General features: G+C 65.7%; 45 protein-coding genes, 1 tRNA gene and 2 pseudogenes (1 of these 48 running past the window's edge). 34 read left to right on the plus strand and 14 right to left on the minus strand.

From position 1 onward, the window contains the following. The first annotated feature begins 739 nt into the window (after positions 1–739). Complete coding sequence (locus tag N7I30_RS19355) at positions 740–1,249, plus strand: LuxR C-terminal-related transcriptional regulator (protein WP_162142678.1); 510 nt, start codon at positions 740–742, stop codon at positions 1,247–1,249. Here the strand turns inward: N7I30_RS19355 and N7I30_RS19360 are convergent. Next, positions 1,190–1,777 (minus strand): hypothetical protein, encoded by a 588-nt coding sequence (locus N7I30_RS19360; RefSeq protein ID WP_498640858.1) that lies wholly within the window; start codon positions 1,775–1,777, stop codon positions 1,190–1,192. The two genes, N7I30_RS19355 and N7I30_RS19360, sit on opposite strands and share 60 nt — an antisense overlap. A 330-nt stretch (positions 1,778–2,107) precedes the next feature. Between N7I30_RS19360 and N7I30_RS19365 the strand changes: the two genes are divergently transcribed. The 5 genes and pseudogenes from N7I30_RS19365 to N7I30_RS19385 all read left to right on the plus strand — a co-directional run. Next, positions 2,108–3,763, plus strand: a complete 1,656-nt coding sequence (locus tag N7I30_RS19365; RefSeq protein WP_024352419.1) for a midas domain-containing protein — start codon at positions 2,108–2,110, stop codon at positions 3,761–3,763. A gap of 82 nt (positions 3,764–3,845) precedes the next feature. Beyond that, on the plus strand, positions 3,846–5,780 hold the full coding sequence (locus N7I30_RS19370; RefSeq protein ID WP_491390145.1) for a hypothetical protein: 1,935 nt from the start codon (positions 3,846–3,848) through the stop codon (positions 5,778–5,780). Continuing rightward, entirely contained in the window at positions 5,777–7,888 is a 2,112-nt protein-coding gene (locus N7I30_RS19375) for a type I secretion system permease/ATPase (protein WP_081652029.1), read from the plus strand. The genes N7I30_RS19370 and N7I30_RS19375 overlap by 4 nt, the downstream gene beginning before the upstream one ends. Next, complete coding sequence (locus N7I30_RS19380; protein ID WP_228240944.1) at positions 7,885–9,216, plus strand: HlyD family type I secretion periplasmic adaptor subunit; 1,332 nt, start codon at positions 7,885–7,887, stop codon at positions 9,214–9,216. Before N7I30_RS19375 ends, N7I30_RS19380 begins: the two co-directional genes overlap by 4 nt. A gap of 17 nt (positions 9,217–9,233) precedes the next feature. Beyond that, positions 9,234–9,522: pseudogene (locus N7I30_RS19385) on the plus strand (IS66 family transposase); the annotation flags it as partial. A gap of 344 nt (positions 9,523–9,866) precedes the next feature. Here the strand turns inward: N7I30_RS19385 and N7I30_RS19390 are convergent. The 5 genes from N7I30_RS19390 to N7I30_RS19410 form a co-directional block, all read right to left on the minus strand. Next, the gene (locus N7I30_RS19390) at positions 9,867–11,738 is read right to left on the minus strand and encodes a hypothetical protein (protein ID WP_498640859.1); all 1,872 of its coding nucleotides are present in this window, start codon (positions 11,736–11,738) and stop codon (positions 9,867–9,869) included. 224 nt (positions 11,739–11,962) lie between these two features. After that, positions 11,963–13,057, minus strand: a complete 1,095-nt coding sequence (locus N7I30_RS19395) for a family 8 glycosyl hydrolase (RefSeq protein ID WP_228240942.1) — start codon at positions 13,055–13,057, stop codon at positions 11,963–11,965. Next, positions 13,054–15,351: a cellulose biosynthesis cyclic di-GMP-binding regulatory protein BcsB gene (locus tag N7I30_RS19400; RefSeq protein ID WP_228240941.1), complete on the minus strand. Its 2,298-nt coding sequence runs from the start codon at positions 15,349–15,351 to the stop codon at positions 13,054–13,056. The genes N7I30_RS19395 and N7I30_RS19400 overlap by 4 nt, the downstream gene beginning before the upstream one ends. A 46-nt stretch (positions 15,352–15,397) precedes the next feature. After that, positions 15,398–17,614, minus strand: coding sequence for a UDP-forming cellulose synthase catalytic subunit (gene bcsA / locus N7I30_RS19405; RefSeq protein WP_228240940.1), 2,217 nt, complete (start codon positions 17,612–17,614; stop codon positions 15,398–15,400). A gap of 553 nt (positions 17,615–18,167) precedes the next feature. After that, positions 18,168–18,488 carry a hypothetical protein gene (locus tag N7I30_RS19410; protein ID WP_228240935.1) on the minus strand — a complete coding sequence of 107 codons (321 nt, stop codon included), beginning with the start codon at positions 18,486–18,488 and terminating at the stop codon, positions 18,168–18,170. A 421-nt stretch (positions 18,489–18,909) separates the two neighbouring features. Here N7I30_RS19410 and N7I30_RS19415 point away from each other — a divergent pair, with 421 nt between their 5' ends. The 9 genes and pseudogenes from N7I30_RS19415 (at position 18,910) to N7I30_RS19455 (ending at position 27,581) form a co-directional block, all read left to right on the plus strand. Next, positions 18,910–19,482, plus strand: coding sequence for a cupin domain-containing protein (locus tag N7I30_RS19415; RefSeq protein ID WP_228240934.1), 573 nt, complete (start codon positions 18,910–18,912; stop codon positions 19,480–19,482). 249 nt (positions 19,483–19,731) lie between these two features. Next, positions 19,732–20,601 (plus strand): nitrilase family protein, encoded by an 870-nt coding sequence (locus tag N7I30_RS19420; RefSeq protein WP_491390143.1) that lies wholly within the window; start codon positions 19,732–19,734, stop codon positions 20,599–20,601. Positions 20,602–20,631: 30 nt separating this feature from the next. Then, positions 20,632–21,783, plus strand: coding sequence for a substrate-binding protein (locus tag N7I30_RS19425; protein ID WP_483212425.1), 1,152 nt, complete (start codon positions 20,632–20,634; stop codon positions 21,781–21,783). Positions 21,784–21,869: 86 nt separating this feature from the next. Then, positions 21,870–22,706: a branched-chain amino acid ABC transporter permease gene (locus N7I30_RS19430; RefSeq protein ID WP_421461751.1), complete on the plus strand. Its 837-nt coding sequence runs from the start codon at positions 21,870–21,872 to the stop codon at positions 22,704–22,706. Further along, the gene (locus N7I30_RS19435) at positions 22,699–24,516 is read left to right on the plus strand and encodes a branched-chain amino acid ABC transporter ATP-binding protein/permease (RefSeq protein ID WP_498640860.1); all 1,818 of its coding nucleotides are present in this window, start codon (positions 22,699–22,701) and stop codon (positions 24,514–24,516) included. Before N7I30_RS19430 ends, N7I30_RS19435 begins: the two co-directional genes overlap by 8 nt. Beyond that, a complete protein-coding gene (locus N7I30_RS19440; protein WP_491390142.1) occupies positions 24,513–25,244 on the plus strand; it encodes an ABC transporter ATP-binding protein in 732 nt (243 codons plus the stop codon). The genes N7I30_RS19435 and N7I30_RS19440 overlap by 4 nt, the downstream gene beginning before the upstream one ends. 31 nt (positions 25,245–25,275) lie before the next feature. Beyond that, a pseudogene (locus tag N7I30_RS19445) lies at positions 25,276–26,011 on the plus strand (DUF1028 domain-containing protein). 20 nt (positions 26,012–26,031) lie between these two features. Further along, a complete protein-coding gene (locus N7I30_RS19450) occupies positions 26,032–26,208 on the plus strand; it encodes a hypothetical protein (protein ID WP_483212428.1) in 177 nt (58 codons plus the stop codon). Continuing rightward, entirely contained in the window at positions 26,208–27,581 is a 1,374-nt protein-coding gene (locus N7I30_RS19455) for an amidase (protein ID WP_483212429.1), read from the plus strand. The genes N7I30_RS19450 and N7I30_RS19455 overlap by 1 nt, the downstream gene beginning before the upstream one ends. 31 nt (positions 27,582–27,612) lie before the next feature. On the opposite strand, the gene N7I30_RS19460 is transcribed toward N7I30_RS19455, so the two are convergent. Beyond that, positions 27,613–28,488 (minus strand): LysR substrate-binding domain-containing protein, encoded by an 876-nt coding sequence (locus N7I30_RS19460; RefSeq protein ID WP_491390140.1) that lies wholly within the window; start codon positions 28,486–28,488, stop codon positions 27,613–27,615. Between the two features lie 329 nt (positions 28,489–28,817). Here N7I30_RS19460 and N7I30_RS19465 point away from each other — a divergent pair, with 329 nt between their 5' ends. Beyond that, positions 28,818–30,191, plus strand: coding sequence for an NAD(P)H-dependent oxidoreductase (locus tag N7I30_RS19465; protein WP_491390139.1), 1,374 nt, complete (start codon positions 28,818–28,820; stop codon positions 30,189–30,191). Positions 30,192–30,497: 306 nt separating this feature from the next. Next, complete coding sequence (locus N7I30_RS19470) at positions 30,498–32,348, plus strand: heavy metal translocating P-type ATPase (protein ID WP_228240921.1); 1,851 nt, start codon at positions 30,498–30,500, stop codon at positions 32,346–32,348. 98 nt (positions 32,349–32,446) lie between these two features. Here the strand turns inward: N7I30_RS19470 and N7I30_RS19475 are convergent. Further along, positions 32,447–32,521, minus strand: a tRNA-Val gene (locus N7I30_RS19475). A 71-nt stretch (positions 32,522–32,592) separates the two neighbouring features. Then, positions 32,593–33,291, minus strand: coding sequence for an HAD-IA family hydrolase (locus N7I30_RS19480; protein ID WP_498640861.1), 699 nt, complete (start codon positions 33,289–33,291; stop codon positions 32,593–32,595). Positions 33,292–33,463: 172 nt separating this feature from the next. Here N7I30_RS19480 and rpiA point away from each other — a divergent pair, with 172 nt between their 5' ends. The 3 genes from rpiA (at position 33,464) to gor (ending at position 36,446) form a co-directional block, all read left to right on the plus strand. Then, complete coding sequence (rpiA, locus tag N7I30_RS19485; protein ID WP_498640862.1) at positions 33,464–34,159, plus strand: ribose-5-phosphate isomerase RpiA; 696 nt, start codon at positions 33,464–33,466, stop codon at positions 34,157–34,159. A 126-nt stretch (positions 34,160–34,285) separates the two neighbouring features. Further along, positions 34,286–34,864, plus strand: coding sequence for a DUF2059 domain-containing protein (locus N7I30_RS19490; protein WP_228240917.1), 579 nt, complete (start codon positions 34,286–34,288; stop codon positions 34,862–34,864). A gap of 181 nt (positions 34,865–35,045) precedes the next feature. Next, positions 35,046–36,446 (plus strand): glutathione-disulfide reductase, encoded by a 1,401-nt coding sequence (gene gor, locus N7I30_RS19495; RefSeq protein WP_228240915.1) that lies wholly within the window; start codon positions 35,046–35,048, stop codon positions 36,444–36,446. A gap of 10 nt (positions 36,447–36,456) precedes the next feature. Here gor and N7I30_RS19500 read toward each other — a convergent pair whose 3' ends face one another. Then, positions 36,457–37,371, minus strand: coding sequence for an alpha/beta hydrolase family protein (locus N7I30_RS19500; protein WP_498640863.1), 915 nt, complete (start codon positions 37,369–37,371; stop codon positions 36,457–36,459). A 134-nt stretch (positions 37,372–37,505) separates the two neighbouring features. Here N7I30_RS19500 and N7I30_RS19505 point away from each other — a divergent pair, with 134 nt between their 5' ends. From N7I30_RS19505 to N7I30_RS19520, 4 genes are all read left to right on the plus strand, one after another. Beyond that, positions 37,506–38,150 carry a gamma-glutamylcyclotransferase family protein gene (locus tag N7I30_RS19505; RefSeq protein ID WP_277025007.1) on the plus strand — a complete coding sequence of 215 codons (645 nt, stop codon included), beginning with the start codon at positions 37,506–37,508 and terminating at the stop codon, positions 38,148–38,150. Positions 38,151–38,305: 155 nt separating this feature from the next. After that, positions 38,306–39,685 (plus strand): class II 3-deoxy-7-phosphoheptulonate synthase, encoded by a 1,380-nt coding sequence (locus tag N7I30_RS19510; RefSeq protein ID WP_228240911.1) that lies wholly within the window; start codon positions 38,306–38,308, stop codon positions 39,683–39,685. Between the two features lie 171 nt (positions 39,686–39,856). Then, a complete protein-coding gene (locus N7I30_RS19515; protein WP_228240910.1) occupies positions 39,857–40,654 on the plus strand; it encodes a dioxygenase family protein in 798 nt (265 codons plus the stop codon). Positions 40,655–40,691: 37 nt separating this feature from the next. Next, positions 40,692–41,282 carry a hemerythrin domain-containing protein gene (locus tag N7I30_RS19520; protein ID WP_228240909.1) on the plus strand — a complete coding sequence of 197 codons (591 nt, stop codon included), beginning with the start codon at positions 40,692–40,694 and terminating at the stop codon, positions 41,280–41,282. Here N7I30_RS19520 and N7I30_RS19525 read toward each other — a convergent pair. Then, entirely contained in the window at positions 41,236–41,916 is a 681-nt protein-coding gene (locus N7I30_RS19525) for a DedA family protein (protein ID WP_009209888.1), read from the minus strand. The genes N7I30_RS19520 and N7I30_RS19525 overlap by 47 nt on opposite strands. A gap of 277 nt (positions 41,917–42,193) precedes the next feature. On the opposite strand from N7I30_RS19525, the gene N7I30_RS19530 reads away from it, so the two are divergent. From N7I30_RS19530 to gltX, 4 genes are all read left to right on the plus strand, one after another. Then, a complete protein-coding gene (locus tag N7I30_RS19530; RefSeq protein ID WP_498640864.1) occupies positions 42,194–43,810 on the plus strand; it encodes a nitrilase-related carbon-nitrogen hydrolase in 1,617 nt (538 codons plus the stop codon). 38 nt (positions 43,811–43,848) lie between these two features. After that, positions 43,849–44,145, plus strand: a complete 297-nt coding sequence (locus N7I30_RS19535; protein WP_491390327.1) for a hypothetical protein — start codon at positions 43,849–43,851, stop codon at positions 44,143–44,145. Between the two features lie 149 nt (positions 44,146–44,294). Beyond that, a complete protein-coding gene (locus N7I30_RS19540; protein ID WP_228240902.1) occupies positions 44,295–45,575 on the plus strand; it encodes an MFS transporter in 1,281 nt (426 codons plus the stop codon). Between the two features lie 59 nt (positions 45,576–45,634). Then, positions 45,635–47,008, plus strand: a complete 1,374-nt coding sequence (gene gltX, locus N7I30_RS19545) for a glutamate--tRNA ligase (RefSeq protein WP_277021708.1) — start codon at positions 45,635–45,637, stop codon at positions 47,006–47,008. A 36-nt stretch (positions 47,009–47,044) separates the two neighbouring features. On the opposite strand, the gene N7I30_RS19550 is transcribed toward gltX, so the two are convergent. Then, positions 47,045–49,351, minus strand: a complete 2,307-nt coding sequence (locus N7I30_RS19550) for an NADP-dependent malic enzyme (protein ID WP_228240900.1) — start codon at positions 49,349–49,351, stop codon at positions 47,045–47,047. A 212-nt stretch (positions 49,352–49,563) separates the two neighbouring features. Between N7I30_RS19550 and N7I30_RS19555 the strand changes: the two genes are divergently transcribed. Beyond that, entirely contained in the window at positions 49,564–50,397 is an 834-nt protein-coding gene (locus N7I30_RS19555) for a UDP-2,3-diacylglucosamine diphosphatase (RefSeq protein WP_410170502.1), read from the plus strand. A 1-nt stretch (position 50,398) separates the two neighbouring features. Continuing rightward, on the plus strand, positions 50,399–51,427 hold the full coding sequence (locus tag N7I30_RS19560) for a glycosyltransferase family 4 protein (RefSeq protein ID WP_277021705.1): 1,029 nt from the start codon (positions 50,399–50,401) through the stop codon (positions 51,425–51,427). Positions 51,428–51,481: 54 nt separating this feature from the next. Here N7I30_RS19560 and dgcA read toward each other — a convergent pair whose 3' ends face one another. After that, complete coding sequence (gene dgcA / locus N7I30_RS19565) at positions 51,482–52,462, minus strand: N-acetyl-D-Glu racemase DgcA (protein WP_277021702.1); 981 nt, start codon at positions 52,460–52,462, stop codon at positions 51,482–51,484. Positions 52,463–52,713: 251 nt separating this feature from the next. On the opposite strand from dgcA, the gene N7I30_RS19570 reads away from it, so the two are divergent. The 4 genes from N7I30_RS19570 to N7I30_RS19585 all read left to right on the plus strand — a co-directional run bounded on the left by N7I30_RS19570 (position 52,714) and on the right by N7I30_RS19585 (position 57,304). Continuing rightward, positions 52,714–53,847: an ABC transporter permease gene (locus N7I30_RS19570; RefSeq protein ID WP_228240896.1), complete on the plus strand. Its 1,134-nt coding sequence runs from the start codon at positions 52,714–52,716 to the stop codon at positions 53,845–53,847. Next, entirely contained in the window at positions 53,828–54,676 is an 849-nt protein-coding gene (locus N7I30_RS19575; protein ID WP_228240895.1) for an ABC transporter ATP-binding protein, read from the plus strand. The genes N7I30_RS19570 and N7I30_RS19575 overlap by 20 nt, the downstream gene beginning before the upstream one ends. Continuing rightward, the gene (locus N7I30_RS19580) at positions 54,676–56,625 is read left to right on the plus strand and encodes an MlaD family protein (protein ID WP_277021699.1); all 1,950 of its coding nucleotides are present in this window, start codon (positions 54,676–54,678) and stop codon (positions 56,623–56,625) included. Before N7I30_RS19575 ends, N7I30_RS19580 begins: the two co-directional genes overlap by 1 nt. Before the next feature lie 94 nt (positions 56,626–56,719). Next, positions 56,720–57,304, plus strand: a complete 585-nt coding sequence (locus tag N7I30_RS19585; RefSeq protein WP_228240891.1) for an ABC-type transport auxiliary lipoprotein family protein — start codon at positions 56,720–56,722, stop codon at positions 57,302–57,304. Positions 57,305–57,420: 116 nt separating this feature from the next. Here the strand turns inward: N7I30_RS19585 and N7I30_RS19590 are convergent, their stop codons facing one another. Continuing rightward, positions 57,421–57,671 carry the end of a fumarylacetoacetate hydrolase family protein gene (locus tag N7I30_RS19590; protein WP_228240889.1) on the minus strand. 592 nt of this gene lie beyond the right edge of the window, so only the last 251 of its 843 coding nucleotides appear in the window; its start codon lies beyond the right edge, outside the window — the gene reads right to left on this strand; it ends in the stop codon at positions 57,421–57,423.

Below are 57,671 nucleotides of genomic sequence, written 5' to 3' on the forward strand. Positions count from 1 at the left end.
GAAACACAGGCCGCTTAAGGCCAAGAACGAAACTCAGGACTCTCCCTCAAACCGGAGGAGATTGGGGTCTCAGGTCAGAAGGCGCGCATCGCCGTAGCCAGAAAGATCGCCTGCATCCTCCACGCCATGTGGAAAACAGACACCCCATTCCGTTGGAGCCAAGTGACAGCATGATGACCGAAATGCTGCCAGACTGACCAACGGATGCGTCCCCGCCGGGACGTATGGCGCGGATTAGGCCGACCCTCTGAATGCAGTGCCAAACCGGTGACTGCGAGACTGCGAGGACCACTTTGGCTGATCCACCATCTGACGCCAACATGCGGCGACCATCGAGATCGACCGCGGAGAGAACCAAGAAGCCCGGCGTATGCACTTACGTTACAAACGACCCTTGACCCATGCGATTAGAAAACTTCAGTGGGCGCAGACCATTGCTCCGACGTTGACACACCTTCTCGACATTCCCTTAGGTAGGTAGCGTGACGGAGTATGGATATGATAAGCGAATATTAAGGGGTGCAAAGAGCGGTAAGGGGCATTGGTTGGGGAGGCTCGCAAGGAGAACTAACAATTGTCCGATCAAATTTGCATTCTTCTTTTCGTTCCGCAACCATGCTTCCGTCTTGGGCTTGCGCAAGCGCTTAGGGAAGATCCCCGAACAGCAGGTCTCCGGGTTTTGGAGGCGAGCGACTCCGACAGTGCGAACCTTATCATCACAACGCAAAAACCCACCCTGATGGTCGCGGACATCTCCGGTGCTCGAACCAGCGTCGTCGAACTCACACGCTTCGCGCGATGCGCAGACGTAGCGCCGAAGGTCCTGGTCATCAGTCCGTACGATCAGCCCTATCTGGTAAAGAAGGCGTTCGAGGCCAAGGCTTCCGGATATATTCTTGCCTCGACGACGGCGGAGGAGCTGGTCCGGGCCGTTATAACGGTCCTTGCCGGAGAACACTATCTCGATCCCATACTGGTGAAGGGGATAGTCGGCATAGGCACGGCGGGTTCAGAGATGGATCCTACACTCGTCGTCGACTCCGTGCCCAAACTCACCCCGCGGGAGATCGAGGTCCTAAAACGCGTCGCTTACGGCTTTAGCGCCAAGGAGATTGCGAGAGACCTCAATCTCAGCCAGAAATCAGTTGAGACTTACAAGACCCGTGGCGCTGCAAAGATGCAACTGGAGTCACGAGCGCAGATCGTGGCCTTCGCCAACCACGTTGGCTGGTTCGCTTTCACCCACTGACATTTTCGTCTCAATGGCCGCGGTGATCTTACTAATATGGGTCCACATTGAGCGGTTCCATGTATTCAGCTTCTCCACCTCACGTCCGATTGCAGCAATCCGCGCACCATCCATCGGACGGGATTTCCCATATGATACGGTAGCGCGGCGTTCGTCGATCCGCATGGCCTGTGTTTCAACAATGGTTTTCTCGTTGATGTCGTAGACGTACATTGCATGCAGGATGTCGTTGCGGAATCTCGTGGCCTTCTCGAAAGCCGACAGCAGCCCTTCCGTCTCTTTTAGAAGCTCTGGCTCACGGACTAGGCGCGCTCGCGTCAGGCGACGAAGGAGGTCGATCCGCGCCCGAGTGGTGTTCAGCGTCCCGAACACTAGAATTGCTCCGGCCCGGTCGGATCGCAAAAGGATTTCGATAAGGAGGGCTAAGACGCTCTCATTATTGGAAAAAGCGCAGGTGAACTCGCCGATCGAGCGATAAACGACGCCGACCGACGGCGGGTTCCTGTCTTTTGGGTCTGCAGGTTTCATAGGGTTTACTCCTGCTGTGTTTTCGCGGTGCAGTATGCTTTCCTATATGTAGCGTCGGGTTTTTTCCGACATGTATGGGGCTATTCCCGACAAGACAGAGCGCGTATAATTAACGCAGGGTAATCGGATCAGAGGGTAACAAGAAAACCCGATGATCTTCTGGGGACCCAGGAGCTGCGGTCACGCCTGGCGATTGCCAGCCCACTAGCGCAACGGCCGCAAATAGCCAGTCTCCTTTGTAGGAGGCTTCCTGAAGCACCGCGACCCCGCGTGCCGATCCAGTAGATATTGGATGGACGTTTTCGGTCGCGCAATCGATGGAACAAGACAATGGCAGTCGACAACAATGACCGCAACCTGAACGCAGCCGTGCTGGGCGATGCCTATCAGAACAGCCAGGTGACGGAAGGTTCGAACAACGACAACTCCACCGACAATTCCGATACGCTGGAAGTCGGGTTCGAGGACAGCCTAAACGACAACTCGTCCGATGACGACACGACCAATGTCGGCATCGAGGACTCGTTTCAGGACAATTCCGACGACTCGCTGAATGTCGACCTGGAGGACTCCTTCAACGACGAATCCGTCGCCAACTCCGGCAACGACAACTCGACGAACACCGACAACTCCACCGATGACGATATCGCCGTCGGGTTCGAGGACAGCCTAAATGACAATTCGCAGACCGACAACTCGGACAATCTGGCCGTCGGGATCGAGGATTCATTCCAGGACAACTCCGACAATTCCACCGACAATTCGACCGATGACGATATCTCGGTCGGCATCGAAGACAGCCTAAACAACAACTCGACGAATGACAGCGGCAACGACAATTCGACCGATGTCGGGATCGAGGACTCCTTCCAGGACAACTCGGACAATTCCCTTGAGGTCGATCTGGCGGTCGCCGACTCGTTCAACGACAATTCCGTGGACGATAGCGGTAACGACAACTCGACGAATGTCGGGATCGAAGACTCCTTCCAGGACAACGACGACAACTCGACCAACCTGGCCGTCGCCGATGCCTTCAAGGACAGCTCGGACAACTCCAACAATTCGACGAACGATAGCGACAACGACAATTCGACCAATGTCGACGTCGGCATCGAGGATTCCTTCCAAGATAACGACGACAACTCCACCAACGTCGGCATCGAGGATTCCTTCCAGGATAACGACGACAATTCGACCAATGTCGACGTTGCACTGGAAGACGCCTTCAACAACAAGGCCGACAACTCGACCAACGACTCCAACAACGACAACTCCGAGACATCCACGGACGTCACCGTCGAGATCGCCGATTCCTTCCAGGATAACGACGACAACTCGGTCGACTTCGCGGATTCGTTCAACGACAGCTCGGATCAGTCGACTAACGTGGACGTCGATCTGACCGACTCGTTCAACACCGACAACTCGCAGATGACCGACAGCGGCAACGACAATTCGACCAATGTCGCCGTCGGTATCGAGGACTCGCTGAACTCGGCGGACCAGAGCTGGGCCAATTCGTTCAACAGCGACGACGATGTCATCGATATCGACAGCATCGCCGGCAACGTCGCCACCTTGGTCGGCACGATCGGCGGCGATGGCCTCTTCGCTTCCGATGGTTCGATCGGCATGATGGGCGACGGCAATGCCTTCTCCATCGACCAGGCGCTGACGATGGACGATCGCGACGACGTCTCCAACCCGAATGTCAGCATGAACATGGCGACGGGTAGCGGTGAGTGGTCGATGAATGCCGACAACACCGACGGTGGGAATGCCACCACCGGGAACGGCTCGATCTCGACGGCGGGCGATGGCTCGGACATCGAGGCCTCCGCGGATGCCCTGTCGGGTGCTTCGGCTGGCCACGAGGCCTTCACCCAGGCCATCTCGCAGGGCGCCAACGTCCAGTACACCACGGTCGACATGACCGTCGTGGGCGGCGGCGATGCCGAGGACGTCTACGGCGATCACGCCTGATCCTAGTCTTCGAACTGGTCCGGGGGCGGAATCCGCCCCCGGACCTTCTTTCTGAAAGGCCTCTGACCAGGACGCTGGACCCATGTTTCTCTCGACATCAGAAGAGATCATCTCCCGCTTCGTTGGCCTGAAGCTCATTCCCCTGGTCGAACAATGGCGGGACGTCGATTACGGCGGTGCCACGGCTCCCTTCCCGAAATTGCAGCTTGATCCGATCGGTACGCTGGGAGATGTGCGGGTCGACGGTTTCCTTTATACTCGGCTGATGCCCGGTCAGATCGAGATGGAGAACGACGTCTTTCGTCTGAGAGACGCCTTCACCCGGCCGGTGCAAGGGCCCGACCCGATCAACGTCAGCGTTCCGGAGATCAGCTTTCTCGACCGGCCGGATTACGGGGTTACGGAGAGCACGCCGAGCTTGAGCTTTTCGGTCGAATCGAGCGGGAGCCTTTCGGTCGAATGGAGCTACGAGATCTCCTACGAGCCGGGTTGGATTGGATCGATCCTATCGGTCTATCACCAGGTGCATTTCCTCGACGATCGCGACACGCTCATCATGGGGGACGGCCCGGACGCCGAATTCGTCGAATCCATCGCCCAGACATTCCGGGAGATGGTCACCCTGGCCCCGACCCTCGCCCCCGCGCCGAAATTGCCGGACACGGTCGCAGACATGCGGGACACGCTAACCGTCTCTTCGCAAGGAGCCGGGCACGATCCGCTGGCGAGCGAGCATGACGGGGTCTACGTCAACGGCCGCCTTCTTGCAGAAGGTGAGAAGGCGCCGGACATCTTCGCGATGACCAAGGCCCTGCAGGAGGTGCCGGAGTCGGAAGACGGCACGGCAACCCTGACGACCGGCGGGAATACCGTCGTCAACGAAGGGGTCCTGACCAATTTCAGCACGCTTGCGCCTGTCTCCGTGGTGACGGGGGACTGGCACGAAACGAATTCGATCTCGCAATTCATCGTGCGCACCGGGACGCAAACCGATGCCGCCGGCATGACCGCTTCGGTCGACAACGCTTACAACATCGCCACATTTGAGCGTATCGATCTCTTCCCCGGTCCGGCCCCGGTCAGCGCAGATTTTCCGTTCCCGGTGAACTACACGATCAACGTGATCCATGCCGATCTGAAGGTCGTCAATTACATGGCCCAAATGCAGGTCGTCCTCGATGGCGACAGCGTGGTTCTGACAGCTGTCCATCATGAAGCGATCTTCGAGGCCGGCGGCAATCTTGGGGTCAACTCGTTCGACATCACCGATCTGTACGGGATGTACGACATCGTCATCATCGGCGGCAGCGTGTTCGAAGGCAATTTCCTGCGTCAGGTCGTCGTGCTGTCGGACGATGACACGATCGATAACCAGGCCGGCGTGACGGGCATGTCCGGAACGGCCGGCGGCAATCTGGTCGCCAATTACGGTGCCATCGTCAATTACGGATCGGTCGATTTCTCACGGATGGGAGACGACATCCGGGATCTCGTTGGCCGTATGATGAACGGCCAGCCGGCTGGCGACGGACCCGGTGCTGAACTGTCCTTTCTCGCACACTCCAACCTCGAGGTTCTCTATCTCGACGGCGACGTCTACGAGATGAACATCGTCGACCAGGTTTCGATCCTCGACGATTCCGACACCATCCGGGTTATGGCAGACGTTGCGGATACGCTGTCGCACGACGTAGGCCTTCCCCTGCACTGGGAGGTGTCGACCGGCGCCAACGCGGCGATTAACGCGGCGACGATCCTCGATATCGATGACGTGAGCCTCATTCGGTATCTCGACGGTGAATATTACTCCCAGTCGATGCTCATCCAAGCCGATATCATCGCCGATGACCCTGAAGGCATCCAGACATTCGACACGCATACGTTGGCACCAGAGGTCATCGCCTTCACCACGTCTACCGACGAAGATGACGCTGAAGGTTTGGCATCGGGCAGGTATATTCCGGGCGCCGACTTTGCCGCCGGGTACCATGACGGCCTCGGCGGAATAACAGCATGAATATAGCTTCGAGGGGGCGTCTTATGGATGGTGCGCACGATAGACATGCCACGCGTCCGAGAGCCGAGAGGCAAGCGGGAGTAGAACGCATTATACGAGAAATGGAAGAGGAGATCCGAGAATACTTACTAAACGATGCCCCAGTCCCAATAGAGGTACCTGACGCTAAGCCGCCGCAAGGGGTATCATCAGATGCCAGACTCGACGGAGAGGGCAGCAAAGGCGATAGGCAGCGACAGGCAAGAGCTGAACGCCTGATAGAGCCAGAGCCACCTTCGGCCAAGCCGGTCATCGAGATGGAGCCGAATTCCGCGGAAATCCGCTCTGAGATAAGCGGCGACGACGGGGAGGGGCGCAAAATACCGGTCAAGCCGCCCCTCGTTGCCAAGCAGAGTTCGGTCAACTTTCGGCTTGCGGTCCATCAGGCCCGTGCTTCAATCCGGCGCAACATGATTTTTGTCATCGCCTTCACCCTCTTGGTGAACTGTCTGGTCCTTGCGATCCCGCTTTACCTCTTCCAGATTTCTGATCGTGTCCTGACGTCGCGTTCGACCGACACGCTGGTCATGCTGACCATCGTGGTCGTCGGTGCTGTTATCGGTCAGGTTCTCCTCGATACCTGCCGGCGGACGATCCTCATGCGAACGGCCGTGCAGGTGGAATCGACCCTCGGGTCGCCTGTCCTGTCGGCCGCAGCCCGCAGTTCGATCGGCGGCAGTGGCAAGGACTTCCAGATCCTCGGCGATCTGCAGCATATTCGCAGCTTCCTGACCGGGCCCACCCTGATCGCAATGCTCGACGCTCCATTGGCACCGCTGTTCGTGCTGGCGGTCATGATCATCCACCCGCATCTCGGCATGATCGTCTGCGTGGCGATCGTAGTGCTTCTCCTGATCGCCTGGGTCAATCGGAAGATGACCTCCATGCCGTTCTCGGATTCCTCCGGCTTCACCGCCCGGTCGAACATGACGCTCGATGCGCTGGCTCGGAACGCGCAGATCGTCAATGCTCTCGGCATGATTCCGGAAGCCGTGAAGATGTGGGGGCGGGACAATGCCGCGTCACTCAAATCGCAGACCATCGGACAGGACCGCAACACCTGGCTTTCCGGCTTGTCGCGTGGCGCCCGCCTCCTGACTCAAGTCTCCATGCTTGGCTGGGGTGCCTATCTAGCTCTGGACGGCCACCTGACGGGCGGCATGGTCATCGCGTCCTCGATCATTGGCAGTCGCGCCCTGGCACCTGTCGAGGGAACGATCGAGGGGTGGCGTCACTGGTCCCAGTGTCGGTCATCGTGGGGCCGGATTACAGGACTTCTCATCAATTCGCCCCTGAATATCGATCGCCTGCGCCTGCCGTCTCCGCAAGGGCGCCTCGATGTCGAGCGGCTTCTCTATGTGCCGCAGACTACCAAGAAGGTGGTCCTCAACGGCATCTCCTTCTCTCTGAAGCCCGGAGAGCAGCTCGGCATCATCGGCTCGTCCGGAGCCGGCAAGACAACGCTGGGCAAGATGCTGGTCGCCAGCTTTTCGCCAACAGCCGGCAACGTAAAGCTCGATATGATGGATCTCAGGAACTGGGATCAGCGGCAACTGGGGGAGAACATCGGCTACCTCCCTCAGGACGTGCAGCTGTTCCCTGCCTCGATCAAGGCCAATATCGGCCGCATGCGCGACGACGCTTCTGACGAGGACGTCTACGAGGCCGCGGCGCTGGCTGGCATCCACGAACTCGTCGCTTCGTTCCCGCAGGGGTACGAGACCCTCATCGCCGTCGATGGTGCTCCCTTGTCCGGAGGGCAGAAACAGCGGATCGGCCTTGCCCGAGCATTCTTCGGCAATCCGCGCCTCGTCGTTCTCGACGAGCCCAACTCCAATCTCGACACCGCCGGCGAGAAGGCGCTTGCGGACGCCATGAAACGCGCCCGCGAGAAAGGCACGACGATTGTTGCGATCACCCAGCGTCATTCCCTTCTCCAGCATGTCGACCGGATCATGGTTGTGGAAAATGGCGCGGTCGCGGCGATTGGGGAGCGATCGAAGATGCTGGCAGCGATCACCGGGCGAAAGCAGGCGCCGGCGTCTGACAATGGGAGGATCAGCGCATGACGAAAAAGCCCGTCATCGAGGAATGGTATCAGGACGTACCCCGTTCGATCCGGGGGGCGGTTCTGGGCGGGACCGCGATCGCGCTGGTGATTTTTGGTGGATTTGGCTCCTGGGCGGGCACGGCGCCATTGTCCGCCGCCATCGTCGCGCCCGGATCGTTCATGGTGACTGGACGCAACAAACAGGTCCAGCACCTCGAAGGTGGCATCATCGACCGCATTCTCGTCGCGGAAGGCGAGCATGTGACAAAAGGTCAGACGCTGGTCCTTCTTGATGAAACCCGACCCCGCATGGATGTCCGGCGCCTGTCCCTGCGGCTCGCCTTGCTGCAGGCCAAGAGTGCCCGCCTCCAGGCGATGATGCGCGGTGACAAGGAGGTCAACTTCTCGGGGATCCGGGTCGAAGCCGAAGACAGTTCCGAGAAGGAACGCATAATCGCGGCACAGAATAGCGTTTTCCACGCCGATCTTGCCGGTCTGGAAGGATCCGTTGCGATCGTCGAACGCAACCGGGATTCCCTCGACGCTCGGCTGAGGGGCGCTCAAGCGCAGAAAAAGTCGGCGGAGCGTCAAAAGGTGCTGATCGCCGAGGAGTATGTCGGCAAGAAGAAGCTGCTCGATCAAGGCCTGTACCGCCGATCCGATCTCTTCACCATCGAGCGGGCCGCGGCCGAGGTGGAGGGTCTAATGGGGAAGATCGAGAGCGATATCGGCGACTTCCAAAGCCAGATCGAGCGGCTGAACGGTCAGATCGAGCAGGTTCACAAAGAATTCCGTCAGAAGGCGGCGGACGAAGTGCAAACGGTCTTCGCCGATATTGACGATATCCACGAGCAGCTGATGAACGCCCGTTCCGTGCTTGGCCGCGTCGACGTTCGCTCTCCGGTGTCGGGCATTCTGGTCAAGATGAACTATCATACGTCGGGAGGCGTCATCGAGGCGGGAAGCACGATTGCCGAAATCCTGCCGGATGGTGAAAAACTCCTGATCGAGACGGTGATCGATCCACATGATGTCGACGACGTGAGAGTCGGGCAGCATGCATCCGTGCGCCTGATGAGTTTCAATCAGCGCACGACCCCGCAGCTTCGAGGCGAACTAGTCTATGTATCGGCCGATACCGTTTCCGATCCCCGAGCTGGCCGGAACGAGAACGTTTATATCGCTCGCATTGCCCTCGGGCCAGCTCAGCGTCAACGGGTCGCGCAGCTGAAGATAACGCCTGGCATGCCGGCAGATGTCTTCATCGAGACTTCATCGCGCACGTTCCTCGAATATCTTATTAAGCCGATCAACGATTCCATGAGCCGGGCATTCCGAGAGAAGTGAAAAGCTGGAACGGTCCCTTGACGGGCTGGACCGGCATTCTCCAGGCCGACGCCTAGTCGAGCTTTGGGGCGCCTCTATGCCACTGAGCGAAGTCCGAAGCCGCTGACCCAGGCGCTGTGCTGGAGCTACGCGCGCCGCAAGTTCTTCGAGCTTGCCGACATCGCCCAAAGCGCCCGGCGAGGAAAGAACGCCGCGCCGATCTCGCCCATGGCCCTGGAGGCAGTGAAGCGGATCAATGCCCTGTTCGATATCGAGCGCGCCGTCAACGGCCTGTCCGCCCATGATCGCCTGGCCATCCGCCAGGAGAAAAGGCGTCTCCACGAAGTCTGACGACGCCGATCATCTTGCTGCCAGAGAGGTCGGCCGCAAGATCCTCGTTTTCTAGTTAGTTAGAACGCCATCGGTGGCATTTGCTACCTAATGCCGGTTCGCTCGGTACCGAGCATCGCTGTCTGATGCTCTTGACCAGCTTCTCAAAAACCATATGGATTTGCACCGCAGCGGCCTGAAACGGAGCCAATTGAGTAATAGTCCAATTCTCAAAACGTTGACGAAGGCATCCCGTTCTTTCGTCCTTTCGAATGCAACACGATTGTCCGTGCGGTTAAATGACATAAATTCCCGCCGGAAAGTGATCGGCCCCCGACGATCTAGCATTTGAACCGGACCTTGCAGTTGTTCTGGTTCTCCGGCCACATCCCGTATTTCGAGTTCGCAACCGCACCGATGCCGAAGCGTGTGTCTCGTGTGGAGCGCTTCTTGTCCTGGTTCCGGAAGATGCGGTCGGCTTCGTCCCAACGCCGGAGTTTGATGTTGACCCAGCCCTTCAGCACCTCGGCGCCGTAGGACTTGCCGCTTCGTGCCTCTCGCTTGTTGAGGGTCGCCAGAGCGCCATTGTAGTCGCCTGCCTGGAACTGCTGGTTGGCCTGCCGCATCAGCTTGTCGCCGCCGCCGCCAGACCGTGCCCGCCGCGTTCCGCGCGACGGCGATGCAGCCGACCTGCCCGGCCGGTACGACACGACGCGGGCGGGAGGGGCGTATTCCTCGATCTCGGCGAGCGTGGCGAATTCGTCGCCGTACCGGGCCTTGATCTGCTTCAGACCGGCGTTGTTCTTGGTCCGGCTGGCCACGACCGCGAGGCCGAGAACGCCCTCTTCGGTGACGTCCCAATCCACCGACTTCTCGAACCAGGTTCCGGCCTCGTCGATCTTGTCGTCTTCCAGAAGGTGCCAGCCCAGCGTCTGGGCGCCGAGGGCCGAACGTGTATCCTCGACCACGGTCTGGAAACGACCGAGATCGGCAACGGACAGATCCGCCGCGACCGCTGGATCGTTCATCCTGTCGGCCACCAGCTCGACATAGATCTTCGCCAGTTCGGGCGAGTCCTCGTACTCGCGATAGGCCAGATCTTCGGCCGTATCGAGTTCGTCCAGATTGCGCAGCGAGAGGACATACCCCTCCAGATGCTTCGGGTTGGGCTCGATGTCGGAGGCAAGGCTGAACCAGTCCTTGGCCATGTCAAACCGCTGGAGATTGTAATGGTACCAGCCCAGGAGGCTGGCATCCTCGGCCGAGAGCGTCGCCTTGGCGAAACGCTCGTAGGCCTGAAGGTCGTTCGCGGACACGCGCGAGCGTTTCTGTCCGGCGGCGATCTCTTCGCCGATCTCGGCACGCAGCTTCTGGAAGCGAATGCCGTCGAACTCGCGCGATCCGTTCGCCAAGGTTCCGCCGAAGGTGATCAGGGCATCGACGCCCTTCTGCGGCAACAGCAGGGCCGCCTTTTGCATCGTGGCGAGGCGTTCGCCGGGATTGTCGCATGTGGTCAGAACGTAGCCGTAGAGATCGAAGGCACGAGCCAGATCGCCGGATCGGGCGAAGGCTTCCCCGACCTGCCACAGGACATCCATTTCCGCACAGACCAGAAGCGACGGACGCTCCCGGGCAGCAGCGAGCGACGATGACCAGTCACCGGCCTCGAAAGCCGCCTTGATCCGTTGGCGGGCGTCGGCATCGTCGAGCTTGGTCGCTAGATCCGCCGACGGTCGATAGGTCGGATGCTGCGCCTGGTAGGTCGCGATCCTGCTACGCACCTCAGCGAAGCGGCCGGCCGCGAACAGGTCCCAGAGCGGCTGTTCGTCGACATCGCTCTTGGGAGCGAACAAATCGGCGGGAGGGGTCCAGGCCGGATACAGCGTCTTCAGGCGACGGATTTCGGCGCCGACCCGCTCGAGATTGCGCTGCTCCGCATAGTAGCGCAGCGCACTCTCGTCGATCCCGCTCCTGTCGCCCGATCCGGTCTGGGCGTCGGTGCCTCCGTCGATGGAAAAAGCCGGACGGTTCCGATGCGTCGCATCGGTGGGGGCGCCAGTGGTCGCTGACGGGGGCACGACGAATGGATTTGGGGCGACGGCCACGGCTGCCGGCGCCGTGACCGGAGCAGGGATGGCGAACGGATTGGCGGCAGCCGTGCCGCCGGTCTGTGCGACACCGGTCGGCGCGAGGCCGGCTGGAGCAGGGGCCATCGCACCGGCGTCGATCTGCGGATAGAAGGTTCGCAGGATGTCGCCACTGCGGCTCGATACGGGAGGCGCTGCATTCTCATCGGGAGCGGATGCGCCTGGTGCGGTGGCCCCCGTAGACAGTCCGAACGACAGGCTCCCGGGAGTCGCGGAATCGGATTCGGCCGACACGGGAGCGACCAGCATGGCGGTGAGAAAGGCGACGGACGCAAGTCCGCAGGATCTCGTCAGAAGCATTCGGAATACCTTTCTGAGAGGGCCATCAGGCTGAGAATGTGAAGCGTGCTGGCATAATAGGTTGACGGCTCGAACGCTTTCGCGCGACGCGCCGAATTGCTCTGGCCCAAGCTGCACGCGATGACGTCGAGGATTGCGTCGTAGCCCGGCGAGACCATCGGCTCGATCGGCGTCCCGGTGGTCACGTCGAGCACCGCCAGACCGCTGCGGCCTTCGTCGCCCCAGGCCCGCTGAAGGCTCTCGAGCAGTTGCGGTTCGGTGTTCGTCTGCCAAGCGACGTAGAGCGGGATCCGGACGGCGTTGTAGCCAAAGGTCGGAGCGAAGGCCGCCGCCGGGTGCGGAACCTCACCGCCGATCCCCGTCCAGTCGGACGGGATCTTCTCAGGTGTGGCGTCGATCGCATGCAGCAGCGCGAAGCCGCTCGCTGCGAGGTTCAGCGCCTTGAATTCGGGCATTGTCTCTCCGAGCTCCGCGATTGCGGGAAACACCCAGTAAGACATGTTGACGACCGGCCCGTCGGCGCTGTCCTCGACGGTGAACCCCTGGACACCAGGCAGCAGAACCGTGCCGTAGCGACTGTCGGTCGTGGCAAGCGCCACCACGTCGCCCACGATGGCGCGAGCCTCGCGCAGATGATCCCTGACGCCCCAGAGCTTCCAGGCTCGCAGCAGCGCCCAAGCGATCAGGATGTCCCCGTCCGTGGCGTTGTTGGGGTCGGTGACGTGGGGCGAGGCGGCCGGATCCCATTTCCACGCCGCCAAATTATCGTCCCGCACCATCAGTTCGCGTTCGGTCCAGTCCCACAGGGCATCGAAGCTCTGGCGATCGCCTGCGGCAACGGCGATCAGCATGCCGTAGCCCTGGCCTTCGCTGTGGCTGATCGAGCCGTTTTCACGGTCGATGATCCGCCCTTCGGCGGACATGAAGAGGCTACGATAGAGCTGCCACGACCCGACGATATAGTCGGCCGGCAGGACCTCGGGTGCGGCAGACGTCGCCGTGACGGGGTTGGCGTGCGCGGCCGGAGGATAGGTCATGGCGGGGACCAGCGACGCCAGAGCGCAAAGGGTGAGGATCGATCTCATCGGTCGCGGTTTCCGACCTGCGACAGGAACAGGCGCGTTGAGATGCCGAGCATCAGGGCCAGAAGGATCAGCGTCAGCACATATGCCTGCAGATGGCGAGACAGCCAGCCGGCGAAGACCAGCCGCAGGTTGCCGAAGGATCGCGGTTGCGTCTCGTAGAGGCGCTCCTCGCTGGCGTCGTGGGAGACCACCTGGCCGTCATCGTGAAGGACCGTGACGGCGCCACCGAGCTGCGCCCAGTTTGCTGCCGCAGCCATTGTCTGGACGCCGGCCGTCAGTGTAGCGGCATCCGCTGCAGCGACGACCGTCCAGGCATAGGGGCGATCTCCGGGCGTGGCGGCCTGCGCCATGACCAGCCTGCTGGCTGGTTCCGGCACGTGACCACCGCTGTTGGTGAAGGCGTCGTTCTCGCCCAGGCCGAGAAAGTTCGATGCCTGCGCACTGACGAGACCACCGACCCAGCCGCCGAGTTCCTCGATGCGGGACGCGATGTCGGTGGGGGCAGCGAAGGCATCCGCAAAAGAGGCGATCCGGATGTTGCCAAGCCCCGCTCCGCCCGCCTCCTCCTGCGACAGCGACGCCTGCGTGCCGTCCGTCTCCGCCTTCGCTCCGAGCCTCGACGGGACAGCCAGCCCGACCTGATCCAGTAGAGCAGGCGGGAGATCGGCATATGTGCCGACGGCCAGGAGATCACCCGAGGCGACCATCGGTACGTCGCGCGAGACCTTCACCGGCTGGACGCTTCCGGACGAGGCGGCGATCTGCGCCAGAAGAGTTGCCGCCGCGTCCAGGCCCGGCGCATTCAGGCCGGTGGAATAGATCGTCAGCGTCTCGCTCTCGTCGCCGGCTACGCTTCGGCCTGCCGACATGGCCGCCATATCGGGCAGGTGACCCATCTGCGCGACGCGCGGCAGATGCAGGGCGGAGCCTGGGCCGATGACGAAGCGGGCTGGCATATCGCTGATCGATGCGATGGGTTCGCAGGTTTCGTCGCTGCCGCTCAGGAGCGTCGCCTCGAAGGTGACGCGATTGTGCCCCGGTCGGAGTGCGCTCAGCGGCACCTTCAACGTCTGCTGTTCGATGCGTCCCTGTCTGGTCGAACTCAGGGGCAGTGAGGACACTTGCCGACCATTTGCCCGGACGATGAGCGTGGCGTCCTCCGACAAGCCCGCAGCATAGGCCGCATCGAGTGTGATGTGTGCCGCGTCGTAGTCTGCAGCGTAGAAGTCGCTGGGCAGGTCAAAGGCAATTTCGGAGCGGTAGGCCCGGCCGGCGAATTCTCGCGTGTCGAGCCCCAGGTCGACAAGCGGGATGGATGTCTTGGACGAGACAGTCTGGCCCTGGGGAATGGACAGCGACCTCAGGCCCGCTGCCGTTCCCATCGGCGCGTTCGACCGTGCCTCCTCGACGAGCGCGGCGATCGTCCTGTCGATGTCACCGGTGATCTGCGAGCCGACGAGCAGGGTCGCCCTGCCGCCCGCCTCGGGGGCGATCAGGGATACGTCCGGGGCGACCTGAACGGCCGGACGCGTCGAGGCCGGCGGCACGCCACCCGGCGGTGTGCCGATGATGATGTCGAGGCCGGGGCCGCTCCCGGCGCTGCCAGAAACGGTGACGGCGGGGCGATCGATACCAGCCAAGAGTACGGTAGCCTGAAGGACGCTCATCGCGCGGTCGAGGTCCGCCATCCGGCCGGGACTCTGCACGAGATTGATCGCCATCCGGTCCGTCCCGGTACGGGCGATGGCCGGCAGGTCGGCGAGCGAGGAGAGCTCTACATAGGGGGTTCCGAAGTCGAGGCCGCTGAGTGACGGGGCGATCCGAGTCCACAATTCGTAGGTTCCCTCGATCGAGCAGTCCACGCGATGGTGCTGATCGACCAGGATGCGGATGCCGTTATAGCCGGGCTGTAAGACACCGGCCGGGATGGTGACCGACAATTCACCGCTGCGACCGAGCTGCGTTTCCCCGACCGGCAGATCGTTGATGAAGACGGCCATTCGCGATGTCTCGGGCATGATCGAGACGGCGCTCTGATAGGACAGGACGAATTGTGCCGCCTGGGCGGTTTCCGCTGCCGTGACGTAGAACGGGTAGGCCCGTTCCACGCGCTCGCCGGCGAAGGCCAGTTCGGCCGAACCTGCGTTGAACCTGCGCAGGGTCGCGGATGCGCTTGGATTGGCAGGAGCCGTAACCGCCGCGGGTGGGGCCGGGATGGCAGGCGCTGGAACCGCGAAAGGGTTGGCAGGCTGGGCGGATGCCGCGAGCGGGGCGAGGCTGGCGACCGCCAGCATAGTGGTCGACAGGAGGGTCCTGGAGAAAATCATGATGGTGATACCTTCAGGCGTTGGCTGAGTTCGGCCGGGCTGCCGCCGGGGCCGGTGCGGTGTCCGCCTCCAACGCCGGCTGCTTCGCATCGCGATCGAAGATGAGATGGTGGAACGCGCCCAGCGGGTAGGCGAGACTCCAGCCGATGAAGGCGAAGCTTCCCCCGAGGATGCCGCGGCGGTTGCGCCGGGCCAGACGGGCGGCACGGACCGGGCCGAGATCGGCCAGCATCAGGTTGGCGATCAGCGGGTAGTGCGTGACGCCGGCGCGGAACCGCAGTCCCAAGCCCAGACCGTCCTCGCCACCGCCGAAGCTTTTCACGGTCACCGGCAGCGAGCCCAGTTCGCGGGTGCCGTCCTGGGTCCAGACGAGGAGCCGAGCATCCTCGCGATCGATTGCTTCGGGGAGCCTGCCGAGCACCGCGACCTTGGCGCCGCCCAGCGATACGTCTTCGATCACCACCGGAACCGTTGCTCCCGCGACGACCAGTTCGCCCTTGCGGGCACTGGGCATCCGCGGCGCCTGCCGGCGTTCCATCCGCTCGGTAACGACCCCGAGCGCCGCGCCTGCGACGACCAGGTTCATGAGGTTCCAGGTTCCGACGACCAGCAGCATGCCGCCGATTTCCGGCTCGGTCTGATAGCGATAGATCGCAACACCCATGGTGAGCAGCAGCGCGCCGAAGATCACGAAGTAGGGCCAGGACAGGTCCGAAAGGCGGTCCCGGTCCATCGTCAGTCCCTTCGCAGTGACGTTGAAGGTCGGGCGCCGCGGGTTGATCAGCACGCTCATGATGGCGCGCACCAGATAGACCGACTGGATGTATTCGTAGAGATCCGACACCCAGGGCCAGCGCACGCGGCCGTAAAGATAGTTGCGCAGCAGTTCGCCGGCGAAGAGGTAGGTGAGGGAGTAGGCGACGAACTCATCCACCGAGGCGTCGAAGATCTTCATGTCGAACAGGATGAAGAGCAGCGGCGAGGCCAGGAAGACGAGGCGGACGAACGGAAAGAACCAGAACATTCCGCTCGACATGTAGCAGATGCGCTGTGCCAAGGTCAGGCCGGACCGGAATGCCGGGTTCTTCAACAGCAGGATCTGGATCATGCCCCGGCACCAGCGCGACCGCTGGCCGATGAAACTGACAAGGGTCTCCGGCTGCAGCCCGGAGACCATCGGCCGGTCGACATACAGGCTGTTCCAACCGCGCGAATGGAGATCGAGCGCCGTCTCGCAATCCTCGGTGATGGACACGCCGGAGAAGCCGCCAACCTGGTCGAGAGCCGAGCGGCGCAGCACCGCAGCCGAACCGCAGAAGAACGCGGCGTTCCACTTGTCCAAACCCTTCTGGATCGTGCCGTAGAACATCTCGTTCTCCGACGGCATCGTTCGGAAGGTTGACAGGTTCTTCTCCAACGGGTCGGGATTGGAGAAGAAGTGCGGCGTCTGGACGAGAAACAGCCTGGGATCGCGCTTGAAGAACCCGACGGTCTCGCGCAGGAACTCCCGGGCAGGTGCGTGGTCGGCATCGAACACGACCACCAGCGCACCGGACGAATGCGCCAGTCCGTTGTTAAGATTGCCGGCTTTGGCGTGCACGTTGGCGGGCCGGGTCAGATAGCCGACGCCGAGATCACGGCACAGATACTGCAGTTCTTCGTGACGCGTCTGCGCTGCGAGCGCAGTCTTGTGATCCGACGACAGTCGCTTCTCGTCCGTGCCGCCGTCGTCCAGCAGATACACGTGCAACTTGTCCTGCGGGTAATCGAGGGATTTCGCGGCCGCCAAGGTGAGCGACAGGATGTCGGAGCTCTCGTTGTAGGAGGGCACAAACACGTCGACACTGGGCAACTCGTCGTCCGGATACTGCGGCGCCTGCGGGCGTTCGAGCGGATCGGCAGACACGAAAAGGCTCATCGCCAGCATCAGCAGACAATACATCTCGGCGCCATAGAGGATGATGGCCGGGATGAAGTTGGTGAGATCGTCCGCGGAGGGCAAGGTCGATGTGGTGCGCCAGTACGCGTAACGCAGGACGACAAGGCTGACGGCGCCCAGGAATATATATTTCCATGTGCCGCTCAGACGAAGTGTGTATATGCCAATAGCTACGGCCAGAGCAGTAATCGCAATCAGCCATTGCGCCTCTACGCTCACAGGTTGCTGAACCATTATGAAGAAAAGCAATGCGCAAACCAGCCAGATGCCACCTAAGATCGTTCTAAGCATCGAAACCTCAACTATTTTTGCGCGGGGAGCATGCAGGATTAGATCCCGAAACGACTATGCGGATTTAAACAGGGCGCGGCGTCTTGCGTCAATGTCCGCTCACTTTTACGGTAAGGTCTGGTTAATTGAGAAATATATCCTAGTGACGCTGAGGAAAATGAGCGTCTTTTTGGCACTGGCCGTGCAGAATCTGCACATATCGCCTCCGTTCGAGGCATTTGGCTGAATGCTATAGGCTGGTGTGATGGCGTCCCACCGGGCTCTGTCGCGCCGACGACCATTACGATCCATCGTGGAAGACGGATTTCGCCGCGGAGGGCTGTGCGAGAAGCACTTCGATTGGTGTGGGTGCGGCAATCGTGGCTACGGCGCTATGGCCTTGGTACGTGAGGAGCATTCTGTGAAGGCCAAAGGGGCCGATGGCTTTTTCCCCAAGGTGCCTCCGTACATTCCATGTCGATAGGCGGCGGGACCATCAGTTCCTGTGAGCTTTGCGGCAGATGGCATGCACGTATTCCGCCCGCGGGGCGCGGTTTAATGCGGCGTCGACGCCTTATCGCGCATCTTGATCCACCATCCCGCACCAGGCTCCGCCGCAATGAGAAGGCTCTGGGCTGAGCGGTATCAGATGCCATGCGGATCCCGATGCCGTCGTGATGCGAACCAGGTCGTTGCGGAACTCCAGGTAGCGCGGCAAGGGCAGTGCGTACGCTTCCCCCCGACCCATCAGACGAAGAAGCGAGCCGACGCTGTCCGGCTGAAAAGGGCTGACCGGCGTTCCCCACTGCACAATTCGCAGGGGATTGAGGAGCTGCGCCTGCGCGCTCGTTGCGAAGCCGAGCGTAGCCAAGCAAGCGACGGCGACCATCTTCATCGAGAACCTCGCATTTGATGGGGCTCGATCGCGCCACGCGGGCATCTCGCCGTCAAGTGCTGGGAGTGTGGTGGCCACTGCCTGGTCGGACTGCGGACAGGAAGCGGCATGTGCCACAGCCCGCGTCGCGTGGACCTACAGAGGGCCCTTATCCGGTTCGCAAGGTCGCTCGCGCTACGCACGCGCCTGTCCCGGCAAAGGATTGCGGTATCCTTCAACACTTCGGACGGTCCGAGAAAGAGGATCGTCATCGCCCCGAGCGTCGAGCCACGCGGCAGCGATCCTCGCATCACACTTTGCGGGGCGACGAGGGGTTCCGGTTGCATGCCACTTGCGGTTATCTGGCGCGAGCCATGGATGGGTTCGGTTGTAGCTGGAGCGATCCGTCCGCCAAGTTGAGGTTGTTTGCCGGATGCAACAGATGCGTAACTCGGTGCCGCAGGATGTCGGCCGCAAGCTCCGGCACATGCGCAACCTGCACAATCTCTCGCTGAAGCAGCTTGCTGCGACGGTGGGCTGTTCGGAAAGCATGCTGTCCAAGGTCGAGACGGGCAGGGTCAATCCCACCCTGACGATGCTGCGCAAGCTCGTGGATGCGCTGGGAATCAACATCGCCTTCCTGTTCGAACCGCAGGACGAGGACGCGGCGATCGTCCACCGGGCCGGCGAGCGGCAGGTCATCGGCGTCGGCCAGTCTCGCCGGGGCGCCGGCATCATGCTGGAGCGGCTGCCGCCCGCCGCGCCCCGCAACGTGCTCGAGGCCAACATCCACATCGTCAATCCCGGCGGTTCGACCGACGGCGCCTTCTCGCATGTCGGCGAGGAAATCGGCTTCGTGCTCGAAGGCACCTTCACCTTGACCGTCGAGGGCGTCACCCATGTGCTCGCGCCGGGCGACTCGTTCGCCTTCCGGTCCGAGCGTCCGCACGAATATCGCAATGACGGCGACACGGTCGCCCGGGTGCTCTGGGTCAACACGCCGCCTACTTTCTGAGCACGCCATCAGCTGGTGGGGCAGGGCACCCGCGGTGGTGCCGGCAGCGTCCGTCCTGCCCGCCCAATCGGCAGGCTGCCTGCGGATTGGGCGCGCCCAAAATTCTTACAGAAATCCGTTCAAGTCACTTGAACGCGCACCCGGATCGGGTAGGCTTTCCCCATCGCAGCCCTTGGCGCGCCGCTGTTCGTGGCATGCCGGCAAGGGCTGGTGCGGGTTGGCACAAACGCGAAGGTGAGGCGAAGGTTCATGGCGCAGGCGGCAGGCATCCAGATCTCATGTGCGCAGTTCGAGCCGCGCATCGGTGAGGTCGAGCGCAATGTCGAAGCCAGCCTGAAGCTGATCGGTGAGGCCGCCGATTCCGGCTCCCGGCTGATCGTGCTGCCGGAGCTGTGCAATTCCGGCTACGTCCTGGAAAGCCGTGAAGAGGCCTATGCGCTGTCCGAGAGTGTTGCGACCGGCAGCTCCATCGCCCGTTGGGCGGCGCTGGCAGCCGAGCGCGGTCTTTACCTCGTGGCCGGCTTCCTGGAGCGCGAGGGCGTCAGGCTCTACAACAGCGCGGTTGTGATTGGCCCCGACGGGGTCATCGGCACCTATCGCAAGAACCATCTGTGGGCCGACGAAGCCCTGTATTTCGAACGCGGCGATCTGGGCTTTCCGGTCTTCCATACGCCCTTCGGCCGGATCGGCGTGCTCATCTGCTACGATGGCTGGTTTCCCGAGGCTTGGCGTCTACTGGCGCTGCAGGGCGCCGACATCGTCTGCGTGCCCACCAACTGGGTGCCGATGGCCGAGCAGCCGGCCGGCATGCCGGCCATGGCGAACGTCCTGTGCATGGGCGCGGCGCACAGCAATTCCATGGTGGTCGCCGCCTGCGACCGGGTCGGCACCGAGCGTGGCCAGCCCTTCATCGGCCAGAGTCTCATCGTCGACCACAATGGCTGGCCGGTCGCCGGCCCCGCAAGTGCGGGCGAGCCGGAACTGGTGACCGCCATCTGCGACCTCTCCCAGTCCCGCAGGAAGCGCAACTGGAACGACTTCAACCAGGTCATGCGCGATCGTCGGACGGATCTTTACGGGGAAATGCTGGGCACGGCGGCTCGGCCCGGCTGGTACTGAAACAGGCCTCTCAAACAGGGAAAACACGTCATGAACATCAAGAGTCTAGCCGGAAGCGTCGCGCTTCTGGGAGCCATGGCCTGCGGCGCCTCGGCGCAGGAGCCGATCCAGATCGGCATTCCCGTCGGCCTCAGCGGCGCTAACAGCGTCGTCGCGCCCTCCGTCGTCCAGTCCAGCGAGCTCGCCGTCGAGGAGATCAACGCGGCAGGCGGCATTCTCGGCCGCCAGGTCGAGCTGGTCGTGGCCGATGACGGCAGCGGCGCCCAGGGCGCCCAGCGGGCTTTCGACTCGCTGGTCTTCCAGGACGACGTCGACGTGCTGATCTCCATGGAGACGAGCGCTGCCCGCAATGCCGGCCTGCCGATCGTCAACCGCGCCGGCAAGCCGTTCATCTACACATCCTTCTACGAGGGCCGGTCCTGCAGCCCCTGGATGTTCGTCGATGCCTGGGTGCCCGAGCAGCAGGTCAAGCCGATCGTCGACCACTTCGTCGACAACCTCAGCGCCAAGACATTCTACCTGATCGGCAGCGACTACAATTTCGGCCGCGGAATGCTGGAATTCACCCGCGACTACATCACCGAGCGGGGTGGTGAGGTGCTCGGCGAGCAGTATCTGCCGATGGACGGCTCCGACTGGACCGCGATCATCAGCGATCTGAAGTCGAGCAATCCCGATGCGCTGATCACCTCGACGGCAGGCGGCGCGCCGAACGTCACCTTGACCAAGCAGCTGCGCAATTCCGGCGTCTCGATCCCCTACGGCAACCTCGCCGTCGACGAGGGTACCGCCAAGAACATGGGCGCCGACGCGGCCGGCATCTTCATCTCCCAGTCCTATCTGACCGGCATCGGCAGCGAGGAGAACAAGACCTTCCTGGCCGCCATGGAAGAGAAGTTCGGCAGCGAGCTGAAGACCCCGAACGATCTGTCCGTGCCGCAGTACGAGGCCATCTATCTCTACAAGGCCGCCGCCGAGAAGGCCGGGTCGGTCGAGCCCCAGGCGATCGTCGACGCCCTGCCGGAGGTCTCCTTCACCGGCCCGCGTGGCGCGATCCAGATGAACAAGCAGCATCATACGCCGCTGACCATGTATCTCGGCCAGGTCACCGATGCCGGCGGCGTCGAGGTCATCAAGACCTTCGACAATGTCGATCCCGGCGAGCAGTGCCCGAACCTCTGAGCCGACCACCCACATCATGAGAGATGGCCGGCGGGCGATGTCCGCCGGCCATCTCCACCCGACAGGCACAGGCCGCTGGAGACCGGATGGCGACGCTCTTTCTCGATATTCTGACGACATCTTCGATGCTGTTCATCGTGGCCGCCGGGCTGATGATCATCCTCGGCGTGATGAAACTGATCAATTTCGCCCACGGCGCCTTCCTGACCGTCGGCGGCTACGCCGCCCATGTGGTGACCGATGCCGGCTTCAGTCCATGGCTGACCATTCCCGCCGCTGCCATCGTCGGCTTCCTGCTCGGCGTCGTGGTGGAGCGCCTGATCGTGCGGCCGCTCTACTCGCGCCCGCTCGACGCGATCCTCGCCACCTGGGGGCTCGGCATCGTCATCGCGCAGGTCATCGTCTTCATCTTCGGCCGTGAAGTGCAGTTCGCCGCCAGCCCGATTTCCGGCACGACCGACATCTTCGCCACGACCTATTCGTCCTGGCGGCTGATCCTCGTAGCCGTCGCCGTGATCATCGGCGGGCTCCTGACGGCGCTTCTGTATCTGACCCGCTTCGGCCTTCATGCCCGGGCGGTGATCATGAACGAGAACCTTGCCCGCGGCCTCGGCATCGACAGCGTCCGGGTGCGCGCCATGACCTTCGGCCTCGGTGCCGCGCTGGCCTGCGCCGCCGGCGCGCTGATCACGCCGCTGCTCTCGGTCGACCCGAACATGGGCCTGCCCTGGCTGGTCAATTCCTTCATGCTGGTGCTGGTCTCCGGGGTTGCGATCCCCGGACTGGCGCTCGCCTCGCTGTTCCTCGGCGGCGCCCAGGTGCTGGTCAGCACCTTCGTCAGCCCGATCCTCGGCGGTATCACCATTGTCGTCCTCGCCGCAGTCATCCTGCGTATCAAACCCCAAGGACTGTCCCGTGGCTGACAACATTTCGAACGCGTCGCAGCGCTCGTCCCGCCAGATCTGGACGACGCTCGCCGGGGCCGCCGTCGCACTCGTCATCGTGGCGACCGCACCGCTCTATCTCGACACCTACATGACCAACGTCCTGATCCGGGCGCTCTTCCTCGGCGTCCTGGCGCTGACGGTGGATCTCGTCTGGGGCTATACGGGCGTCCTGACCTTCGGCCAGTCGGCCTTCTTCGGCATCGGCGCCTATGCCTGCGCACTGGTCGCCACCCATTGGGGCTTCGGTCCGGGCTGGTTCGCGCTCGCGCTGGTCATCGGCATCGTCGCCGCGGCGGTGACCGCCTGGCTGGTGGGCCTCCTGTCCTTCTATCACGGCGCCTCGCCGCTCTATTCCTCGATCATGACGCTGGCACTGCCGATCGTGCTCGTCCAGATCATCTTCGCGGGCGGCCGGTTCACCGGCTCGAGCAGCGGCCTGTCAGGCTTCCCGACCTATTACTGGTCGATCGACACCTGGTTCGTGATCGCCGGCATCCTGCTCGTGGCGGTCGCCACCGTTGCCTGGCTCTTCGTGCGCTCCGACTACGGCCGCATCCTCGTAGCGATCCGCGAGAACGAGGACCGCTGCGCCTATCTCGGCATCCCGGTCTCGCGCATCAAGATCGGCCTGTTCGTCGCCTGCGGCGCCATCGGCGCGGTCGCCGGCTTCGGCTATGCCGCCTTCACCAACGTCGTGGCGCCCGAACTCGGCGGCTTCCTGCTCGGCACGGAATCGCTGATCTGGGTGGCGCTCGGCGGACGCGGCACGCTGCTCGGCCCGATCCTCGGCGCCATCGGCATCGACGTGACGTCGTCCTATCTGTCCGGCAGCCTGCCGTTCCTGTGGAAGTTCATCGTCGGCGTCGTCTTCGTGCTGGTGATTATCCTCCTGCCGAACGGCTTCGCCTCGCTGGTCACCGGTGCCTGGCGCCGGTATCGCGCGCGCTCCAACCCCGAAGGCGAGGGCCATCACGCCGCCGGCGTCCGTCTGGTTGCCGCCGAGGGAACCGGCGTGCGACCCACGGCAACATCCGTTGCGCCGATCCGCATCGCGGCCCTGACGTGTCGCTATGGCAGCCTCACCGTCCTCGACGGCATCGAGGTGGAAGCGCGCGAAGGGCAGCTTCTGAGCATCGTCGGCCCGAACGGCGCTGGCAAGACGACGCTGATGCGCTGCATCAGCAACGGCACCGAGCGCACCAGCGGCCAGGTGACCGTCGCGGGCACCGAGATCGGTCGCCGTTCGCCGCAGAAGATCGTCGGGCTCGGCGTCGGTCGTAGCTTCCAGAATACCAGCCTGTTCGACAGCCTGACGGTGGGTGACTGCCTGCGGCTGGCCCGCTACCGCATCGACGGCGCCTCTGCCTTCGTGCGGCGGCAGACGGTGGCGCTGCCGGAGCCGGCGCTGGAGATCCTGCGGGCAACCGGGCTCGACCAGCAGCTGGGCCTGGAGACCCGCTATCTGTCCCACGGCATGAAGCGCGGTCTGGAACTCGCCATGGTGCTGGCCACCGAGCCGCGCGTCCTCCTGCTCGACGAGCCGACCGCCGGACTGACCAAGTCCGAGCGCACGGCGATCGGCCACGTCCTGACCCGCCTCGTCGAGGAATACGGGCTCTGCGTTTTCCTGATCGAGCACGATCTCGACTTTGTCCGGGAAATCTCCAACCGGATCGTCGTCCTCCACCAGGGCAAGCTCCTGCTCGACGGCAGCGTCGAGGAGGTCGTCTCGTCCGATCTCGTCAAGGCGGTCTATGCCGGCCACAATCTGGAGACCGCCGCATGAGCGCAGCACAGAACCTCACGCCCCGAGAGAACTGGCTTGCCGTCGAAAATGTCAGCAGCGGCTACGGCGCGGCGACCGTGGTGCGCGACGTCAGCTTCGGCATCGCGCCCGGCGAGATCCTGGTGATCCTCGGCAAGAACGGCATGGGCAAGTCGACGCTGCTCAAGACCATCATGGGCTATGTGCGGGCGTCGCGTGGCACCATCCGCCTTGGCGGGGAGGAGATCACCAACCGTCCGCCGCACCTGATCGCGCGCCAGTCGGTGGCCTATACGCCGCAGGAATTCGCGATCTTCCAGGACCTGACCGTGGAGGAAAACCTCCGCCTCGGCGTGGAAAGCGACAGGCTGCTCGCCGAGCGGATGGGCGACGTGGAAGCAGCCTTCCCGGTCATCGCCCGGCGCTTTCGCCAGCGCGCCGGTACGCTGAGCGGCGGCGAGCAGAAGATGCTGCTGTTGTCGCGCGGCCTCGTCGCCCGGCCGAAGATCATGCTCATCGACGAGATCTCCGAAGGCTTGCAGCCCTCCATGGTCACCAAGATGGCCGAGGTGCTGCGGCAGACCAAGGAGAAGAACGGCGTCGCCGTGCTCCTGGTCGAGCAGAACCTGCCCTTCGCCCTGTCGGTCGCCGACCGCTACGCGATCCTGAAGATCGGCGAGATCGTCGAGCAGGGGGATGCGGCCCACACCGACACCGCCGCGACGCTCGAACAGCATCTGCGGATCTAGCGGCAAGCCAAACGGGAGCTGCTTGACTGCCATGGAAGCCAACACCTACTCCATCGTCGCGCGGTGCGCGCGAACCGGCGAACTGGGCGTCGCGGTGGCTTCGGCCGTGCCGGCCGTTGGGTCGATGTGCCCCTATGTCCGGCCCGGCCTCGGTGCGGTGACGACCCAGTCCTGGGTCAATCCCTACCTCGCCTCGGCCATTCTCGATGTGCTCGGGGAGGGGGCGGGCGTCGAAGCTGCCCTTGCCACGGCCATGGCGGCCGATCCGGAGGCCCATCTCAGGCAGGTCGGCGTCGTCGACGCGGCCGGCGGCTCGGCGTCCTGGACCGGAGACGCCTGCACACCCGCCCATGCCGCGGCCACCGGCACGGATTATGCCGCCCAGGGCAACATGCTGACCGGCCCCGAGGTCATCGCCGCCATGGAAACCAGCTTCACTGGCACGGCGGACGAGCCGCTCGGCGAACGGCTGATGCGCTGCCTCGAAGCCGCTCGGCGCGGGCGGCGACAAGCGCGGCAAGCAGTCGGCAGCGTTGCTGGTTTACGCCGGCGAAGCCTATGCGCGGCTCGACCTGCGCGTCGACGAGGATGCCAATCCGGTGGCGCGGCTGCGCCGGACCTTCGAGGTCGCCAAGCTCCAGCTCGTGCCCTTTGTCGACGGCATGCCGCGGCGCGAACGGCCGAGCGCTTTCCCGCAGGAGGTGATGGACCTCCTGCTCAGATCGCCGCCGGACCGTCCGGGCGGCGGCGGCAGCCGCGAGCCGTGACCGGAACGAGGAGAGAGCCGATGCAGGACGAACGCGAGATCGATCCCGAGACGCTGATCCGCGTCGATCGGGTGGCCGAGGTGCGGGCCGCCTACGCCACTATCGCCGAACAGATCGGCGCGCTGCGCGGTCTCGATCTGGGCGAGACCCACCCGGCCATCGTGTTCCGGCCGTTGCGCCGCGGGGAGAACGCCTGATGGACATCGACACCGCCTTCGATGCGCCGATCGGCGAGGTGGCCAGGGCAATCCGGGACGCGAAGCTGTCACCGGTGGATCTCGTCGGTGCCTGCCTCGATCGGATCGCGACCCGCGACGGCACGCTCCAGTCCTTCGTCCATGTGGCCGGCAACGCGCTGGAACAGGCGAAGTCGGCGGAACTGGCCGTGCGCGACGGTCGGGCACTGGGCCCGCTCCACGGCATCCCGATCGCGGTCAAGGACAATTACCTGACGGCCGACATGCCGACGACGGCCGGTACGGCTGCCGAGATCGCCTTTCCGAAGGAGGACGGCGCCGCCATCGCCCGGCTGCGCAAGGCCGGGGCGATCCTCATCGGCAAGACGCGGATGCACGAATTCGCCTGGGGCATGGAGACCCCGCCGGCCCGCAACCCCCATGACGAGGGGCGGGTACCGGGCGGATCGAGCGGCGGGTCAGGGGCTGCCGTTGCCGCTGGATTCTGCCTCGCCGCGACCGGCTCCGATACCGGCGGCTCCATCCGCATCCCGGCCAGCCTCTGCGGAACGGTGGGCTTCAAGCCGACCTTCGGCCGGATCGGCCGCTCCGGCATCGTGCCGCACAGCTGGTCGCTGGACCATGCCGGCCCGCTCACCCGCAACGTCGCCGATGCGGCGCTGCTCGTCGACGTGATGTCGGGGCACGATCCAGACGATGCGGCATCGGCGAACGAGCCGCCCACCGATCTGGCGCCGCTCGCGGCCGCGCCCGTCGAGGGGCTGCGCGTCGGCGTCTGCCGCAACCATTTCTTCGAGGCTCTTGACAGCGAAGTCGCGGCCGCGGTCGAGGCGACGATCGAGCGCCTGGCCGCTGCCGGCGCACAGATCGTCGAATTCGAGGTCCCGGAACTCGCCTGTGGCCTCGGCGCGATCTTCGCCATCGAACTGTCGTCCTCGACCGCCTACCATCTCCCGCATCTGGCCTCCGGCGCCATCGACGACTACAGCGAGGACGTCAGGCTGCTGGTCGAGATGGGTCGGCTGGTGACGGGCTCCGACTACCTCCAGGCGGAACGCTACCGCCGGCTCCTGGCCGGCAAGTTCCAGACGGTGTTTGATCGGGTCGACGTGGTGGTCGGGCCGAGCATGCCGATCACCGCCTGGGAGATCGGCCAGCGCGAGGTGGTGCTGGGTGGCCGGCGCGAGAGCGTGCTGGAGACCTCCTGGCGCTTCACCTATCCGTGGAACCTGCTCGGTCTGCCGGCAATCAGCCTGCCCTGTGGGACCGACTCCCGCGGGTTGCCGATCGGCTTCCAGATCGCCGGCGCGGCCTTCGACGAGGCGAGCGTCGTGCGGGCTGCTGCTGTGGTCGAACGGACGCTCAAGGCCTGACCGGAAACGTCCTGATCACGCCGCGCGGGCCTTACTCGGCCAGCGTTGCTTTCAGCCAGTCGACGAAGCGTTGCACCTTGCGGCGATTGAGGTGCTGGTGGGGGCAGACCAGCCAGAGCGAGCGTTGTGTCACACGTTTCTCGTGCCGCATGGGGCGAACCAGCCGGCCGTCGGCGATCTCGCGCTGGGCGGTCAGGTCCGATTCCAGCGCCAGCCCGATACCGGCGACCGCCATGTCGATCGACATGTGCGCCCGGTCGAAGAGGGCGCGTTGCAGGCCCTTGGGCGGCGCCACGCCCTGGGCGTCGAACCAGTGCGACCATTGCACCACGTTCTTGACCGAATGCAGCAGCCGGAAACGCGTCAGATCGGCGATTTCGAGCGAGCCTGCCGGCGCACAGCCCGGCGCGCACAGGACCGACATTTCCTCGTCCCGCAGACATTCGGTGTAAAGGCCCGGCCAGCCGCCCGAGCCATGGCGGATCTCCAGGTCGATCGCCTCGCGGCTGTAGTCCGGCGGCTCGTTCGTGGCGTCGACATGCAGTTCGATGTCGGGGTTCGCCGTGATGAAGCCCGGCAGGCGCGGCAGCACCCAGGTGTTGGCGAAGGTCGGCGCGATGCGCACGTTCAGCACCGTGTAGGAATGGCGCTCGCGCATCTGTTCGGTGACGCTCGCGACGCGCTCGACCTCGTGCCGGATCAGATCGAAATAGCGTTCGCCCGCTTCCGTCAGGATGACGCCACGGCCGGTCCGCGAGAACAGGCGCATGCCGAAATAGGCTTCCAGAAGCTGGATCTGCTGGCTGATCGCCGACGGGGTGACGCCGATGCTGTCGCTCGCCTCGACCATGCTGCCGGCGCGAGCGGTGGCGTGAAAGGCGAGAATGGCGCGGAACGGGATCGGCATCGGAATTAGATATTCTAATCAATGCGCCGGCGAAAGTCGTTTGCCCCGTCTCATCTTTGGCCAGTATTCCAGATCTCAGGCCATCGCGCGTGCCGGAGGATGGGCGCGCGATCGGATTGGGCGAAGGCCCGCCGCCGATCGGGGGAGAGACGCGTCAGGCCGGGGAGGGAGGCCCTGCGCCGATGCGATACGAGCGCCAACGCCGGGAGACCGGCAGGAGACTGCGGCGCCTGGCGATCGGCGGCGGTCGTTCCGCGGAATCCTTCATCACCGATCCAGCAGAACTGTCCGGGCCGTCTGAGCATCATCTTCTAGGGAGACCCTTCGCCATGAACCTCTACACAAAGCTTCTCGCACGCCAGACCGCCGGCAAGCCCATTCGCGTCGGCCTGATCGGCGCGGGCAAGTTCGGATCGATGTTCCTGTCACAGGTCCGGCACATTCCCGGCATGCATCTCTACGGCATCGCGGACTTGTCCGCCGACCGCGCGAAGGCGGCGCTGACCAACACCGGCTGGGACGCCGAGGCGGCGACCACGTCGAGCTTCGAGGATGCGCTGGCTTCCGGCCGGACCTGCATCACCGAGGATGGCGAGGCGCTGATCCGCGCCGACGGCCTCGACGTGGTGATCGACGCGACCGGCCATCCGGCGGCCGGCATCCGCCACGCCTTGCTGGCGGCCGAGCAGGGTCGCCACATGGTCATGGTGAATGTCGAGGCCGACGTTCTGGCCGGCGCCTATCTGGTCGAGGAGTTCGACCGCGCCGGGCTGGTCTATTCCATGGCCTATGGCGACCAGCCGGCGCTGGTCTGCGAGATGATCGACTGGGCCCGCACCTGCGGCTTCCGCGTCGTGGCCGCCGGCAAGGGCACCAAGTACCTGCCGCAATACGCCGCCTCGACGCCGGACACGGTCTGGGATCATTACGGCTTGACGTCCGAGGAGGCGGCGAAGGGCGGCATGAACCCGCAGATGTTCAACTCGTTTCTGGACGGCACCAAGTCGGCGCTCGAAATGGCGGCGATCTCCAACGCGTCGGGACTCCTGGCACCGCGCGACGGGCTGCTGTTTCCCCCCGTCGGCACCCATGACCTTGCCGAGATCCTGAAGCCGCGTTCTCATGGCGGCATTCTCGAACAGGCCGGCATGGTGGAGGTGATCTCCAGTCTGGAGCGAGACGGCCGGCATGTCTTCGGCGATCTGAGATGGGGCGTCTACATCACCTTCGAGGCGATGGAGGATGACGGCCGCGGCGCCGACTACGTCCGCCGCTGCTTCCGCGAATATCAGGTCGTCACCGACAGTTCGGGCCGCTATGCGACCCTGTTCCGGCCGTCCCATCTCATCGGGCTGGAGCTTGGCGTCAGTGTCGCCAACGCCGCGCTGCGCGGCGAGCCGACCGGCCGGACCAACGGGCTCGTCTCGGATGTCGTGGCCGTCGCCAAGAAGGCCCTCAAGCCCGGCGATGTGCTCGACGGCGAGGGCGGCTTCACCGTCTGGGGCCGGATCGCCCGCGCCGAGGATTCCCTGGCCATGGGCGGCCTGCCGATCGGCCTGGCGCATAACATGCCGCTGAAGCGCGCCGTCGCCGAGGGGCAGATGCTGAGCTGGGACGATGTCGAGGCGACCGAGAGCCAGGCCGTGACGATCCGCCGGACGATGGAGGATCGCGCCCGCACCCAACGCGCCGCCGCGGCCTGAGCCGACGAGACCCGGCGCGCATCTGCCCGCCGGGTGGCCGCGCCGGGGCGATGACCTCAGACGAAGCACCGCCGCAACTTGCGGCGGCGTTCGTACGTGGCAGCTAGGGCGCGCCGCGTCAGATCCCAAGCAGGTGGCGGGCCGAGAGCGGTAAGTCATCCCGCAACCTTCGGACGCTTGTCCGCTCGCGCGGCGCGAAAACATTACGTTTTTCGCATGTCATGTGGTTCTGTGGTTCGACGCATCGTCTTATCGCAGGGAAGACCGGAATGAAGCGCGCGCATGGCTGAAGCGAGGGACGGGCGTATGGCCGCCGCTCCGAGGGGGGCGCTGGTCCGGCGTCTGGCGCGGATCGGGGCGATCGTCTGCGCGCTGACGGGGCTGGCGGTGGGCCTGCTCGCCTGGGGTGTCGGCCGGCCCGACATCGCCGATCTGGCGTGGACCGCGGGCGTGATCCCGGTCCTGATCATACTGGTCGGCGAGATCGTCGTCAGCCTGCGGCAGGGCAATTTCGGTCTCGACATCGTCGCGGCACTGGCGATGCTTGCGGCGCTTCTGGTCGGCGAGACATTGGCGGCCGCGGTGGTGGCGCTGATGTATGCCGGCGGCCAGGCGCTGGAGGCATTCGCCGAAGGCCGCGCCGGCCGCGAGATGACCGCGCTGCTCGACCGCGTGCCCAAACATGCGACGCGCTATCGCGACGGCGCGCTGGAAACCGTGCCCATCGCCGCCATCGCGCCGGGCGACCGGCTGCTGATCCATCTCGGCGACGTGCTGCCGGTGGACGGAACCGTCGCCGGCGCGGCGCTGCTCGACCAGTCGGCGCTGACCGGGGAATCGCTGCCGGTCGCGCGCAGCGACGGCGAGGCCGCGATGAGCGGCGCCAGCAATGTCGGCGCCGCCTTCGATCTGGTGGCGGGCGAATCGGCGGCCCGCAGCACCTATGCCGGCATCGTGCGCATGGTGGAGGAGGCGGCCCGGGCCAAGGCGCCGATGGCCCGGCTCGCCGATCGCTACGCTTTGGGCTTCATGGCGGTGACCATCGCCCTGTCGCTCGGGGCATGGTGGCTGTCGGGCGATGCGGTGCGCGCCGTCGCGGTTCTCGTCGTGGCGACACCCTGTCCGCTGATCCTGGCGGTCCCGGTCGCCATCGTCGCCGGCATGTCCCGGGCGGCCGGAAGAGGCGTCCTGGTCAAGGGCGGCGGGGCGCTCGAAACCCTCGGCCGGATCGACACGCTCGTCGTCGACAAGACCGGGACGTTGACCCATGGCATTGCCGCGGTCACCCGGATCGTCGCGTCCAAGGGCTGGGACGAGGCCGAGATCCTGCGTCTGGCCGCAAGTCTCGACCAGTTGTCGCAGCATGCGATCGCACGGGCGCTGGTTGCCGAGGCGCATCGCCGGGACCTCGCCCTCGTCATGCCGCAGGACGGACGTGAAGTGGCCGGCGAAGGCGTGGAAGGCACGATCGACGGCCGCGCCATGCTTGTCGGCGGACGCCATCACGTCGCGTCGGCCCTGGCGCCGGACGAGCTTGCGGCGCTCGATGCGGCGGTGCCGGCCGGCGCGCTGATCGTCGCGCTGGTGGTGGAGGGCCGGCTCGCCGGTCTCATCCTGATGCAGGACGGCCTGCGCGACGGTGTCGGTGCGACGCTCGCCCGGATGCGGGCCCTCGGCGTCGGCCGGATCGTCCTGGCTACCGGGGACCGCCGCGATGTCGCGCTGGCCGTGACGGGGGACCTCGGCCTCGACGCCGTCGCCGCCGACCTCGTGCCGCAGGACAAGATCGCGCTGGTCGGCCGGGAAAAGGCCGGCGGCTCGGTGATGATGGTCGGCGACGGGGTCAACGACGCGCCGGCGCTGGTTGCGGCCGATCTCGGCGTGGCGATGGGCGTCGAAGGCGCCGCCGCCTCGGCGGAAGCGGCCGACATCATCCTCCTGCGCGACGATCTGGACGGGCTGGCCGATGCCATGGCCATCGCCCGCCACTCGCGCCGCATCGCGCTGCAGAGCGTCGTCGTCGGGCTGGGACTGTCGGGCCTCGGCATGCTCGCGGCGGCCGCGGGCTATCTGCCGCCCGTGCAGGGGGCACTCCTGCAGGAGGTGATCGACGTCGCCGTCATCCTCAACGCCCTGCGCGCCCTGCGCCCAGGCTGACCGGCGATCGGTCCGCCCTGGGATCAAAGCGGCTGTACGACCGCTGATCCCGGAATGTCTGGCCGGGTTTCTGAGACGATATCTGTCTGAAAAATTGATGGTGGGCGCGACAGGGATTGAACCTGTGACCCCCTCGGTGTGAACGAGGTGCTCTCCCGCTGAGCTACGCGCCCCAGCCGGCGCGGTGAGCCGCGTCGGGGACGCCGCGATATAGTGCCGCTTCGTGGCCCGCGTCAACCGCCATTCACGGCTTCGTTCGCGTCACTTCGCCCGCATTGGCGACGAGCCGTTCCACGAGGCCGATGTCGAGGCTGGCATAATCCTCGATGATGACGCTGGCGCGGGCTCTTGCCGCCGCGTCCGGCGCATAGCCGAAATCCACCAGCACCGAGGGCACGCCCGCCGCCACCGCGGTGTCGATGTCGGTCACCGTGTCGCCGACCATCACCGACAGGTCGGACCGCCCGCCGGCCAGCGCGATCGTCTCGCGGAGATGCAGCGGGTCGGGCTTGCGCCGGGCAAATGTGTCGGCGCCGCAGATCGCGGCGAAGCGATCGGCGACGGCCAGCGCATTCAGCAGCAGGCCGGCGAGCCGCTCGTACTTGTTGGTGCAGACCGCCAGCCGCATGCCGGCGGCTTCCAGCCGGTCCATCGATTCGAGGACGCCGGGAAACAGCCGCGACTCGTCGGCGATATGGTCCTGGTAATAGGCGATGAAGCGCGTCACCTGATCGCGCATCTCGGCGTCGTCGAGGTCGCGGCCGTCGCGGCGATAGGCCTCGCGCAGCATCACCTTGGCGCCGTGGCCGGCATGCGGGCGCACGACGTCGAGCGGCATCGGCGCCATGCCCGCAGCGGCGAGGCAATGATTGAGGCTCGCGGCGAGATCGGGGGCGGTGTCGACGAGCGTGCCGTCGAGGTCGAAGACGGCGATGCCGGTCATGATCTGTCCTTGCGGGTGACGGGAGCCGGCGCTGGCGCCGCGGATCGGCGTTTGCTTCGCAATCCGCGTCCGCAAGGTCAAGCCTCGCGGGCAGCGGCCCGGGGCGTGACATCGACAGTCCCGGCCGGACCGTCTAGACGCTTCGAAGGCGCAAGCGGAGGATTGAACGCCCATGACGGATTCGGCGACACTGAAGACCATGGCCGGCAAGGCCGCGCTGGCCCATGTCGAGGACGGCATGCGCCTCGGCATCGGCACCGGCTCGACCGCCGAAGCCTTCGTGCGGGTGCTCGCCGAGCGGGTCCGCGACGGCATGAAGATCGTCGGCGTGACGACCTCGAACCGCACCGAGGCGCTGTGCGCCGAGCTGGGCGTGCCGACCGAGACGCTGGAGACCGTGCCCGAGCTCGATCTCACCATCGACGGCGCCGACGAGGTCGACGCTTCGCTGCGGCTGATCAAGGGCGGGGGCGGCGCGCTCCTGCGCGAGAAGATCGTCGCGGCCGCGTCAGAGCGCTTTCTGGTGATCGCCGACGCCTCGAAGAAGGTCGAGACGCTGGGCGCCTTTCCGCTGCCGATCGAGATCAACGGCTTCGGCATGATCGCCACCTATCTGGCCATCCGCAAGGCGGCGGCCGGGCACGGCCTGGAAGGCGACATGATCCTGCGGCGCAGCGGCGACGAGCCCTTCATCACCGACAACGGCCACCTGATTCTCGACGCATCTTTTGGCCGCATTGGCGATCCAGAAGCCCTCTCGCAGGCCTTGTTCGCGGTGCCTGGCGTCGTCGAGCACGGCCTGTTCCTCGGCATGGCGAACACCGTGATCCTGGCCGGAGACGACGGGCTGGAAACGCTCGAAGCCTGAGCATGGCGGGCGCCTCGCGCCGTGCCTGCGACCGGCTTCCCCTTGCCAGCATGCTGCCAGTTCCAATACTCAAGCGCCGAACGCATCCGACCAGCGTCGGAGCGAACCGAACGGAGACAGACGTTCATGATGTTTAGTCGAGTGACACGCCAGGGCCGCATCGCAGCCGCCGCAGCGCTGCTTCTGGTGCTGCCGGCCAACGCCATCGCCCAGGAATACACCGAATCCCATCTCGCCGCGGCCCGCGACACGATCGAGGCCATCGACGCGACGGACCAGTTCGACAATATCCTGATGAATGCGGCAACGCAGACCAAGTCGGAACTGATCCCGAACAATCCCGACATGGAAGAGAAGATCTCCGCCATGGTCGACGACCGGGCGCTGGCGCTGGCGTCGCGCCGGGCGGCGCTGGAGAACGAGGTCGCCCGCGTCTACGCCAAGCTGTTCACCGAGGAAGAGCTGCGCGCCATCGCCGATTTCTACCAGTCCGAGCCCGGCAAGAAGCTTCTGGCGCAGGGCCCGACGGCTACCCGCGAGATGATGGCGGCGGCGCAGGTCTGGAGCAACGGGATCGTCCGCGATCTGCGCGAAAGCGCCTTCCAGGGCATGAACGAGCTCTACGGCACCGCCGGCGACGCGCCGTTGAACGGCGAGGCCCAGGCGCCGATCGAGCCGATGACGCCGGCCGACGCCGCGCAGTAAAGATGCGGCGGCACTGAAGGGCGGGTTCGGCCGGAGCGGCCGTCCGTCATCGTGCCGATATGACGTCCGTCGATCCTGCGGCGCTCGCCGCACGCTTTGGCGACAGACGACGATGCGCCGCAAGCGCGACCGTTTCGACGGCGGTCCGGATGACGGCGGCGACAGCAGCGGGAGCGCCAGCGTGAGCGGCAACAGCTACGACTACGACCTCTTCGTCATCGGCGGCGGCTCCGGCGGCGTGCGCGCCGCGCGGCGCGCGGCCATGCTCGGCAAGCGGGTCGCCATCGCCGAGGAATACCGCTTCGGCGGCACCTGCGTGATCCGCGGCTGCGTGCCCAAGAAGCTCTTCGTCTATGCGTCGCAATTCTCCGAGGCGCATGAGGATGCGGCCGGCTATGGCTGGTCCTTCGGCGAACGCTCCTTCGATTGGCCGACCCTGATGGCCAACAAGGATCGCGAGATCGAGCGGCTGGAAAACCTCTATGCGGCCAATGTCGCCAGGACCGGGGCGGAGATCTTCAACAGCCGCGCCGTGCTCGAGGGCCAGCACGAGATCCGGCTTCTGGCCGACGATCGCGTCGTCACCGCCGACCAGATCCTCATTGCCGTGGGCGGCCGGCCGAACCCGCATCCGGGCCTGCCCGGCGCAGAACACTGCATCACCTCCGAGGAAGCCTTCCACCTGACGGAGCTGCCGAAGTCGATCCTGATCCTGGGCGGCGGCTACATCGCGGTCGAATTCGCCAATATCTTCCACGGGCTCGATGTCGAGACGACGCTGGTCTATCGCGGCAAGGAAATCCTCAACGGCTTCGACGACGACCTGCGCCACGAGCTGCACCAGGCGATGGTCGACAAGGGGCTCAACGTCATCTGCCAGGATACCCTCGTGGAGGTGAAGCAGCTCGACGACGGCCGCATGGAGGCGCGCTGCGACAGCGGCGAAGTGCGGGTGGTCGACCAGGTGATGCTGGCCATCGGGCGCAAGGCGAACACCGAGAATCTCGGCTGCGAGGCGGCCGGCATCGATCTCGATTCCCGCGGCGGCATCGTCGTCGACGATTATTCGCGCACCAGTGTCGAGAACATCTGGGCCCTGGGCGACGTCACTCACCGGGTGCAGCTGACTCCGGTGGCGATCCACGAGGCCATGTGCTTCGTCGAGACGGCGTTCCGCAACAATCCGACGAAGCCGGACTATGCGACGATCCCGACGGCGGTGTTCTCGCAGCCCGAAATCGGCACGGTCGGGATCACCGAGGCCGAGGCCTGCAAGACCTATGACGAGATCGAGATCTATCGAACCTCGTTCCGGCCGATGAAGAACACGCTGTCGGGCCGCAGCGGCAAGATGATGATGAAGCTGATCGTCGACGCGGCGTCCCGCAAGGTCGTCGGTGCCCACGTCCTCGGGGCGGATGCCGGCGAACTCAGCCAGGCGCTCGGCATCGCGCTGAAGGCGGGCGTCACCAAGGACCAGTTCGACGCGACGATGGCGGTGCATCCGACGGCCGCCGAGGAACTGGTGACCATGTACGAGCCGAGCTACCGGGTCCGCGGCGGCGAGAAGATCACCGCCTGAGGCGGGATCCTCAGGCCGGCGAGGGGGGCCGGACCGGCTCCACGCCGGTCAGCAGGTAGTCGGTTACGACCGGCCAGAGGCTCGTCTGCATGTCGCGCCGGAAGAAGCCGTTGTGGCCGATCGGGCCACCGGCGTCCCGCGGCGACAGCCAGATCTCCGACAGCTCGGCATTCTCGAAGCGCTGCAGCAGCGCCCCGACGGCGGCCGGCGTGCCCCATGGATCGTCCTCGATCCCCACTGACAGCAATGGCAGCCGGACATCGGCGAAGCGTTTGGCTTCCGGGACGGCCGGATCGCCGAAGAAGAAATCGCGCCGGCGGCACCAGCGCGCCCAGTCGCGAAAGACCGGGCCGGCCAGCGCCGTGCCGAAGCCGATCGAACCGGGAATGCGACCGGTCAGCCGCGACATCGGCACGCCGAGAAGGTTCATCCGGGCGAACACCGACAAGGGCTCGCGGGTGCGCCCGTACCAGCCGTTGAGAGAGGCGACCATCACGTAGCGGTCGAACCGCGCCGACAGCCCGCTGAGGCCGATGGCGAGCCCGCCGAAGGAATGGCCGATGCCGACGACCGGCCCGGAACCGGCAGCCGCTTCCAGCGCGGCGAGGGCGGCCGGAAAGTCCTGCGTGCCCCAATGCTGCATCCGGTATGCGCCGGCGCCCCGATCGCGGGCGGAAGCGCCGATGCCGCGATAATCATAGGCGAGAACGGCGCGGGCGCCCTGGTCGACCAGATGCTGGGCGAAGCCGCGATAGAAGCGGCGCTCGACGGCCGCAGCCGCCGAGATCAGCACGGCCGGCCCGCCGCCCGCCGGCTCGGCGCGAAACAGCGTCGCCGGCAGCGTCACGCCATCGGCCGTCGTCAGGGTGAGGTCGCGCCCGCCAACGGAGCGGGCGGAGGCGGAAGCAGTCGCGGCGATATCCATGCCGCCAATGTGTCCAGTCTTCCGTTTACGTCAACGTTTAAATCGCGATGGGGCACACCGCGCCGTCGGTCACGCTGCTGCGACGAGGGGGCCGCCGCTCTTGATCTGCGCGCCCATTCCGTTAGAGCCGCGCCATGGATATTCACGACGATCACCCGGACCTGCCGCGGCTGGCCGCCGAGGGGCGGGTCGTCGCCTATTTCGGCTATGGCTCGCTGGTCAACCGGCGGACGCTGCGCACGAAGTTCCTCGGCATTCGCCGGGCCAGCGTAGCCGGCTGGCAGCGCTTCTGGCTGCCGCGCGACGCTGCCGCAGAGATGGCGCTCTTGTCGGTCAAGCCGAACGACACCCATGCCATCGACGGCGTCGTCGTCTACGATCTCGCCGACCATCTGCCGTCGGTAGACGAGCGCGAGGCCGGCTATGCCCGCCGGATCGTCGATCTCTCCAAGCTCACGGTGGACGGACCGCCTGTCGCCGACATTCCGATCTATATCTACGAGGCGCATCGCGGCGCGGCCGATGCCGGCGATCTGCAGGCCGCGATCCTGCAGAGCTATCTCGACGCGGTGATGCAGGGGTTCCGGACCCTTTACGGCGACGACGGCCTGCGCCGTTTCGTCGACGAGACCGAAGGCTTCGAGACCCGGGTGCTGCGTGACAGAGCGGCCCCGCGCTACCCGCGTCCAGTGACGCTGGAGCCCGGGGAACCCGAGCTCTTCGACCGGCTTGTCGCGGCACGCGGGGCCCGGCTGATCGATCCGGATCCGGCCGTCTGACGCGGCGGAACCCGAGAAGGATGACAATTTCGGCCGGACATGCTTAAACGCGGCCCCGGCCGGAGCGGATGGTCAGATCGTGACGTCCACGGCCGCAATTTCGCAAAGCGAAGAACGAGAAGAACGGCCGGCGCGCACCGGTCAGGAGTGATGTGATGGCGAAGGACTGGACCCCGTCGAGCTGGCGCAACATGCCGATCGAGCAGGTACCGGACTATCCGGATCCGGCGGCGCTCGCCGACACCGAGAAGCGTCTGGCGACCTATCCGCCTCTCGTTTTTGCGGGTGAGGCGCGCAAGCTGACCCGTTCGCTGGCCGAAGTCGCAGAAGGCCGCGGATTCCTCTTGCAGGGCGGCGATTGCGCCGAGAGCTTCGCCGAGCATGGCGCGGACAACATCCGCGACTTCTTCCGCGCCTTCCTGCAGATGGCCGTCGTCCTGACCTTTGCGGCTTCCCAGCCGGTGGTGAAGGTCGGCCGCATCGCCGGCCAGTTCGCCAAGCCGCGCTCGTCCAACAACGAGACCCGCGACGGCAAGACGCTGCCGTCCTATCGCGGCGACATCATCAACGGCATCGAGTTCGACGAGGCCTCGCGGATTCCGAACCCGGAGCGCCAGGAGATGGCCTACCGGCAGTCGGCGGCGACGCTGAACCTGCTGCGTGCTTTCGCTCAGGGTGGCTACGCCAATCTCGACAACGTCCATCAGTGGATGCTCGGCTTCGTCGGCGGCAGCCCCGAGGCGGAGCGCTACCGGGCGCTGGCCGACCGCATCTCCGAGACGATGAACTTCATGCGGGCGATCGGCATCGACGCGGAGAGCCATCCCTCGCTGCGCGAAACGGATTTCTTCACCAGCCATGAAGCGCTGCTGCTTGGCTATGAAGAGGCCATGACCCGGGTCGATTCGACCTCCGGCGACTGGTACGCGACCTCGGGCCACATGATCTGGATCGGCGATCGCACCCGCCAGGAAGACCATGCACATGTCGAGTTCTGCCGCGGCATCAAGAACCCGATCGGCCTCAAATGCGGCCCGTCCATGGAGCCGGATGCGCTGCTGCGCCTAATCGACAGGCTGAACCCGGACAACAAGGCCGGCCGGCTGACGCTGATCACGCGCTTCGGCCACGAGAAGGTCGAGGCGCATCTGCCCAAGCTCGTCCGCGCGGTCGAGCGGGAAGGGCGCAAGGTCGTGTGGTCCTGCGATCCGATGCATGGCAACACGATCACGCTCAACGACTACAAGACCCGGCCCTTCGACCGGATCCTGTCGGAGGTGCAGACCTTCTTCGACGTCCACCGGGCGGAAGGCACCCATGCCGGCGGCATCCATATCGAGATGACCGGCAAGGACGTGACCGAGTGCACCGGCGGTGCGCGGCCGGTGCTGGCCGAGGATCTGTCGGATCGCTACCACACCCATTGCGATCCGCGCCTCAACGCCAACCAGGCGCTGGAACTGGCCTTCCTCGTCGCCGAGCTGGTCAAGAAGGACCATGCCGAGGACGCGGCCCGCAAGGTCGCGGCCGGCTGAGGCTCATGCCGCTTCGCGCCGTCCGGCAACGGCCGGCGCACAGGATATGATGGGAACCGGGCGCAGCGATGCGCCCGGTTTTCGTTTGAGGGGTGGACGGTCTGTCGGGATATGCGGGCCTGCCGCCGCGGCCATGACGGGGTAGGCTGGGGCACGAACGGAGTTCCCGCCATGTCCGCGATGCCGACGCTCTTCCTCTCCCACGGCGCCCCCGATACCGCCGTCGCCGACACGCAGGCCGCCGCCTTCCTGCGGAGGCTTGCCGCCGACCTGCCGGTGCCGCGCGCGATCGTCGTCGCCAGCGCCCATTTCGAGCGTGCCGGCCGCGTCGGCGTCACGAGCGATGCGGCGCCCGAGACGATCCACGATTTCGGCAATTTCGATCCGCGGCTGTTCCAGATGCGCTACCCGGCGCCGGGCGATCCCGAACTGGCGCAGCGGATCGTCTCCCTTCTTGCGGAGGCGGGGTTCGTCGCGGAAACCGTCGCCGGGCGTGGCTTCGACCACGGCACCTGGGTGCCGCTCCTGCTGGCCTATCCGGGCGCCGACATTCCTGTCGTGCAGGTGTCGGTCGATCCGACGCGCGATGCCGCCTATCATCTGGACCTCGGCGCGGCGCTCTCGGATCTGCGAGACGAGGGCGTGCTGGTGATCGGCTCGGGGTCCTTCACCCACAATCTGCCGGAAGCGTTCGACCGGATCAGGCAGGGCATCAGGATCGACGCGACGCCCGACTGGGTGACGCAATTCGTCGACTGGATGGGCGACCGGCTCGTTGCCGGCGACCGGGCGGCCCTGGCGGACTATCGCCGACAGGCGCCCTTCGCCGAGAAGAACCATCCGACCGACGAGCATCTCATGCCGCTGCATGTCGCACTCGGGGCGGCGGGGCTAGGCGCGACGGGCGAATGGCTGCATGCCAGCCGGGATTTCGGCGTCCTGTCCATGGACGCCTTCGCGTTCCGCTGACGACGGACATGGGAATGAGCACGCAGGTTCAGCAGCGATGAAGCAGAGTTTCGACCTCGACACCCGCACCGGCCTTCCGGTCGATCTGACCGAACTCCTGCGGAAATACCCGCGGGAGACATGGACCGATCATGCCAATCTCGGCGCGACGGCCCGGTTCTGGCTGCAGCGCCACGACATGTTCCGCGAACTCGGCGCGGCCATGCAGGAGGCGCTGTCGCAGCACCGCGAGGGCAAAGTGGCGCTCGACCCGTTCCGCCGCTGGTTCGCGCCGCGGCTGCAGTTCTTCCTGACCCAGCTCGAAGAGCATCACCAGATCGAGGACCACCATTACTTTCCGGTCTTCGTGCGCGCCGAAACCCGCCTCGCGCCGGGCTTCGAGCTCCTGGAGAACGACCACGAGGTGATCCATGCGGACCTGATGGCGGTGGCCGAAACCGCGAACCGGTTCCTGGCCGAGGAGACGGGCGGTGGGGCGGTGCCGCCGGATGCAGCGCGCTATGCCGGCGACGCCTATGCCGAAGCGAGCGGACGGCTGCTCGATCGTCTCGTGCGGCATCTCGCCGACGAGGAGGACCTGATCATTCCTCTGATCCTGGACCGCGGAGAGGCTGCGATCGGGATTTGATCCGGGCGAGCTTGGAGGGCAGCCGGCGCTGGTCGTCATCCGGGCCGCGGCCGTTGCGCACCCGGCTGATGAGGGCTGGTCCCCATTGCCGCCAGGCAAACCACAGGGTCAGTGCGACGGCGATCACCGCCAGCGTGATGCCGAGACCGCGCTCCATGACTTCCAGCCGCGCGAAGACGGAGCCGATGGAATAGCCGAAGACATAGCCGACGCTGGTGAAGATGCCGGCCCAGAGCGCCGCGCCGATCAGATTGAGGATGGCGAAGCGGGCGATCGAGATGCGCGACAGGCCGAGTGCGATCAGCCCCGGCATGCGCAGGCCGTAGATATAGCGGTTCACGATGACGAAGAACGCCTGGTAGCGCTCGACGAGCTGCAGCGCCTTGGCGAATTTCTTGCGGCTGCGCCAGCGCGCCACCCAGCGGTGATTCGACGAATAGCGGGCGAAGAGGAACACGGCGAAATCGCCGATGAAGGAGCCGACGAAGGCCAGCGCGATCATCATCTGGAACGGATAGGTGCCGCGATAGGCCAGAAACCCGCCGATGATCGCAAAAACCTCGCCTTCGAAGAACGTCCCGGCAAGGACGATGATCGGTCCGAATTCGGAAATGAGGCGCAGGATTTCGTACACGTGGGCTCCGAACATCGCGGCGAAAACGGCGTGCAGCCGCCGACCGTCCCGTCGCGTTCCAGTCTGGCGGCGCTTGTTGCAGAGTTTTGAGGCGCAAAAAAGTGGCTTCGTGCGTTCTCGTTATGCACGGTGTCGCAGCGGTGCGGTCCGCGGTGCCTCAGGAACCGGCCGAAGCGCCTGCGCGTCCAGTGGGCTCGCATGCAGATTGCCGGCTTGCTAAGGGGCGGCAACGCCATCCCGCAAGGCGCGGCGCGGCGACAACCGGAACAGGCTGACGATGCCGCACGACGACAATCTCAACGGACGGCTGCGGCTCGCCATGGCCCAGATCGCGCCGATCCCCGGTGACATCGCGGGCAATCTCGCGAAGGCCCGGGCGGCGCGCGGCGAGGCGGCCCGCGCCGGGGCCCAGCTCGTCGTCTTTCCCGCAGGCTTCCTGGCCGGCTCTCCGCACCCCGACATTCTGCTCGGCGCCGCCTTCGTGTCGGCCTGCATGGACGCGGTCGACCAATTGGCGGCCGACACCGGAGATGGCGGGCCGGGCCTCGTGATCGGCTGCCCGCGCCGCAGCGATGACGGCGTGTACGATTCGGTCGCTGTCCTTGATGCCGGGCGCATCCTGACCTGGCGCGACCGGGTCGACGTGCCGCACGCCCGCAGCTTCGAGGCGCCGCCCGCCTACCGGGCCGGACCCATGCCGGGCCCGGTGGCGTTTCGCGGCCTGCGCCTCGGCACTCCCATCGGCGACGATGTCTGGGGCGATCTCGACGTCTGCGAGACCCTGGCCGAATCCGGCGCCGAGATGCTGCTGGCGCCTAGCGCCAGGCCGTTCCGCCGCGACGGGATCGACCGGCGCCACCAGGCGGTGCTGCGGCAGGTGATCGAGACCGATCTGCCGCTGGTGTTCATCAATGGCGTCGGCGGGCAGGGCGATGGCGTGATGGACGGCGGCGGCTTCGTCTTCCAGGCCGACCGGACGCTGGCGTTGCAATGCCCGCAATTCGAGGCCGGGCTCTTCCTGTCCGACTGGCAGCGGACCGAGGCGGGCTGGCGCTGCGAGACCCGGGAGGTGGTCGATCTGCCGGGGCCGGAGGAAGCTATCTGGCGCGCCTGCGTCTGCGCCATTCGCGCCCATGCCGAAGCGCAGGGCGCGGAGACGGTCGCGCTCGCACTGCACGGCGACGCCGAGACGGCGATCGTCGCCGCCATGGCCGTGGACGCGCTGGGACCGTCGCGCGTGCAGGGCCTGCTGACGCCGGACGCGGACAGTGACGCTGCCGATACGGACGCGGTGAGGACCGGCGCCGCCGCGCTCGGGATTGCGTGCCATGCCGTGCCAATGGGGCCTGTTTTCACGGCGATGGCGGCGGGCGACGAATTGTCGGGCGTCGCCGCGTCGAGAGCAGCGCGCGCGCAGATGCGTGGGGCCTTGCTTGTCGCCCTGGCCGAGCGCACCGGCGCGGCTGTGCTCGGGGCGGCAAGCCGGACGGCTTTGCGCCTCGGCAACGGCGAGGCCGATGGCGTTCTGGCCGCCGGATTGAACCCGATCGCCGATCTCTCGCGCAGCGATCTCGCCGACCTTGCACAGTGGCGCCGCGGCGATCGTCCTGCCGACTGTCTTGGCGCGGACCGGATGCCGATTCCCGAATGGCCGGTTGCTGCGCCGCCGGGGACGCCGACAGACGACGCAGGCGCGCAAGACGCCGAGACGGTCGTGGAGCGGCTTGCCGCCTGCGGCGGGGATGTCGATGCAGTCGTGGCGGCGGGGTTCGACCGGGCAATGGTACAAGCGATCGTCCAGAAGCTGATCCGGACTGCGCTGCGCCAACCGCCGGCCACGCCCGGCCTCAGGCTGGATACGAGAGCCGCCCGACCGCGCACCCGCCGCATCTGACGGCCGCTTCGCCGGCCGACACGCAAGGAGAAGACCCGATGGAGATACCACCACCCGATACGCTCGCCACCGTCGGCGTTGCCGTCGGGGCGCTGTTCATGCTGCGGTATTTCCTCGTCATGCGCCGCATCTGGAAGGCGACGGGGCACCGCGCGAGCTTCCAGTTCGGCGACTATTTCCAGGTGCTGCGGGCCGGGGCCTTCGGTGCCGAGCTCGAGCCCGAACGCCGCTATGCCGCGCGCCAGCTCGGGTTCGGTGGCGTCTTCCTGATCGCCGGCCTGCTGCTCTTCGGCTGGTTGCTGGCGACGGGCATGCCCATTCGCGTCGCGGTCTGACCCTCGGGGGACATGGCCGGCTGACGCTCTGCGATGTCGCGGCGGGGGCGCTCTGGCGCGCGCGGCCTCGCAAATGCTAAGGGAGGCGGTCTTTTCCGCCGCGCCGCCTTCGGGCCTGCCCGGCGATGCCGCCTACGGCCCGGAGTTCCATGCAGTTTCTGACCTTCATCGGCACGAATGCGCGCTGGCTCGGCGGCGGCTTCCTCCTGTGCTTCTTCTCGTCCTTCGGACAGACCTTCTTCGTCTCGCTGTCGAACGGTGACATCCGCCGCGACTACGATCTGACGAATGGCGAGTTCGGCATGATCTACATGCTGGCGACCCTCGCCAGCGCCGCGACGCTGCCGTTTCTCGGCTGGACCCTCGACCGCTATCCGGCCTGGCGGGTTGCGGCGGTCACCGTCGTCTGCCTCGCCATCGCGACGCTGGCCATGGCAGTGTCGAACTCGGTGCCGCTCCTGATCCTCGCCATCTACCTCTTACGCCTGTTCGGCCAGGGCATGATGACCGAGATCTCCATGACCACGACCGGGCGCTGGTTCGCCGCCAATCGCGGCCGGGCCATGGCGCTGGTCACCCTCGGCAATCATGCCGGCACCGGCTTCTTTCCGCTGATCTTCGTGCTCGCCGCCGGTACCTTCGGCTGGCGCGGCACCTGGGTCGCGAGCGCCGCGATCCTCATCCTCGTCGCGCTCCCGACCATCGTCGCGCTGGTCCATCGCGAGCGCGATCCCCAGTCCGAGCCGCCCGGAACGCCGATCCCGAACGTTGCCGACTGGACCATGGCCGAGGTCCTGCGCAGCCCGCGTTTCTACCTCGTCTCGATGAGCGTTCTGGCGCCGCCCTTCATCGGCACGACCCTGTTCTTCCATCAGGTCTATCTGACCGAACTGCGCGGCTGGTCGCTGGAGGTCTTCGCCGCCGGCTTCGCGGTGATGTCGGCGGTCACCGTCGTCTTCGCATTGGTCTGCGGCTGGATGGTCGATCGCTACAGCGCGCTCCGGCTGCTGCCCTATTTCCTGATCCCGCTAGCGATCGCCTGTTTCATCGCGGCCAATTTCACCGCCGAGGCGGCGATCTTCGTCTTCATGATCTGCCTTGGCGTGTCGAACGGCTTCTCCTCGACGCTGCTCGGCGCCCTCTGGCCCGAGCTCTACGGCGTCAAGCATCTGGGTGCGATCCGCTCGCTGACCGTGGCTCTGATGGTGCTGGCCTCGGCCCTCGGGCCGGGCGTCACCGGCATCCTCATCGATCTGGGCGTGCCGTACCCGCTGCAGATCGATGCGATGGGCGTCTATTGCCTTGTGATGACCATTGCCATGGCGCTGCTTGCCGGGCGGCTGGCGCCGAAAGCGAATCTGGGCACCGCGCCCGTACCGGGGGCAAGCCGCACCGTCGACCGCATCGACCCGCAGCCGCACGAGACCTGATCGGCCCGTCGCCACCTGTGCCGATTGCCACCCGGCGCGGCGTTCGCTAGGTCGAGGCCATGACCGTCACCGTCCGCTTCGCGCCGTCGCCCACCGGGCATCTGCATATCGGCAATCTGCGCACCGCGCTGTTCAACTGGCTGTTCGCGCAGCGGCAGGGCGGCCGCTTCGTGCTGCGCTTCGACGACACCGACAAGGAGCGCTCGCGCACCGAATTCGCCGACCAGATCGCCGTCGATCTCGCCTGGATCGGCCTCGCGCCCGATCGCGTCATCCGCCAGTCCGAGCGCCTGGCGCTCTACGATGCCGCCGCCGAGCGGCTGAAGGCGGCGGGCCTGCTCTATGCCTGCTACGAGACGCCGGACGAACTCGACCGCAAGCGCAAGCGGCTGGCCGCGCGCAATCTGCCGCCGGTCTATGGCCGCGAGGCATTGCGCCTGAGCGACGACGAGCGGCTGGCACTGGAAGCCGAGGGGCGCAGGCCACACTGGCGGTTCCTGCTGCCGAACTTCGCCGACGATCCCTTGCAGCCCCAGCGCACCGAGATCCACTGGGACGATCTGGTCCGCGGTCCCCAGACCGTCGATCTCGCTTCGCTGTCGGACCCGGTGCTGATACGTGGCGACGGCAGCTATCTCTACACCCTGCCGTCCATCGTTGATGACGGCGATGTCGGCGTGACCCATGTCATCCGTGGCGACGACCACGTCACCAATACCGGCGTCCAGATCGCCATCTTCCGGGCGCTGGGCCTGACGCCGCCGGTCTTCGGCCACCACAATCTGTTGACCACGGTCTCGGGCGAGGGGCTGTCCAAGCGCTCGGGCGCGTTGTCGCTGGTCTCGCTGCGCGAAGCCGGTCTCGAACCCATGGCGGTGGCGTCCCTCGCGGTGCTGGTGGGACTGCCGGGCGCCATCGACGCCCTGCCGGATCTGCCGGCGCTGGCCGAGCGGATGCAGTTCGAGGGCAGCTCGCAATCGGCGTCGAAGTTCGATCCGTCCGAGCTCGACCGGCTCAACGCCGACCTCGTCCATGCCATGCCCTACGCCGATGTCGCGGACCGGCTCGCGGCCATGGGCGTACCGTCGGAAGACGGCGAGGCGTTCTGGCTGACGGTGCGGGCCAACTGCGCGCGCGTCGCCGATGCGGCGGAATGGGTCGAGGTGGCCTTCGGCGATCTCGACCGGACGCCGGAGCTTTCGGAGGAAGACCGGCATTTCGTGACCGCGGCGCGCGACAGCCTGCCAGAGGGCGCGTTCGGCCCCGAGACCTGGCGCGAATGGACCGGCGCCCTGAAGCAGGCGACCGGGCGCAAGGGCAAGGCGCTGTTCATGCCGCTGCGCCTGGCGCTGACCGGCCGCGACCACGGGCCAGAACTCGCCGCCCTGCTGCCGCTCATCGGCCGGCAGCGCACGCTCGCCCGCCTCGGTTAGGTGAGCGCCCGGCAAGGATTCGCCGGGCGCATCTGATCAGTCGCTGAGCTGCACCGCCTGGGCGGTCGCGATGGCGGCCATGTTGACCACGCCGCGCGAGGTCACCGACGGCGTCATCACATGGGCCGGCGACGAGACGCCGAGCAGGATCGGTCCGACATGCAGGGCACCGGTCATCTCCTTGACCACGTTCAACGTGATGTTGGCGGCATCGATATTCGGGAAGACCAGGAGATTGGCTTCGCCCTTCAGCGTCGACTGCGGCATGGTGCGCTCGCGCATCGTCGTGTTCAGCGCCGAATCGCCATGCATCTCGCCGTCGACTTCCAGCTCCGGCGCCCGCGCCTTCAGCATCTTCACGGCGTCGCGCATCTTGCGGGTGGCGCTGGTGTCGTCGGAGCCGAAATTGGAGTGCGAGACGAGGGCGACCTTCGGCTCGATGCCGAAGCGGCGCATCTCGGCCGCCGCCAGAAGCGTCATCTCCACCAGATCTTCCGCCGACGGATCGCGCTGGACATAGGTGTCGAGGAAGAACTTGGTGTCCTCCTGCGAGATCAGGAGGCTCATGGCGGCGAATTTGTGCGCCTCGTCACGCACGCCGACGACTTGGCTGATGTCGCGGACATGGTGCGGAAAGCGCCCCTCCAGCCCGCAGACCAGCGCGTCGGCCTCGCCGCGCGAGACAGCGACAGCGCCGATCACCGTGGTGTTGGTGCGCACGATCGTGCGGGCGGTGTCCGGATTGACGCCCTTGCGGCCGACCTTCGAGAAATAATGGTCGACATAGTCGCGGTAGCGCGGATCGTCCTCGGGGTTGATGACCTCGAAATCCTCGTTCGGCCGGATGCGCAGGCCGTAGCGCTCGAGCCGGGCGGCGATGACGCCGGGACGGCCGATGAGGATCGGCGCGCAGATCTTCTCTTCCAGGAGTACCTGGGCGGCGCGGAGCACCCGCTCGTCCTCGCCGTCGGAGAAGATCACCCGCTTGCCGGAATCCGTCGCGATGCGGAAGATCGGCTTCATGATCAGCCCGGAGCGGAAGACGAAGCGGTTCAGCCGGTCGAGATAGGCCGGCATGTCCTCGATCGGCCGCGTGGCGACGCCGTCGGCCTCGGCGGCCCTGGCGACGGCCGGGGCGATCTTCAGGATCAGCCGCGGATCGAAGGGGGCGGGGATCAGATAGTCCGGGCCGAAGACCGGCGTGTCCGAGCCATAGGCCTTGGCCGCGACCTCGGAGACCTCCTCGCGGGCCAGCGCCGCGATCGCGTCGACCGCGGCGGTCTTCATGCCCTCGGTGATGCCGGTGGCGCCGCAGTCCAGCGCGCCGCGGAAGATGTAGGGGAAGCACAGGACGTTGTTGACCTGGTTCGGGAAGTCCGAGCGCCCGGTGCAGATCATCGCGTCCGGTCGCACCTGCTTGGCGAGGTCCGGCATGATCTCCGGCTTCGGATTGGCCAGCGCCATGATCATCGGCTTGGCGGCCATCTTCTCCAGGAGCTCGGGCTTCAGGACACCGCCGGCCGACAGGCCGAGGAAGACGTCTGCCCCGTCGATGACCTCGGCGAGGGTCCGCTTGTCGGTCTTCTTCGCATAGACCGCCATCCAGCGGTCCATCCGCTTCTCGCGGCCCTCATAGACCACGCCCTCGATGTCGGTGCAGGTGATGTTCTCACGCTTGGCGCCGAGCTCGACCAGGAGATTGAGGCAGGCGATCGCCGCCGCGCCCGCGCCGGAGGTGACGATCTTGGCGTTCTCCAGCGACTTGCCCGCCAGCATCAGGCCGTTGCGGATCGCTGCCGCCACGATGATCGCGGTGCCGTGCTGGTCGTCGTGGAAGACCGGGATCGCCATGCGCTCGCGCAGCCGCGACTCGACCTCGAAACATTCCGGCGCCTTGATGTCCTCGAGGTTGATGCCGCCGAAGGTCGGCTCCATGGCCGCGACGACGTCGCAGATATGGTCGATCTCGTGGGCGTCGATCTCGATGTCGAAGACGTCGATGTCGGCGAATTTCTTGAACAGGACCGCCTTGCCTTCCATCACCGGCTTGGAAGCGAGGGGGCCGATGTCGCCGAGACCGAGGACGGCGGTGCCGTTGGAGACCACGCCGACAAGATTGGCACGGCTGGTATAGATCGCCGCCAGCGACGGATCGGCCTCGATGGCAAGGCACGGCGCGGCGACGCCCGGCGAATAGGCCAGCGCCAGATCGCGCTGGTTGCCCAGGGTCTTGGTCGCCTGGATCGCCAGTTTTCCGGGCTTGGGATAACGGTGATAGAAGAGGGCCTGTTCGTCGAGATCGCCCATGTTCGGCCGATCCTTGGCGGTTTCCTGTTCGGACATTCCTGCTCCTCCATCCCGGCGTCGCCGCGCGATGATGGCGGCGGCGACGTGTCGCGCTTCTTCTAACGTATCGATCCCGGCAGGCAACCGGACCGCGCCGCTCGTCCACCGCAGGAAGCGAGCTGCCGGAGCGTCACACGACTGCAATCAGAATCGTGCATTTCCTGAGCAACGCAAAGGCTTTAACCGGGGCAAGGCACGGGATGGCGACCATGCACAAGCTGACGACGGCGCGGCATTTCCGGACATTGTTCCTGTCCGACGTGCATCTGGGCTCCAAGGCGGCCCAGGCCGAGATGCTGGTCGACTTCCTGCGTCTGCACGATGCCGAGACAATCTATCTCGTCGGCGACATCATCGATGGCTGGCGGCTGAAGCGCTCCTGGCATTGGCCGCAGGCTCACAACGACGTGGTGCAGAAGCTGCTGCGCAAGGCGCGCAAGGGCGCCCGCATCGTCTATGTGCCCGGCAATCACGACGAGTTCCTGCGCGATTTTCCCGGCCACCATTTCGGCGGTGTCGAGGTCAAGCGCACCGACATCCACACCACCGCCGACGGCCGCCGCTTCCTGGTGATGCATGGCGACGAATTCGACGTGGTGGTCCGCAACGCCCGGCTGCTCGCCTATCTCGGCGACTGGGCCTACGACATGGCGATCTCGATCAATGTCGTCTTCAACTATGTCCGCCGCCGGCTCGGCTTTCCCTATTGGTCGATCTCGCAATGGGCCAAGCTGAAGGTCAAGAACGCCGTCAACTTCATCGGCGCCTTCGAGACGGCGCTGGCCGACGAGGCGACGCGCCATGGCTGCGACGGCGTCATCTGTGGCCATATCCACCATGCCCAGATGACCCGCCACGGCGCGGTCGAATATGTGAACACCGGCGACTGGGTCGAAAGCTGCACCGCGGTGGCCGAGCGCCATGACGGCTCCTTCGAGCTCATCCACTGGGCGCATCTGGCCGGCGAGCGCTCCGCGGCGCCCGAGACTCCATCCGAGCGCGAGACGGCAGAACCGGACGCGGCCCGCGTCGAGGCGGCCTGACATGACCCGCATCCTGATCGCCACCGACGCCTGGGAGCCGCAGGTCAACGGCGTCGTGCGCACGCTGTCGAGCCTTGCCCAGGAGCTTCGCGGCCGGGGCAGGGACGTGCGCATCGTCGGCCCCACCGACTTTCGCACCGTCGCCTGTCCGACCTATCCGGAAATCCGGCTGGCGCTGGCGTCGGCCGACGCGCTCGGCCGCGTCATCCGCGACTACCAGCCCGACGTCATCCACATCGCCACGGAAGGCCCGATCGGCTATGCGGCGCGCCGGGCGGCGCTGCGGGCCGGCCGTCCCTTCACCACCAGCTTCCACACGCGGTTTCCCGAATATCTCAGCAAGCGGGCGCCGATCCCGGAGAACCTGACCTACGCGCTGCTGCGGCGTTTCCATGCGCCGGCCACGGCCTGCCTGGTGCCGACCGAATCGATGCGCCAGACGCTGGCGGGGCTCGGCTTCGCCAATCTCGTAACCTGGACCCGCGGCGTCGATCGCAGCCTGTTCCGGCCGCAGCCGAAGGTCGATCTCGGCCTGCCGGGACCGGTCTTCCTGACCGTTTCGCGGGTCGCGCCGGAAAAGAACATCGAGACCTTTCTCGATCTCGACCTGCCGGGCTCCAAGGTCGTCGTCGGCGACGGGCCGATGCTGCCCGAACTGCGCCGGCGCTATCCGGGCGTGCATTTCGCCGGAAGCCAGACCGGCGAGGCGCTCAGCCGCTACTACGCTGCGGCCGACGTCTTCGTGTTTCCCTCGCTCACCGACACCTTCGGCATCGTGCTGATCGAGGCACTGGCTTGCGGCGTACCGGTGGCGGCCTATCCGGAGCCCGGACCGCTGGATGTCGTCGGGGATACGAAGGCCGGCTGCATCTCCTCAGATCTGCGCGAGGCGTGCCTTGCCGCGCTGGCGCTGGAGCGGGCCGACGCGCTGGAGCGCTCGCTCGCCTATAGCTGGGAAGCCTGCGCCGACATCTTCCTGACGGCAACGGAGGCCCTGCAGATGCAGCCGGAGCTTCAGCTCGCCGGCTGAACGCTGCGGCGCAGGAGCCGAAAGCGCGGCATCATCTCGGCAGAGAGAAGTCGCCTAGCCCCAGAGCTTCTGGCTCGGCGGCGAGACGGTGGCATCCGTATAGAGGAGGCCGCCGCTGCGGTCCTTGGCCAGGAGCAGGGGCCCGTCGAGATCGACGAACTCGGCCACCTGCGCAAGCAGCACCGCCGGCGCCATCGCCAGCGAGGTGCCGACCATGCAGCCGATCATCACGCCGAACCCCATCTCGTGGGCGCGCTCGACCAGCCGCAGGCCCTCGGTCAGGCCGCCGGTCTTGTCGAGCTTGACGTTCACGAAGTCGTAGCGCCCGACCAGCTTGTCGAGATCGTCCGCCGTGTGCACCGATTCATCGGCGCAGATCGGCACCGGATGCGGAATGTCGGCGAGGATGGCGTCGTCGCCCGCCGGCAGCGGCTGCTCGACGAGGACCGCGTTGGCGGCGGCCGCCGCCAGCATGTGCTCGCGGATATTGTCGGCGCTCCAGCCCTCATTGGCGTCGAGGATCAGCTTCGAGTGGCGCGAGGCGGCATGGACGGCCCGGATGCGGCCGATATCGTTGTCCGTGCCGACCTTGACCTTCAACAGCGAGCGGTTGGCGACGCGGGCGGCGGCTCCCATGCTGTCGGCATCGCCGAGCCCGATCGTATAGGCCGTTTCCACCGGGCGCGGGGCGCTGCCGCAGATGATCGACGCGGCTCGCCGGTTGTTCGACTTGGCTTCCAGGTCCCACAGGGCGCAGTCGACCGCGTTGCGGGCGGCGCCCGCCGGGAGCAACTCGCCGATCCGTTCGCGCGAGGCGCCGGCCTCGATCGCCGCGCGCACCTCCTCGATCTGTTCGCGGACACTGTCGATGCTCTCGCCATAGCGCGCATAGGGCACACATTCGCCGCGTCCCTCGCCGAATTCGTCGCCGATCTGAGTCGTCACGACCACCGCCTCGGTCTTGGCGCCGCGGGCGATCCGAAACTCCTGCGCCAGCGGGAAATGCTCGACTGTGACTGAAAGACGACGCGGCATGGTGAAAACATCCTCAACGGCCGCCGCTGCGGCGGTCATTCCATGACAAGACGTGACTGGACGCCTAAAGGTGGTGCCAGATAGGTCCCGGCTCTGCGTCGCCGCGAATCGGCACCGCGTCAAGCGTGGTGCCCGCCTGTGGCGCTGACATGGTCCTCGCCCAGGTTCTTCCAAGGGAGTGAAGTCGCATATCGATGCTTGATGGCTCCGTAGCCCCATCCTCCGGTCCGGCCGGAGGCCGCCGTTCCACGGTGGCGCCTGCTCTCGAAGGCGAGAAGCGTGACGGCGGGCTCGTGCTGCGGGCGTCGGGCGACTGGCTGGCGCGCACCGTCGGCTCGGTCGAGGACACCGTCGCCGAGGCCGGCGCGGCCGATCTCGGCCGGCAGGTCGTCGTCGATTGCGGCGACGTCGCGCGGATCGATACGGCCGGCGCCCTGCTCCTGGAAAAGCTCGTTCGCGACCTCGCAGCGAACGGCCGGGACGTCCGGCTGGAGGCGGTCAGCGATCGCGACCAGCCGCTCTTCGACGTGGTCCGCAAGGCGCTCGACCGGGAACGGCCGCAGCCGGAAAAGCGGAAGACCAACCGCATCGTCGACTTGGTCGCGGCCACGGGCCGTGGATCGGTCGCGGTGAAGGACGAGATGGTCGTCGCTCTCAACATCATTGGCGGCGCGATGGTCGGCGGCGTGCAGCGCCTGACCGGCAAGACCCAGATCCGCCCCGCCGCGATCTTCGCGCAGGTCGAGCAGATGGGCCTGCGCGCGGTGCCGATCATCTTCCTGATGAGCTTCCTCATCGGCGCCATCATCGCCCAGCAGGGCGCCTTCCAGCTGCGCCGCTTCGGCGGCGAGCTCTACGCCGTCAATCTCGCCGCGATCCTCATCCTGCGCGAGATCGGCGTGCTCCTGACCGCGATCATGATCGCCGGCCGGTCCGGTAGCGCGATTACCGCCGAGATCGGCTCGATGAAGATGCGCGAGGAGATCGACGCGCTTCACGTCATCGGCCTGAACCCGATCGGCGTCCTGGTGTTTCCGCGCCTCGTCGCGCTGGTCATCGTGCTGCCGCTCCTGGCCTTCATCGCCAATCTTGCGGGCCTGCTCGGTGCGATGCTGACGCTGAACATGTATTCGGGGATCAGCTTCGCCAGCTTCGGCCAGGGCGTGCAGTACTCCGTCGACATGTTCACCGTGTTCTCCGGCGTCATCAAGGCGCCGTTCATGGCGGTGATGATCGGCCTGATCGCTTCGGCCGAGGGCATGAAGGTCGGCGGCAGCGCCGAAAGTCTCGGCCTGCGCGTCACCGCATCCGTCGTCAAATCCATTTTCCTCGTCATCCTGATGGATGGCCTGTTCGCGATTTTCTATGCATCCATCGGACTCTGATAGGCCTTCGCCCAACGACCGCGACACGCCGGACGATGACGACGTCATCATCCGCGCGACCGGCGTGACCGTGAGTTTTGGCGAGAAAACCATTCTCGACAATCTCGACCTCGACGTGCGGCGCGGCGAGATCCTCGGCTTCGTCGGGCCGTCGGGCGCCGGCAAGTCGGTCCTGCTGCGCACCATCCTGGGGCTGAACCCCAAGCAGGCCGGCACGATCGAGATCCTCGGCACCGACTACGAGCGGGCCGACGATGCCGAGCGGCTGGCGGTAGAGCGACGCTGGGGCGTCCTGTTCCAGCATGGCGCGCTGTTCTCGTCGCTGACGGTGCTGGAGAACATCCAGGTCCCGATGCGCGAATATCTCGACCTGTCGCCCGGCCTGATGGAAGAGCTGGCACGGCTGAAGATCGACCTCGTCGGCCTTGCGCCGGACGCGGCCGACAAGTTCCCGTCCGAGCTGTCGGGCGGCATGATCAAGCGTGCGGCGCTGGCCCGGGCGCTGGCGCTCGACCCCGACATCGTCTTTCTCGACGAGCCGACCTCGGGTCTCGATCCGATCGGCGCCGCCGATTTCGACCAGCTGATCATGACCCTGCGCGATACGCTGGGCCTCACCGTCTACATGGTGACCCACGACCTCGACAGCCTGTTCCAGGCCTGCGACCGGATCGCGGTTCTGGGCGAACGCAAGGTGCTGGTCGAAGGGCCGCTGTCGATGATGCTGGAATTCGACCATCCCTGGGTGCATTCGTATTTCCGTGGCAAGCGCGCCCGCACGATCGTCCAGCCGACCCAAACCGCCAATGCCCCCGTGGGAGCCGCCTGATGGAAACCAAAGCCAATTACGTCCGGGTGGGGCTGTTCACGATGCTGGTCATCGCCCTGTCCTTCGGCTTCGTCTACTGGGCGATCTTCGCCACCAGCGGCAGCGAGCGGGTGCGGCTGCTGGTGCGCATCGAGGGTTCGGTCACCGGCCTGCAGCAGGGCAGCCAGGTGCTGTTCAACGGCCTGCCGGTCGGCTCGGTGAAGGCGCTGCGGCTGGATTCCAACAATCCCGAAGTCGTCATCGCGACCACCGAGGTCGATCCCGATCTGCCGATCAAGGCATCGACCCAGGCCAATATCGGCTTCCAGGGCCTGACCGGCGCGGCCTTCGTCGAGCTGAAGGGCGGCCAGGCCGACGAGGCCGACATCATCGGCGAAGCCGCCGAGCAGGGGACCGTCCCGGTCATCAAGGCCAATCCGTCCGACGTCACCGACATCCTAGCGACAGCACGCGACATCGCCGACCGCGCCAACAGCATTCTCGGCCAGTTCGAGAGCCTCGTGGGCACCGTCGGGCCGTCGGTCGAAACGACGGTCGAGAACGTCGCCCAGACCTCGCGCAACATCGAGACCTTCACGGCAAGCCTTGCCGAGAACTCCGACGACATCGACAATTTCCTCACCAGTCTCAGCCAGTTGTCGAGTTCGGCGAACACGGTGGCTGAAGAGCTGCCGGGCGCCATCCAGCAGGCCAAGAACATTCTCGACGCGGTCGACCCGACGTCGGTCAGCACGGTGGTCGACAATGTCGCCGCCGTCTCCGACACGCTGCGTGCCCAGTCGGACAATCTCGACAGCATCTTCGCCTCGGTGCAGACGGCCGCCGACAGCGTCGGCGAGGTCGGCGACGTGATCCGCCGCAACACCACCGGCATCGACAGCTTCGTCAGCAATCTCGGTCCGCTGGCCGAGAAGGCGACGGCGGTGGCCGACCGGCTCGACACGACGCTGGAATCGGCCAACACGGTCGTCGCGGCGATCGACCCGGCGCAGGTGTCCAAGACCATCGAGGGCATTTCCTCGGCGGCCGAGAACGTCTCGTCGCTGGCCGAGACCATCGGCGCCCAAAAGGAAGCGATCAATTCGGCGATCGCCGGCGCGTCCAACGCCGCGCAGAACGTCAACCGGATCACCACCACCATCGTCGAGCGCAGCGAGGACGTGGACAAGCTGCTCGCGAGCCTCGGCCCGATCACCGACAGCATCACCCAGGCAAGCACCGGCTTCAACGAGGCGGTCGCCTCGGCGAACGCGCTGATCGGATCGGTCGATTCCGCCACGGTCAACCAGGCCATCGGCGACGTCCAGCGCGTGACGGGAGCCGTCAGCGGCAAGACCGAGCAGATCCAGTCGATCATCGACGGCGTCGACCGCACGGTGCAGACGCTGGACACGACGCTGACCGGCTTCACCGAGACGCGGACCCAGTTCGACACGCTGCTCGCCTCGATCGATCCGGGTAAGGTCAACACGGCCGTCGAGAACGTCTCCGCCGCCACCGGCAACGTGGCCGCCGCGGCCGATTCCATCGCCAAGGTCGCCAACGATGTCGGTGCCCGGCGCGAAGACATCGACGCGATCATCACCAACGCCAAGACGACCAGCGAGCAGCTCTCGGCCGCTTCCGGTCGCATCGACAGCGTCGTGAACTCGGTCAACCGGGTGCTGGCGGGCGCCGGCGACGGCACCAGCCTGGGCGTCGATCTGGCCCGGGCGCTGCGCTCGGTGCGCGGGGCGGCGGATTCGATCCAGACGCAGGTGACGCCGATCTCGGCCAATCTCCAACGCTTCTCCGGCGAGGGCCTGCGCGAGGTGCGGGGGCTGATCAGCAACGTCAATCGCACGGTCGATCGCATCGACAGTGCCGTCGAGGACTTCACCACAAATCCGAGCCGGCTGATCTACGGCGGCGAGGATGTGAAGCAGTATGACGGCCGCACCCGCCGCTAGCGGCTGTGGGTAAACGAAAGCTTTCGTTGACAGGCCGGGTTGCGAATGCAAGCAACCGGGGCTGTCGGCGACCGGGTCAAGGTGTACCAATTTTATGCGCGCAGCACTGAAATCGAGCTTTGTCGCGCTTCTGGCGCTCGGACTTTCGGCCTGCGCGTCGACCCCGCCGGACACCTACGAGATCTCGCCGCCGCCATTCAGCGAGGTGCGCGAGGGCAAGTCCCGGCGCCAGCTCCTCATTCCGGAGCCGACGGCGCTCGAGACCATCGACAGCAAGCGGATCATCGTCAAGCCGTCGCCCAATTCGATCCAGTTCCTCGGCGATAGCCAGTGGAGCGACCGCCTGCCGCGGCTCGTCCAGCTGCGCCTGCTGCAGGCCTTCGAGAACACCGGTTCGATCGGCGCCATCGGCGTGCCGGGGCAGGGGCTGGCGATCGACTACCAGCTGGTGATGGAGATCCGCCGCTTCGAGGTGGACGTCACCGGGGCGCCGACCGCCGAGGTGCAGATCTCGGTGAAGGTGCTGAACGACCGCAACGGCACCGTCGTGCGCACCCGCATCTTCAATGCCCAGGCCCCCGTCAACGGCGCCGGCAACCCGGCTTTCGTCGCGGCGCTGGACAAGGCGTTCGAACAGGTCTCGGCCGAGATCGTCGCCTGGACGATCCAGCTCGTCTAGCCCGAAAAGCACCGGCCGCGCGTTAGCCGCGCCAGCGGTCGCATTTTACAGCCCGAATGCAAAAGGCCTCCGCCGCGGATCGCGACGGAGGCCTTTCGATGTCAGTGCATGGCCGCTCAGGCGGCGATGACGGTCTGCTTCTGCTCGCCCAGACCCTCGATGCCGAGGGTCATGACGTCGCCGACCTTCAGATACTGCGGCGGCTTCATGCCCATGGCGACGCCCGGAGGCGTGCCGGTGGAGATGACGTCGCCCGGCATCAGCGTCATGAACTGCGACAGGTACGACACCACATGCGGCACGTTGAAGATCAGCGTGTTGGTGTTGCCGGTCTGGCGGCGCTCGCCATTGACGTCGAGCCACATGG

Source organism: Aurantimonas litoralis, assembly GCF_026153195.1.
Lineage (GTDB): Bacteria > Pseudomonadota > Alphaproteobacteria > Rhizobiales > Rhizobiaceae > Aurantimonas > Aurantimonas coralicida.

Excerpts from the sequence above, each read along its gene's own strand:
- N7I30_RS19375 (WP_081652029.1), top strand. The coding sequence starts at position 5,777 with ATGAATATAGCTTCGAGGGGGCGTCTTATGGATGGTGCGCACGATAGA.
- N7I30_RS19440 (WP_491390142.1), top strand. The coding sequence starts at position 24,513 with ATGAGCGCAGCACAGAACCTCACGCCCCGAGAGAACTGGCTTGCCGTC.
- N7I30_RS19480 (WP_498640861.1), bottom strand. The coding sequence starts at position 33,291 with ATGACCGGCATCGCCGTCTTCGACCTCGACGGCACGCTCGTCGACACC.
- N7I30_RS19575 (WP_228240895.1), top strand. The coding sequence starts at position 53,828 with ATGCATCCATCGGACTCTGATAGGCCTTCGCCCAACGACCGCGACACG.
- N7I30_RS19400 (WP_228240941.1), bottom strand. The coding sequence starts at position 15,351 with ATGCTGGCGGTCGCCAGCCTCGCCCCGCTCGCGGCATCCGCCCAGCCT.
- N7I30_RS19460 (WP_491390140.1), bottom strand. The coding sequence starts at position 28,488 with ATGCCGATCCCGTTCCGCGCCATTCTCGCCTTTCACGCCACCGCTCGC.
- N7I30_RS19515 (WP_228240910.1), top strand. The coding sequence starts at position 39,857 with ATGTCCGCGATGCCGACGCTCTTCCTCTCCCACGGCGCCCCCGATACC.
- N7I30_RS19390 (WP_498640859.1), bottom strand. The coding sequence starts at position 11,738 with ATGGCCCCTGCTCCAGCCGGCCTCGCGCCGACCGGTGTCGCACAGACC.
- N7I30_RS19530 (WP_498640864.1), top strand. The coding sequence starts at position 42,194 with ATGCCGCACGACGACAATCTCAACGGACGGCTGCGGCTCGCCATGGCC.
- N7I30_RS19585 (WP_228240891.1), top strand. The coding sequence starts at position 56,720 with ATGCGCGCAGCACTGAAATCGAGCTTTGTCGCGCTTCTGGCGCTCGGA.
- N7I30_RS19365 (WP_024352419.1), top strand. The coding sequence starts at position 2,108 with ATGGCAGTCGACAACAATGACCGCAACCTGAACGCAGCCGTGCTGGGC.
- N7I30_RS19560 (WP_277021705.1), top strand. The coding sequence starts at position 50,399 with ATGACCCGCATCCTGATCGCCACCGACGCCTGGGAGCCGCAGGTCAAC.
- N7I30_RS19490 (WP_228240917.1), top strand. The coding sequence starts at position 34,286 with ATGATGTTTAGTCGAGTGACACGCCAGGGCCGCATCGCAGCCGCCGCA.
- N7I30_RS19410 (WP_228240935.1), bottom strand. The coding sequence starts at position 18,488 with ATGAAGATGGTCGCCGTCGCTTGCTTGGCTACGCTCGGCTTCGCAACG.
- N7I30_RS19450 (WP_483212428.1), top strand. The coding sequence starts at position 26,032 with ATGCAGGACGAACGCGAGATCGATCCCGAGACGCTGATCCGCGTCGAT.
- N7I30_RS19505 (WP_277025007.1), top strand. The coding sequence starts at position 37,506 with ATGGATATTCACGACGATCACCCGGACCTGCCGCGGCTGGCCGCCGAG.
- N7I30_RS19540 (WP_228240902.1), top strand. The coding sequence starts at position 44,295 with ATGCAGTTTCTGACCTTCATCGGCACGAATGCGCGCTGGCTCGGCGGC.
- N7I30_RS19555 (WP_410170502.1), top strand. The coding sequence starts at position 49,564 with ATGCACAAGCTGACGACGGCGCGGCATTTCCGGACATTGTTCCTGTCC.
- N7I30_RS19465 (WP_491390139.1), top strand. The coding sequence starts at position 28,818 with ATGAACCTCTACACAAAGCTTCTCGCACGCCAGACCGCCGGCAAGCCC.
- gltX (WP_277021708.1), top strand. The coding sequence starts at position 45,635 with ATGACCGTCACCGTCCGCTTCGCGCCGTCGCCCACCGGGCATCTGCAT.
- N7I30_RS19520 (WP_228240909.1), top strand. The coding sequence starts at position 40,692 with ATGAAGCAGAGTTTCGACCTCGACACCCGCACCGGCCTTCCGGTCGAT.
- N7I30_RS19395 (WP_228240942.1), bottom strand. The coding sequence starts at position 13,057 with ATGAGATCGATCCTCACCCTTTGCGCTCTGGCGTCGCTGGTCCCCGCC.
- N7I30_RS19510 (WP_228240911.1), top strand. The coding sequence starts at position 38,306 with ATGGCGAAGGACTGGACCCCGTCGAGCTGGCGCAACATGCCGATCGAG.
- N7I30_RS19470 (WP_228240921.1), top strand. The coding sequence starts at position 30,498 with ATGGCCGCCGCTCCGAGGGGGGCGCTGGTCCGGCGTCTGGCGCGGATC.
- N7I30_RS19580 (WP_277021699.1), top strand. The coding sequence starts at position 54,676 with ATGGAAACCAAAGCCAATTACGTCCGGGTGGGGCTGTTCACGATGCTG.
- N7I30_RS19500 (WP_498640863.1), bottom strand. The coding sequence starts at position 37,371 with ATGGATATCGCCGCGACTGCTTCCGCCTCCGCCCGCTCCGTTGGCGGG.
- N7I30_RS19370 (WP_491390145.1), top strand. The coding sequence starts at position 3,846 with ATGTTTCTCTCGACATCAGAAGAGATCATCTCCCGCTTCGTTGGCCTG.
- N7I30_RS19380 (WP_228240944.1), top strand. The coding sequence starts at position 7,885 with ATGACGAAAAAGCCCGTCATCGAGGAATGGTATCAGGACGTACCCCGT.
- N7I30_RS19360 (WP_498640858.1), bottom strand. The coding sequence starts at position 1,777 with ATGAAACCTGCAGACCCAAAAGACAGGAACCCGCCGTCGGTCGGCGTC.
- bcsA (WP_228240940.1), bottom strand. The coding sequence starts at position 17,614 with ATGCTTAGAACGATCTTAGGTGGCATCTGGCTGGTTTGCGCATTGCTT.
- N7I30_RS19355 (WP_162142678.1), top strand. The coding sequence starts at position 740 with ATGGTCGCGGACATCTCCGGTGCTCGAACCAGCGTCGTCGAACTCACA.
- N7I30_RS19535 (WP_491390327.1), top strand. The coding sequence starts at position 43,849 with ATGGAGATACCACCACCCGATACGCTCGCCACCGTCGGCGTTGCCGTC.
- N7I30_RS19430 (WP_421461751.1), top strand. The coding sequence starts at position 21,870 with ATGGCGACGCTCTTTCTCGATATTCTGACGACATCTTCGATGCTGTTC.
- N7I30_RS19455 (WP_483212429.1), top strand. The coding sequence starts at position 26,208 with ATGGACATCGACACCGCCTTCGATGCGCCGATCGGCGAGGTGGCCAGG.
- rpiA (WP_498640862.1), top strand. The coding sequence starts at position 33,464 with ATGACGGATTCGGCGACACTGAAGACCATGGCCGGCAAGGCCGCGCTG.
- N7I30_RS19415 (WP_228240934.1), top strand. The coding sequence starts at position 18,910 with ATGCGTAACTCGGTGCCGCAGGATGTCGGCCGCAAGCTCCGGCACATG.
- N7I30_RS19425 (WP_483212425.1), top strand. The coding sequence starts at position 20,632 with ATGAACATCAAGAGTCTAGCCGGAAGCGTCGCGCTTCTGGGAGCCATG.
- dgcA (WP_277021702.1), bottom strand. The coding sequence starts at position 52,462 with ATGCCGCGTCGTCTTTCAGTCACAGTCGAGCATTTCCCGCTGGCGCAG.
- N7I30_RS19420 (WP_491390143.1), top strand. The coding sequence starts at position 19,732 with ATGGCGCAGGCGGCAGGCATCCAGATCTCATGTGCGCAGTTCGAGCCG.
- N7I30_RS19550 (WP_228240900.1), bottom strand. The coding sequence starts at position 49,351 with ATGTCCGAACAGGAAACCGCCAAGGATCGGCCGAACATGGGCGATCTC.